This is a genomic window from Salinibacter sp. 10B (genome assembly GCF_002954405.1).
GTDB lineage: Bacteria > Bacteroidota > Rhodothermia > Rhodothermales > Salinibacteraceae > Salinibacter.
On the sequence record NZ_MQWC01000004.1, the window covers coordinates 4,249,804 to 4,307,474 of the forward strand.

Annotated in this window: 45 protein-coding genes and 2 tRNA genes (2 of these 47 only partly in view); 25 read left to right on the forward strand and 22 right to left on the reverse strand. The window is 60.3% G+C overall.

The annotated features are described in order from the left end of the window. From eboE to BSZ35_RS17375, 3 genes are all read right to left on the reverse strand, one after another. Positions 1–954, reverse strand: partial view of a metabolite traffic protein EboE gene (gene eboE, locus BSZ35_RS17365; RefSeq protein ID WP_105013620.1) — the 5' portion only. 252 nt of this gene lie to the left of the window's left edge; only the first 954 of its 1,206 coding nucleotides appear in the window; it begins with the start codon at positions 952–954; its stop codon lies off the left edge, out of view. A gap of 29 nt (positions 955–983) precedes the next feature. Continuing rightward, positions 984–1,382 (reverse strand): transmembrane 220 family protein, encoded by a 399-nt coding sequence (locus BSZ35_RS17370; protein ID WP_105013621.1) that lies wholly within the window; start codon positions 1,380–1,382, stop codon positions 984–986. A gap of 111 nt (positions 1,383–1,493) precedes the next feature. Further along, positions 1,494–2,462, reverse strand: coding sequence for an NAD(P)-dependent alcohol dehydrogenase (locus BSZ35_RS17375; RefSeq protein ID WP_105013622.1), 969 nt, complete (start codon positions 2,460–2,462; stop codon positions 1,494–1,496). Positions 2,463–2,640: 178 nt separating this feature from the next. Here BSZ35_RS17375 and BSZ35_RS17380 point away from each other — a divergent pair, with 178 nt between their 5' ends. Further along, positions 2,641–3,339: a TIGR02453 family protein gene (locus tag BSZ35_RS17380; RefSeq protein ID WP_105013917.1), complete on the forward strand. Its 699-nt coding sequence runs from the start codon at positions 2,641–2,643 to the stop codon at positions 3,337–3,339. Positions 3,340–3,467: 128 nt separating this feature from the next. Here BSZ35_RS17380 and ispG read toward each other — a convergent pair whose 3' ends face one another. The 3 genes from ispG to BSZ35_RS17395 all read right to left on the reverse strand — a co-directional run bounded on the left by ispG (position 3,468) and on the right by BSZ35_RS17395 (position 7,152). Beyond that, a complete protein-coding gene (gene ispG, locus BSZ35_RS17385) occupies positions 3,468–4,679 on the reverse strand; it encodes a flavodoxin-dependent (E)-4-hydroxy-3-methylbut-2-enyl-diphosphate synthase (RefSeq protein WP_105013623.1) in 1,212 nt (403 codons plus the stop codon). A 214-nt stretch (positions 4,680–4,893) separates the two neighbouring features. Beyond that, positions 4,894–5,814: a rhomboid family intramembrane serine protease gene (locus BSZ35_RS17390; RefSeq protein ID WP_105013624.1), complete on the reverse strand. Its 921-nt coding sequence runs from the start codon at positions 5,812–5,814 to the stop codon at positions 4,894–4,896. A gap of 591 nt (positions 5,815–6,405) precedes the next feature. Then, positions 6,406–7,152 (reverse strand): rhomboid family intramembrane serine protease, encoded by a 747-nt coding sequence (locus BSZ35_RS17395; RefSeq protein WP_105013625.1) that lies wholly within the window; start codon positions 7,150–7,152, stop codon positions 6,406–6,408. 184 nt (positions 7,153–7,336) lie between these two features. Here BSZ35_RS17395 and BSZ35_RS17400 point away from each other — a divergent pair, with 184 nt between their 5' ends. The 5 genes from BSZ35_RS17400 to BSZ35_RS17420 all read left to right on the forward strand — a co-directional run bounded on the left by BSZ35_RS17400 (position 7,337) and on the right by BSZ35_RS17420 (position 14,938). Further along, positions 7,337–8,089 (forward strand): UDP-2,3-diacylglucosamine diphosphatase, encoded by a 753-nt coding sequence (locus tag BSZ35_RS17400; RefSeq protein WP_105013626.1) that lies wholly within the window; start codon positions 7,337–7,339, stop codon positions 8,087–8,089. A gap of 85 nt (positions 8,090–8,174) precedes the next feature. Beyond that, on the forward strand, positions 8,175–10,556 hold the full coding sequence (locus tag BSZ35_RS17405) for a transglycosylase domain-containing protein (protein WP_105013627.1): 2,382 nt from the start codon (positions 8,175–8,177) through the stop codon (positions 10,554–10,556). Positions 10,557–10,652: 96 nt separating this feature from the next. Beyond that, positions 10,653–11,954 (forward strand): exonuclease SbcCD subunit D, encoded by a 1,302-nt coding sequence (locus tag BSZ35_RS17410; protein WP_105013628.1) that lies wholly within the window; start codon positions 10,653–10,655, stop codon positions 11,952–11,954. Positions 11,955–12,019: 65 nt separating this feature from the next. Continuing rightward, the gene (gene rnz, locus BSZ35_RS17415) at positions 12,020–12,967 is read left to right on the forward strand and encodes a ribonuclease Z (protein WP_105013629.1); all 948 of its coding nucleotides are present in this window, start codon (positions 12,020–12,022) and stop codon (positions 12,965–12,967) included. Positions 12,968–13,072: 105 nt separating this feature from the next. Next, on the forward strand, positions 13,073–14,938 hold the full coding sequence (locus BSZ35_RS17420; RefSeq protein WP_258096768.1) for an ABC transporter ATP-binding protein: 1,866 nt from the start codon (positions 13,073–13,075) through the stop codon (positions 14,936–14,938). Between the two features lie 23 nt (positions 14,939–14,961). Here the strand turns inward: BSZ35_RS17420 and BSZ35_RS17425 are convergent, their stop codons facing one another. The 5 genes from BSZ35_RS17425 to folP form a co-directional block, all read right to left on the reverse strand. Beyond that, entirely contained in the window at positions 14,962–15,225 is a 264-nt protein-coding gene (locus BSZ35_RS17425) for a zf-HC2 domain-containing protein (RefSeq protein WP_105013631.1), read from the reverse strand. Continuing rightward, complete coding sequence (locus tag BSZ35_RS17430; protein WP_105013632.1) at positions 15,212–15,736, reverse strand: RNA polymerase sigma factor; 525 nt, start codon at positions 15,734–15,736, stop codon at positions 15,212–15,214. Before BSZ35_RS17430 ends, BSZ35_RS17425 begins: the two co-directional genes overlap by 14 nt. A 453-nt stretch (positions 15,737–16,189) precedes the next feature. Beyond that, entirely contained in the window at positions 16,190–16,891 is a 702-nt protein-coding gene (locus BSZ35_RS17435; protein ID WP_105013633.1) for a protein-L-isoaspartate(D-aspartate) O-methyltransferase, read from the reverse strand. Positions 16,892–16,931: 40 nt separating this feature from the next. After that, positions 16,932–17,732 carry a diadenylate cyclase CdaA gene (gene cdaA, locus BSZ35_RS17440; RefSeq protein ID WP_105013918.1) on the reverse strand — a complete coding sequence of 267 codons (801 nt, stop codon included), beginning with the start codon at positions 17,730–17,732 and terminating at the stop codon, positions 16,932–16,934. A gap of 60 nt (positions 17,733–17,792) precedes the next feature. Continuing rightward, positions 17,793–18,716, reverse strand: a complete 924-nt coding sequence (folP, locus tag BSZ35_RS17445; protein WP_105013634.1) for a dihydropteroate synthase — start codon at positions 18,714–18,716, stop codon at positions 17,793–17,795. 402 nt (positions 18,717–19,118) lie between these two features. On the opposite strand from folP, the gene BSZ35_RS17450 reads away from it, so the two are divergent. The 5 genes from BSZ35_RS17450 (at position 19,119) to BSZ35_RS17465 (ending at position 25,392) form a co-directional block, all read left to right on the forward strand. After that, positions 19,119–20,660 (forward strand): GH3 auxin-responsive promoter family protein, encoded by a 1,542-nt coding sequence (locus tag BSZ35_RS17450; protein WP_105013635.1) that lies wholly within the window; start codon positions 19,119–19,121, stop codon positions 20,658–20,660. Beyond that, complete coding sequence (locus BSZ35_RS19325; protein WP_146110151.1) at positions 20,657–20,839, forward strand: hypothetical protein; 183 nt, start codon at positions 20,657–20,659, stop codon at positions 20,837–20,839. The genes BSZ35_RS17450 and BSZ35_RS19325 overlap by 4 nt, the downstream gene beginning before the upstream one ends. A gap of 133 nt (positions 20,840–20,972) precedes the next feature. Beyond that, positions 20,973–21,815: an RNA polymerase sigma factor RpoD/SigA gene (locus BSZ35_RS17455; protein ID WP_105013636.1), complete on the forward strand. Its 843-nt coding sequence runs from the start codon at positions 20,973–20,975 to the stop codon at positions 21,813–21,815. Positions 21,816–21,914: 99 nt separating this feature from the next. Continuing rightward, on the forward strand, positions 21,915–22,643 hold the full coding sequence (locus BSZ35_RS17460) for a DUF2071 domain-containing protein (RefSeq protein ID WP_105013637.1): 729 nt from the start codon (positions 21,915–21,917) through the stop codon (positions 22,641–22,643). Between the two features lie 100 nt (positions 22,644–22,743). After that, complete coding sequence (locus tag BSZ35_RS17465; protein WP_105013638.1) at positions 22,744–25,392, forward strand: M14 family metallopeptidase; 2,649 nt, start codon at positions 22,744–22,746, stop codon at positions 25,390–25,392. Between the two features lie 8 nt (positions 25,393–25,400). On the opposite strand, the gene BSZ35_RS17470 is transcribed toward BSZ35_RS17465, so the two are convergent. From BSZ35_RS17470 to BSZ35_RS17490, 5 genes are all read right to left on the reverse strand, one after another. After that, a complete protein-coding gene (locus BSZ35_RS17470; protein WP_181149392.1) occupies positions 25,401–25,976 on the reverse strand; it encodes a hypothetical protein in 576 nt (191 codons plus the stop codon). An 89-nt stretch (positions 25,977–26,065) separates the two neighbouring features. Then, positions 26,066–26,641, reverse strand: a complete 576-nt coding sequence (locus BSZ35_RS17475) for a metalloprotease family protein (protein WP_181149393.1) — start codon at positions 26,639–26,641, stop codon at positions 26,066–26,068. Between the two features lie 261 nt (positions 26,642–26,902). Further along, positions 26,903–27,862: a DMT family transporter gene (locus BSZ35_RS17480; RefSeq protein ID WP_105013640.1), complete on the reverse strand. Its 960-nt coding sequence runs from the start codon at positions 27,860–27,862 to the stop codon at positions 26,903–26,905. 620 nt (positions 27,863–28,482) lie between these two features. Then, a complete protein-coding gene (locus BSZ35_RS17485) occupies positions 28,483–29,082 on the reverse strand; it encodes a fasciclin domain-containing protein (RefSeq protein WP_146110152.1) in 600 nt (199 codons plus the stop codon). 354 nt (positions 29,083–29,436) lie between these two features. Next, a complete protein-coding gene (locus BSZ35_RS17490; RefSeq protein ID WP_105013642.1) occupies positions 29,437–31,452 on the reverse strand; it encodes a PKD domain-containing protein in 2,016 nt (671 codons plus the stop codon). A gap of 258 nt (positions 31,453–31,710) precedes the next feature. On the opposite strand from BSZ35_RS17490, the gene BSZ35_RS17495 reads away from it, so the two are divergent. Both BSZ35_RS17495 and BSZ35_RS17500 read left to right on the forward strand, forming a co-directional pair. Next, positions 31,711–32,331, forward strand: coding sequence for an ECF-type sigma factor (locus tag BSZ35_RS17495; protein ID WP_105013643.1), 621 nt, complete (start codon positions 31,711–31,713; stop codon positions 32,329–32,331). 39 nt (positions 32,332–32,370) lie between these two features. Further along, positions 32,371–35,295 carry a tetratricopeptide repeat protein gene (locus tag BSZ35_RS17500; protein ID WP_105013644.1) on the forward strand — a complete coding sequence of 975 codons (2,925 nt, stop codon included), beginning with the start codon at positions 32,371–32,373 and terminating at the stop codon, positions 35,293–35,295. Positions 35,296–35,312: 17 nt separating this feature from the next. Here BSZ35_RS17500 and lon read toward each other — a convergent pair whose 3' ends face one another. Further along, positions 35,313–37,841, reverse strand: a complete 2,529-nt coding sequence (gene lon, locus BSZ35_RS17505) for an endopeptidase La (RefSeq protein ID WP_105013645.1) — start codon at positions 37,839–37,841, stop codon at positions 35,313–35,315. A 399-nt stretch (positions 37,842–38,240) separates the two neighbouring features. Then, entirely contained in the window at positions 38,241–39,707 is a 1,467-nt protein-coding gene (locus BSZ35_RS17510) for a response regulator (RefSeq protein ID WP_105013646.1), read from the reverse strand. Between the two features lie 342 nt (positions 39,708–40,049). On the opposite strand from BSZ35_RS17510, the gene BSZ35_RS17515 reads away from it, so the two are divergent. The 4 genes from BSZ35_RS17515 to ruvX all read left to right on the forward strand — a co-directional run bounded on the left by BSZ35_RS17515 (position 40,050) and on the right by ruvX (position 45,095). Further along, entirely contained in the window at positions 40,050–41,468 is a 1,419-nt protein-coding gene (locus BSZ35_RS17515; RefSeq protein ID WP_105013647.1) for a cystathionine beta-synthase, read from the forward strand. A 164-nt stretch (positions 41,469–41,632) separates the two neighbouring features. Beyond that, the gene (locus BSZ35_RS17520; RefSeq protein WP_105013648.1) at positions 41,633–43,873 is read left to right on the forward strand and encodes a bifunctional (p)ppGpp synthetase/guanosine-3',5'-bis(diphosphate) 3'-pyrophosphohydrolase; all 2,241 of its coding nucleotides are present in this window, start codon (positions 41,633–41,635) and stop codon (positions 43,871–43,873) included. 206 nt (positions 43,874–44,079) lie between these two features. Further along, the gene (locus BSZ35_RS17525) at positions 44,080–44,451 is read left to right on the forward strand and encodes an HU family DNA-binding protein (RefSeq protein ID WP_105013649.1); all 372 of its coding nucleotides are present in this window, start codon (positions 44,080–44,082) and stop codon (positions 44,449–44,451) included. A 194-nt stretch (positions 44,452–44,645) separates the two neighbouring features. Continuing rightward, entirely contained in the window at positions 44,646–45,095 is a 450-nt protein-coding gene (gene ruvX, locus BSZ35_RS17530; protein WP_105013650.1) for a Holliday junction resolvase RuvX, read from the forward strand. A 135-nt stretch (positions 45,096–45,230) separates the two neighbouring features. Here the strand turns inward: ruvX and BSZ35_RS17535 are convergent, their stop codons facing one another. Together BSZ35_RS17535 and BSZ35_RS17540 are read right to left on the reverse strand one after the other, a co-directional pair. Beyond that, positions 45,231–46,280, reverse strand: coding sequence for a DUF72 domain-containing protein (locus BSZ35_RS17535; RefSeq protein ID WP_105013651.1), 1,050 nt, complete (start codon positions 46,278–46,280; stop codon positions 45,231–45,233). A gap of 15 nt (positions 46,281–46,295) precedes the next feature. Next, positions 46,296–46,814 carry an HIT domain-containing protein gene (locus BSZ35_RS17540; protein ID WP_105013652.1) on the reverse strand — a complete coding sequence of 173 codons (519 nt, stop codon included), beginning with the start codon at positions 46,812–46,814 and terminating at the stop codon, positions 46,296–46,298. A gap of 114 nt (positions 46,815–46,928) precedes the next feature. On the opposite strand from BSZ35_RS17540, the gene BSZ35_RS17545 reads away from it, so the two are divergent. The 5 genes from BSZ35_RS17545 (at position 46,929) to BSZ35_RS17565 (ending at position 51,661) form a co-directional block, all read left to right on the forward strand. Further along, complete coding sequence (locus tag BSZ35_RS17545; RefSeq protein ID WP_105013653.1) at positions 46,929–47,771, forward strand: PHP domain-containing protein; 843 nt, start codon at positions 46,929–46,931, stop codon at positions 47,769–47,771. Positions 47,772–47,812: 41 nt separating this feature from the next. After that, entirely contained in the window at positions 47,813–48,277 is a 465-nt protein-coding gene (gene ribE, locus BSZ35_RS17550; RefSeq protein ID WP_105013920.1) for a 6,7-dimethyl-8-ribityllumazine synthase, read from the forward strand. 119 nt (positions 48,278–48,396) lie between these two features. Next, positions 48,397–48,470 (forward strand) — tRNA-His (locus BSZ35_RS17555). A gap of 21 nt (positions 48,471–48,491) precedes the next feature. Next, positions 48,492–48,566: transfer RNA gene (locus BSZ35_RS17560), tRNA-Glu, on the forward strand. 677 nt (positions 48,567–49,243) lie between these two features. Then, positions 49,244–51,661 carry a TonB family protein gene (locus tag BSZ35_RS17565; protein WP_105013654.1) on the forward strand — a complete coding sequence of 806 codons (2,418 nt, stop codon included), beginning with the start codon at positions 49,244–49,246 and terminating at the stop codon, positions 51,659–51,661. Between the two features lie 77 nt (positions 51,662–51,738). Here the strand turns inward: BSZ35_RS17565 and BSZ35_RS17570 are convergent, their stop codons facing one another. Continuing rightward, positions 51,739–52,980, reverse strand: a complete 1,242-nt coding sequence (locus BSZ35_RS17570) for a DUF4105 domain-containing protein (RefSeq protein ID WP_105013655.1) — start codon at positions 52,978–52,980, stop codon at positions 51,739–51,741. 102 nt (positions 52,981–53,082) lie between these two features. Here BSZ35_RS17570 and nth point away from each other — a divergent pair, with 102 nt between their 5' ends. The 3 genes from nth to gpmI are packed head-to-tail and all read left to right on the forward strand — an operon-like array spanning position 53,083 to position 55,704. Further along, the gene (gene nth / locus BSZ35_RS17575) at positions 53,083–53,931 is read left to right on the forward strand and encodes an endonuclease III (protein WP_258096769.1); all 849 of its coding nucleotides are present in this window, start codon (positions 53,083–53,085) and stop codon (positions 53,929–53,931) included. Then, complete coding sequence (locus tag BSZ35_RS19620; RefSeq protein WP_181149394.1) at positions 53,924–54,079, forward strand: hypothetical protein; 156 nt, start codon at positions 53,924–53,926, stop codon at positions 54,077–54,079. Before nth ends, BSZ35_RS19620 begins: the two co-directional genes overlap by 8 nt. Before the next feature lie 53 nt (positions 54,080–54,132). After that, positions 54,133–55,704 carry a 2,3-bisphosphoglycerate-independent phosphoglycerate mutase gene (gene gpmI, locus BSZ35_RS17580; RefSeq protein WP_105013657.1) on the forward strand — a complete coding sequence of 524 codons (1,572 nt, stop codon included), beginning with the start codon at positions 54,133–54,135 and terminating at the stop codon, positions 55,702–55,704. A 319-nt stretch (positions 55,705–56,023) separates the two neighbouring features. Here gpmI and sppA read toward each other — a convergent pair whose 3' ends face one another. After that, positions 56,024–57,671: the 3' portion of a signal peptide peptidase SppA gene (gene sppA, locus BSZ35_RS17585; RefSeq protein ID WP_105013658.1), read on the reverse strand. It continues 158 nt past the right edge of the window; 1,648 of the gene's 1,806 nt are visible here — the last part of the coding sequence; the start codon falls outside the window, past its right edge; it ends in the stop codon at positions 56,024–56,026.

Genomic DNA, 57,671 nt, shown 5'->3' on the forward strand with positions numbered 1-57,671 from the left:
GGGAAGAGCCTCCGGCAGGTCTCGGTACCGATTGAGGGAACCGTTGCTCCGTCGTTCTACGACTTGGTGCAGATAGGTGTCCTCTGCAAAGGGACGGAGTCGGTTGGCGAGAGAGGATCGGTCGTCGGGGAGGCGTGCCCGAAGGGCTGCACTCAACTGCACTTTCCCGACGGGAATGTCGGCTGTGGAGAGCTGCTGAAAGACAGATTCAGGCGTCTCGTATTCGACGGCGAAGTGACAGGTGTCGTAGCAGAGCTGCACGTGGCGCCGGAGGAGCGATTCGGCCTCGCTCTGTGACACGTGTAGCTGATCGGCCAGATGGGCACCGCCCACAGGCCAGAGCCAGTCCTGAAAGAAGGCAACCGACTCCGCCGTATTCTCAATCAGACAGTCGGGTTCTGGCTCCAGGTCGACATGGAGGTGGGTGTCCGTTTCCGCCTCGATCTCAGCGAGCGTTTCCACGATCTCTGACAGATGATGACTGCCGAGCCGAAAGGCAGTCTCCCGCGCCTCCGCGTCCAGCCACGGCTTGTAGGAGAGGGGGGACGTGGAGATGCTGCCCTGCATTCCCTTGGGCACGAGACGGGCGAGGATGCGGGCCAGTCGACGTGTGTACTCGACCCGCTGGTCCGATCGCCAGTCCGGGGCGTAAACGTTGTCTTTCACTCGTTCCCCGTGAAAGCTCCCGTACGGAAAGCCATTCAGCGTAAAGACGTACAGCCCGTTCGATTGCAGCCACTCGTGGAACCGGGAAAGCCGATCGCCTTGGAGGAGCGTTGTGGCGGCCTGGTTGGAGAGGCGAAGACCGACCCCGAACGGGTCGTTGGGCGACACGTGACGCTTCAGGTCCGGAAGGTATCGCTTGAGTGCCGATGCGACTTCCGACCACTGCTCGCCCGGGTGAATGTTGGTGCAGTACGTAAGGTGGAGGTCGTCGTTCGGGCCGATACGCACGGGGGAGGAGAGGCAGTGTGCGAAGCTGGTTAGGACGTAGGCTCAGGCGACGCCGACGCGGGCGAAGAGGGCACACGCGTTCGCCACGTCAAAATTCCGGTCCACAGGGCTGTGATCAAAAACCCAAACATCTCTCGGGTTTCCTCCATGAGGCCCATCATTTCCTGTCCGGACGCGTCAAAGAACGGCACCGATCCGAACACGATGCGGACGGCTAGAAAGAGGCCGCTAAGTAGACAGCCGACCGCAACGAACCCAGACAGGGCCGTCGGCAGCCGACCGGCCAGGTAGACCACACAGCAGAGGGCGCCCGCTCCGTAAATCCCCATCCAGAGCCAGGGGTCGGGATCGTTGTATTGTACGATTGCGGCCGTCGCGAAGAGCACGAGCATCACGCCGTTTCCAATGTGGAAGAGTGTGCGTCCCATGAGGCTGGAGGAGCTCTTGAGGATCGAGAATCACGTTCTGATCTCACGCATCCAGACGGGGGAGGTTCGGCACGAAAGCGAAAGGGACCGAAACGGGCGGGCTGGATCTCCTCACATTGTGATTACGACCTTTCCGCACCCCCGGCGGGCTTCCACGTACTGAATGGCGTCGGGGACGTCGCCTAGGGAGAACCGGCGATCGATGAGCGGGGCAAGTTTCCCGTCGTCGATCAGATCCGACAAAGTGTGCAGGTCCTCTTGATTGGGCGACGACAACAGGACCTCGATGGTATTCTCTCTGGGTATCGACACGACCGGAGCCAAGAACATTACCTGAAAGAGTCGTGCGGGCGAGCCCCCGACCAGAACGTACGTGCCTCCCGGCCGGAGGATGTCCAGATACGCCCGTGGCGACCGATAGGCTGCGGCATCGAGGATGAGGTCGTACGCCGTATCCAATTGGGTGACGTCCTCCTGCTCGTAGTCAATGACCCGATCCGGCTTCAGCGATTGCACTGCATCCATCTTTTCTGGACTACACACGGCCGTAACGGTCGCTCCGAATGCCTTTGCGATCTGCACTGCGAACGTGCCGACGCCTCCGGACGCGCCATTGATAAGTACGTGTTGTCCCGCTTCGATATGACCACAGTCGCGGAGTCCCTGCAGGGCAGCGAGACCGGCGACCGGCACAGCGGCTGCGTCCTTGAGGGACAGGCTCTCCGGTTTGGGAATCAGGACCGCTTCGGGCACGCAGGCGTACTCGGCAAATCCGCCGAACCCAGAGGTCGAAAGGTCTCCGATGACGGCGTCACCCAAATCAAACTGAGAAGCCTTTGGGCCGAGTGCTTCAACCGTGCCGGCCACGTCGCTGCCAATCGTAGCCGTGGGGCGGAACAGGCCGCCGGCCATAAATCGCACGAGGAATGGGCGCCCGCGCATCAAGTGCCAATCCCCTGCGTTCACGGAGGCGGCCTGCACCTTTACCAGGACCTCCTCGTCGTCCGGTGCTGGCACGGGGCGTTCGTCGAGATGGAGGGCCTCAGGTCCCCCGTATTCGTGCTGAACGATTGTTTTCATTCTGCGTGTGGACGTGCGAGCGTCGGACGACGAGGGGGCAGTGTTCGGCATGGACGGCCGCTTTGGGGGGCTGCAAAGACGGGAAGGGCAGCTGGAAAACTACGCATTTCGGGACGGATGTTGTCCCGGGCCCATAAGAGTAGGTCTCGCCCTCATTCATCTCGAGCACGTCAACACTATGACAACCCTCGAATCGCGTCCGCCCTTTCCCGGCTTTCGAGAAGAGGCCTTTCAGTTTCTTTGCGATCTCGCTGAACACAATGACCGCGAGTGGTTTAAGGCGCGCAAAGAGACGTACGAGGAGGAGGTCAAAATGCTGCTGGAACTGCTCTTGGCCGACGGGGCACGGCGTCTAGAAACCGAAGGGCTTCCGCTCACGGCCCATCCAACCACGTCCCGATTCCGGATCCACCGGCACCTCCGCTTTACAGACGACAAGACGCCGTACAAGACCAACGTTGGCGGTATTTTCGACCGGTCCGGTGAGAAGGACGAGAATGGCGTCGTCTACGTACACGTAGAGCCGGACAATTGCTTTCTGGCCGCTGGATTCTACAAGCCGAGTGTCTCGTATCTCCGCCCGGTGCGGCGGCGGATGGCGGCAAATCCTTCTACGTTCTACGACCTACTCGGGGAGATGGAGGAGAGAGGTCTTCCGGTCGACAGCAGGGGCGACACCTTGACGGGGATGCCGCAAGGGTTCAGCGGCTACCGAGACGAAGAGATTGCATCCTATCTGAAGTGGAAGCACTACCTCGTCCGTCGCGGATTCGCGGACGGCGCCCTCCAGACCCCGCAGTTTGTGGAGGAAATCGTTCGGATGACCCGCGAGGCTCTTCCACTCCTGGAATTCGTGTGGGCGGCACACGAGACCTAGTCAAGGGGCTTCAGCTCCATCCGGTTATACGCACGCCGAGGACTGGGAAGAAGCGGTCGTTGCTTGAAGCCCCTCAGCTTCGTACCGGATGGAGCAAGCAAGGGCCGTGGGACGAAACGAAATAGGGGTTACGACGTGGGCAGGTCCGGCTTTGTGACGCCCGTTGCATCGGTCCCCTCGTCGGAGGGGGGCTCGTCCGCATCCGTCGGGGCTCCATCGCCAGAGGGATCGGACACGGAGACCGACGCTTCATCGTCGGCTGCGGCGTCGTCCTCTTCGTCCCAGTTGTCAATGGCGTCCAGGATACGATCCACAATTTCATCTTCGGGCACCGTGTCCACGACCTCGCCGTGCTTGAAGAAGTGGGCGCGGCCCCGACCTAGCGAGATGCCGAGGTCGGCCCCGCTGGCCTCGCCCGGTCCATTCACGGCACAGCCCATGAGGGCCACGTTCAGATCCTTGTCGAAGCTGCGTTCAGCGACGGCCTCCTCCACCTCTTCGACAATGGAAAAGAGATCTCCCACGAGTCGGCCACAGGTTGGACACGCGATGATATTCACGCCCGGGCGGCCGATGCCGAGGGACTTCAGGATGCGATGTCCCACCTTGACCTCCTCCACGGGATCGGCGGCCAAGGAAACCCGAATGGTGTCCCCGATGCCGTCGGCCAGGAGGGACCCGATGCCGATCGAGCTTTTCACAGTGCCGGTATCGAGAGTGCCGCTTTCCGTCACACCCAGGTGCAACGGATAGTTCGTTTCTTCGGCCACCTTGCGGTAGGCCTGAATCATGTACATCGGGTCGGAGTGCTTCACCGAGATCACGATGTCCTCAAAGTCATTTTTGTGGCAGACCTCCACGTGGCGCATCGCACTCTCGAAGAGGGCCTGCGGCTTCGGGTAGCCGTGCTTCTCAAGAATATCTTCCTCCAGCGAGCCGGAATTGACGCCAATCCGAATGGGAATGCCTGCGTCCTTTGCAGCCTGAAGCACCTCGCGTTCCCACTCTGGTTTGCCGATATTCCCAGGATTGATCCGCACCTTGTGGATGCCGGCCTCAATGGCTTTTAGAGCGTACTGATAGTTAAAATGAATGTCGGCCACGACGGGGACCGTCGCCCCCTGCACAATGTCGGCCAGTGCATCGGCGTCCTCCGGGCGGGGCACAGCCACACGCACAATGTCGGCTCCCGCTTCCGCGAGCCGATTGATCTCGTCGAGGGTCGCGTCCACCTCGTGTGTCTTGGTCGTCGTCATCGACTGCACAGAGACGGGGGCATCGCCCCCAATCTGCACATCGCCAACCTGAACGGGACGGGTCTCGCGGCGTGGGCGGTCCATGAAGCGGAAAGAGTTAGTGGGGGAGAAGGGTGATCGGCAGTGCTACGAAAACGCAGGGCAAAGGCTCCGGGCTCCGGGACAAGGGGAGTGCAACGTCGTCGTCACGACTCCGGCTTTTCAATCATGATTTACATCGTCTGCGGCAAGCCATTACGGACCATCGAAGCAGGGCGTCGACGAGAATCCGGAGCCTGACGCTCCCACCTCGACAGTGCTAGGACTGACTTGCTTCGTACAATGTCCGTTTTTCGTCGTCGCTCAATGCGTCGTATCCCTGTTCACTAATCTTATCGAGGATGCGATCGACCTCCTTTGAGCGGTTGTTTGAGCGCGAGGGAGGAGCGCCGTCCGACGACGATGCGGGGCGCTGACGAGACGGAGAACGACCGCCACTTAAGCCGAAGAGCCCTTTGAATCGCTCTAGCAGGCTCGGTTGGGTTGACGAGCGCCGCCGGCGCTTTCCTCCAAAAAGTGGAGCCAGCCAGGCGGGAACGCCAATCTCGTCCCGCACCACCTTTGCGTACAGAAAGCCTGTGAGCGCACCGCCCCAGTGGGCGGCGACCGCTGTGCCGCTGCTCGACAACATCAGGAGCGCATCAATGATGAGGAAACCGATGACGACGTACAGCAGGCGCACGACGCCGAAAAAAAGCAGTCCAATCTGCTTGTAGGGATACAGAATGGCGACGGCCATGAGAACGCCGAGGACGGAAGCGGAAGCGCCCACCACGGGCACAACGCCCGTTCCCGTAATCGTGGGGAAGAGGGGCTGCAAGAGCAGGCACATGATGCCGCCGCCAATACCGGTCATGAGGTACACCGTCCAGAATTGCTCCCGGCCGTGCATGCGCTCGAATTCCTTCCCGATCCAGTACAGCCATAACATGTTGAAGCCCACATGTAAGAGCCCCGGGAGTCCGCCGCTCGTGTGCATGAAGTTGTAGGTCACGAGCTGCCACGGTTCAAACAGAATGTCCGGGAAGACTGGATGGAGCGCAAGGTGCTCCATGACGAACCGGAACCCCGACGGCCACAGATGCAGAAATTGGGCAAGGACGTACACCACCACATTAATCGTGATGATGGTCCGGAGCGCCTGTGGCTGGCGATAATACCAAGTGCGAAACTGATTCACGACCGTGCGTGTGGCTGGTGAGCCCCCGAATCGGAAAAGGATGAATCGATCCCGGAGAGTACCGACCCGTGCGGATGCGTTCAATGACGGTCCCGAGTCAGTGGAGGACCATGCCCTGGCACGGGCGGCGAGGGACCTCTCTATGGAATCGAGGGGTCCCTCAGGGGATCGGAAATACAGTTGGTTCTACTGCGAAGTAGGTGGAAGGTTTGCAGTGCTCGTGTTGGGCGTTATGCCGCATCCGCTTGCCGGATCTACTGCGTCAATGGGCCCCTGGACTCTTGAACACTCTCTTCGAATTCTTCTGCAGACTTCAGGAAGGAGCTGCGGCGGTGCAATACGCAATCCCCTCTCGTATCATCGGCGCCGTCAAGGAGGGCACTAGAAGCACCGTTGGAGTCCAACGGCGCTACGGACGCCTGCTTCCTGCCGGAACAGAGCATCCGGAGTTTGTGGGGGTCGGGAAAGGGAGGGAGGGGACCCATCCACTTGTCCAGCCGTCTATCCCTGGAGCATGCGGAGTTCGGAGGACGCGTTCGGACAGGATCGCAGCGCGAACCAGTCAATGACGGAAGCCCGACGAGACGGGCGTCACCACCGCATGACCTTCTCCGGTTGTACAGGCAATTTTCCGCGCCAGTATTGGATGAGGAGGAATCCGAACACCATTCCACCCAGGTGGGCAAAGTTCGCCACGCCCGCCGACGTCCCTGTGACTGCCGAGTACAGCTCCAGCGCACCGAACCCGATGACCAGCCACTTGGCCCGAATGGGGAACAAGAACCAAAGGTAGATGGGCTGATTCGGAAACATCATGCCGAAAGCAAGCAGAATGCCGTAGACGCCTCCCGAAGCTCCGACCGTGGGAACAGACGCCTGCACGAGGCCCTGCGTAGTGTTCAGCGTCGTGCCGCTCGGCACGAACAGGAGGTGAGTAAACGCGGCGCCCAAGACGCAGGCAAAATAGAACACCCCAAAGCGCTGCGATCCCCACCGGTTTTCAATCTGTACCCCAAACATCCAAAGGGCGAACATATTGAAAAACAGATGGCCGAGACTGCCGTGCAGAAAGCTGTAGCTTACCAGCTGCCAGGGCCAGAAGCCGGGCGTTTGTCCGAGCCGTTCGGAGATCAGCAGCGCGCCCTGTTCGGGGGCGCCCGGCGGGTACAGCGCCAGGGTGTTCAGCACGTGGGCCAGGAGGGACGACTCCGCAAGGGTCTCGGCGGCCACGAACTGAGCCAGGAAAAAGAGGCCATTGAGGATGAGGAGATTTTTGATAACCGGCGGCATCACGGAAAAGCGGGTCGGGGGCCGGTAGGAGGTTTGACGGCGGGGCATGTGGGGAGGCCTGGGGTGAAAAGACCGGTCCACGAGGACCGACACGAAGGTCAGTGCAATACATCGTCTACGGGCCGGAGGACGGATGCGTTCAGGGGCAAACGTGGTTCGACTGCAAAGTCTCCATGTGCTCTTTTTCCGACCGCCCCAAAATCCGAATTTCAACAGCTAGCAGCCGACGCTTGTGGTTCTTTTCTTCTCTGATATGCACTTCGGGCGCGGGGAGCGTGCCGACGAGCGGGCAAAAGAGGCAGCGCTTCTCGATTGCCTCAAGGCTCATGCAGATGCGGTCGAGCATCTCTACCTGGTTGGAGACGTTTTTGACGGCTACATCGAGTATGATCATTTGGTACCGAAGGGGTTCGTTCGGTTTCAGGCCTTCCTTGCGCAGTGGACCGACCGCGGGATTCCCGTGACCTATCTATTGGGAAATCACGATCCCTGGCATCGAGACTACTTCCCGCAGGAGCTCGGCGTTCGCCTGGTGTCCGAGGACTGCACCGTCGTCCACGACGACTGTCGTCTGCACCTCACCCACGGGGACGCACAGGCGTCCACACATTCCCTGTTTTCGTGGGTGCGTCCACTCATGCGTAGTGCGAGGGCCATGCGTCTGTATCGGTCGGTCCTTCCGGCCGATCTGGGGCTCGGGTTGGCCCACCGGGTCAGCCATCTTCTTCACGAAGAGGCCCCGGACCCGTCGGTAATTGAAGGCCTTCGGGCGTATGCGCGCGACTACCTTCGACAGGAGGGCGAGGACATTGTTGTCATGGGGCATAGCCACGTGCCTGCTTTTCACCAGTGGAGTGAAGGTGTGTATGTAAATACCGGAAACTGGTACGAAGAGCGGACCTTCGCTCGTTTAGAGAACGGAAGGATGGTCCTCTCGCGGTGGAACGGCACGCGGACCATCGACATTGAAGCCGCGGAGGTATAACTACTCTCCTTCGTGTCGGGGGTGTCCCTGAGTGAGTGGAGGCTACCGATGCATTTTCCTCTGATTTCTGATTGCTTGCTGGTCCATGTCTGAATGGTCGTACTCCGAAGAAGAACTGGACGAATACTTTAGTGACCCGTCTGTTCGAAAAGATGCCCTCTCAGAGGGGGAGTCTCCCGAGGATGGAGAGGGGGGCGTGACCTCGGAGCGTCCCACGAGTGGGATTCGCGGGTTTTTTCACCGACGGATCGACAATCCGAAAAAGGCCCAGGCCGCGGTGGCCCTATCGGTCATTGCCGGCCTCTTGTTCGTGGGGACGCTGGCGATGGGGATGTACATCTGGACGCTGACCGACGAGGTGCCGTCGACGGAACGGCTGGAGAACCCTTCCATGCAGCTTGCCACGATTGCCTACACGGCCGATGGCCAGGAGCTGGCCCGGTACGCAACCCAAAACCGTTCGTGGGCGCCCTACGACAGCATTTCGCAGCACGCCATTCATGCCCTCATTGCCACTGAGGATCATCGTTTTCATCAGCACTGGGGCGTAGATCCGAAGGCGATTGTCGCCGCCACCATCGACATTCTTACCGGCGGCTTCCGTGGGGCTTCGACCATTACCCAGCAACTGGCCCGCAATCTCTACAATGAAAAGGTCGGGCGGGCCGTTACGATCAAGCGCAAGCTTAAGGAAATGGTGACCGCTGTGGAGCTGGAGCGGCGCTACACGAAGCGAGAGATTGTGGAGATGTACCTCAACACGGTGAGTTTCGGGTACAACTCCTTCGGCATTGAGGCGGCGGCCCGAACCTACTACGGCGTCCCGGCCAAAGAGCTCAATGAATTGCAGGCGGCGACCCTCATTGGGTTGCTTCGGGCGACGTCGTACTACAACCCGCTTCGCAATCCCCAGAATGCGAAGCGGCGTCGCAACGTGGTGCTCCAGCTCATGGTGCGGCAGGGCTACCTCGACCAATCGTTCTATACTGAGCACAAAGACGATCCGATCACGGCCGAGTATAACTCCGCGGAGCTGTACGCGAGTTTTGCCCCCTACTTTGCGGAGCACGTCCGAAATCTCCTCACGACCTGGGCCAACGACCCAACCCATCCGTTGCACGGCCACGACGTGTATGGGGACGGGCTGCGAGTCTACACGACGCTCGACTCGGAGCTCCAGAAAATGGCCCACAAGGCGGTCTCGACGCAAATGGAAGGTCTCCAAAAGGTGGTGGGATACGAGTGGAGTCGGTCGGACGCGTCGGGGGCCTACAGCAATTCCCTTGCGGACTACCGGGAGCTGACGCCCGGGGAGGACTACGAGCCGTTCGAATATTTCTGGGAACAGAATCCGGAGGTGCTGAATGACGCCATTCGAGAAACGGCCCGGTTCGACACGCTTCAGGCCCGAGGGATGAGTGACCTGGAGGCACTGAACCAGCTCCGGGAGGACACGGCCTTCGCCGATTCGCTCAAGAACATCAAGCACCAGCTCGGGGCGGGGCTCGTCTCCCTCGATCCGCGGAACAGCCACGTAAAGGTCTGGATCGGCGGGCGCAACTTCCAGATGGACAAGTACGACAAAGTCGGCATTGCCCGGCGGCAGACGGGGTCCACCTTCAAGCCGTTCACCTACACGGCAGCCATCGACAACGGGTATTCCCCGTACGACAAGCTCAAGGATTCGACGTTCACCTGGGAGGATGCCGGAGCGGACACGACGTGGAATCCGAAGAACTACAACGGCGAGTCCAGCGGGCAAATGCTGACGCTGAGCCAGGGCATCGCCAACTCCAAGAATACGATTACGGCTCGGTTGGCTCTCGATATCAACCCGCGTACCGTCGTCCAGTACGCCCGCCAGATGGGCATCCGGAAAAGCGAGTTGCAGGCGGTGCCGTCCATTGCACTTGGCACCAGCAACGTGACGCTTCTGGAGATGGCGACCGCGTACTCGACCCTTGCAAACGGCGGTCTGTACAACGAGCCGGTGTCCATTACGCGGGTGGAGGACCGGTACGGCAACGTGCTCTGGGAGGCGACCCCGAGCCCGAGCGAGGCCATCTCCGAGCGGACGGCCTACACGGTCGTCGACATGATGCGCGGGGTCATCGATTATGGCACTGGCATCCGGATCCGCACGCAGTTTGATCTCGGCGATTACGATCTCGCCGGCAAGACGGGCACGACGCAGCGCTCGGCCGACACCTGGTTTATGCTCATGCATCCGGAGCTGGTGAGCGGTGCCTGGGTCGGGTTCGACGATCAGCGGCTCACCTTTCGGACCAGTTGGTGGGGGCAGGGCGCGCACAGCGCACTCTTCCTCGTGGGGGACTACTACCAGCAGGTCGCAAATGCGGATTCTCTGTCGCTCCTCACGAAGGAAGCAACCTTCCCGATGGTCGAAAACTACGGCGCTCCCGAGGACACGTCGGAGACAGAGAACGGTGGGGGCCTCGGCTGGTGACGGCAAGTGCGATGTGCAAGTGGCGAATTGCGAATGAAGGGCATTCGTTCGGCTTCTAATCCCTAATTCGACATTCGAAACTCGCCATTCGACACTGTGAAGCTGCTGCACACTGCTGACATTCACCTCGGGGCAAAGACGTACGGCCGGCGCGACCCGGAGACGGGGCTGAACACACGCCTGCTCGACGTGCGCCGGTCCTTCGAGGGGTTGGTGCAGCGAGCACTCGACGCGGACGTGGATGCATTTCTCTTTAGCGGGGATGCGTACCACACGGCGGATCCGACTCCCACACAACAGAAAATTTTTGCGGAGTGCCTGCAGCCCCTGGCCGATGCGGACGTGCCGCTCGTGCTCATCATCGGAAATCACGATCATCCGGTCACGTACGGCCGGGCCTCGTCCCTCGACATCTTTGAGTACGTGGACGGGGATGTCTACTGCTATAGAAAGCCTACCGCGTCCGTCCAGGTTATCGACACGAAAAGCGGTCCCCTTCAACTGATTCCGCTGCCGTGGCCGATCCGGAGTCAGATTCTGACGAAGGACGAATACCGATCCATGGGGCCGGAGGAACTGCGGCAGTTTATCGAAGAGACGTACGTGAACTACGTCCATCGTCGGGCCGAAGAGGTCCAGAATGAGGAAATGGGGCAGTGGGCGGATGGTACAGAGCATCAGTTGTCGCCGAACGTGCCGACGGTGCTCGCGGGCCACGTGACCGTGCAGGGGGCGGAGCTCTCCGGCTCAGAGCGAACGACGCTCATTTCCAGTGAGCCGAAGTTTACGGTTGGCCAACTGGCGGTGGCCCCTATTCACTACGTCGCCCTGGGCCACATCCACCGCGCACAGAATCGCAATCCAGAGGGACAGCCCCCCGTCGTCTACGCTGGGAGCATTGAGCGGGTGACGTTCACGGAGCGGGACGAGAAGAAGGGGTTCTATCTCGTGGACGTGGAGCCGGAGCGAGACCCGGCTACGTACGTGACGTTTGAGGAGACCCCGGCGCGGGCCTTCGTCGCCCTTCACGTTGATGCCCGGGATGCCGAGGAGCCCACCGAGCGCATTTTGGAGACCATTGAACAGGCCGACGTGGCCGATGCCGTCGTGCGGGTGCGTTACCATGTGGAGGAGGCTCAACTCTCCCTCGTGGATCAGGATCGATTGCGAGCGGCGTTGGACGAGGCCGACACCATTGCGGCCATCGAGCGTACAGTGGACCCCGCTGAGCGCAAGCGTCGAACGGTGGTGACGCGCGAGTCGGACCTGGAGGAGGCCGTACGTCAGTATGTGGGCCAGCATGACGATCTCGAAGGCATGGAGGAGGACCTCGTGAACGCTGCCTTGGAGCTGGAGGCGGAACTGGAGGCAGAGGGCAAGACTGCACAATCCTCTTAAGAGATGGCCTTTCAGCGGAGGAGGAGATTCACGGCCTGAGCGGACCCATATCGTATGCCGGACCCATGACAACGGATGTCATTCCCCTTGGTATCGCCTCGGCCCTGCCGACGCGGACGCGGCATCTCTCCGCTATGGCCGTGGAGCGGAAGGGGCGCCTTTTGCTTTTTGATTGTGGGGAGGGCACGCAGTACCGGCTTCTCCACGCCGGTCTCAGCCGGGCACGCATCGACGCTATTTTTGTAACGCATCTCCACGGCGATCATTGTTACGGGCTGCCAGGGCTTTTGTCGTCGATGGCGCTACAGCAGCGCACCGATCCGGTGACGCTGGTTGCTCCACCGGACACGCAGGAAATGCTTCAGGCCATTCCGGGGGCTGCCCCCTCGGACCTTCCCTTCTCGGTCGAGATCCGAGAGGTGGACGACGACGGTACGGACGCATGCGTCTACGAGACGTCGGAGGTGACGGTGACGGCGCGTCCGCTGGAGCATCGCCGCTTTGCGGTGGGGTTTCGGCTGGAGGAGCGGACCCGGCCCGGTCGTTTTCATCCGGAAACGGCACGGGCCTTGGGGGTGCCGGAAGGGCCGGCGTTTGCGGCACTGCAGGACGGAAATGCTGTAACTACCGAGAGTGGAGACATTGTGCGGCCCGAGCAGGTAATGGGCCCGCCGCGGCCCGGGATTGTGGTGGCGTACGTTACTGACACGCGTCCCTGTGACGGGGGGCGGGCGCTGGCCGAAAATGCGGACCTGCTCTACCACGACGCTACGTTTGCCGATGAGCACCACGCCCGGGCCGTGGAAACCGGTCATAGTACTGCTCGTGAAGCGGCAGAGGTCGCGCACGAGGCAGGGGCAAAGCGACTTCTGCTCGGCCACATCAGTGCACGGTACGATGATCCCGCGCCGCTGGAGAGGGAGGCCCGGACGAGATTCGCTGCGTCGAACGTAGCGGAGGAGTTACGGCGGTACTCGCTCGACCCGCGGGAGAAAGAAGAAACACAATCGTGAAACGCCCGACAAACAGCAGCGTGTGCGCAGCGGCGGCACGCAACATTGACTGCGGCGGGCGGTTTGGCATCCGATCATTGTCTGAACACGGACCCGGACAATCTTTTGGCTGGCGACACTGACGAACGCATTGAGGAAGAGGAGGGCGAACGGGGCATCCACTCGTTCGACGGACAACTGCTCCGTCGCATCGCGCACTACTTGAAGCCGTATCTCGGCTGGGTGGTGCTGGCGCTCCTCATTACGCTGGTGGGCTCTTTTCTCGGCCCACTGCGGCCGTGGCTTGTCCAGCGCGGCATCGACAACTATATCGTCGTTGGGGACCTAGAGGGATTGCAGCGCATCATTCTGTATCTGGCCCTGGCCTTGCTGGGCGAGGGCTTGCTGTCGTTTGCGGAAAACTATCTCACGCAGTACATCGGGCAGCGGGCGATCTACGACCTGCGCACGACCGTCTTTCGCCACGTCCAGGACCAGCCGCTTCAATTCTTCGACCGTACACCCATCGGGCGTCTCATCACGCGCACGACGAGCGATGTGGAGGCGCTGAGCGACGTGCTGTCGTCCGGCCTCATCGTGGCGCTGGGTGACCTCTTCAAGCTCTTCTTCATCGCCTATTTCATGTTTACCCTCAACTGGGAGTTGGCGATTGTCACGCTCCTGGTGATGCCGCTCATGGTGTGGGTGACGTTCTGGTTTCGCAACAACGTCCGCGAGCAGTACCGCGAGACGCGCAAGCAGGTCTCTCGTCTCAACTCCTTTATCCAGGAGCACGTGACGGGGATGCACATTGTCCAGCTCTTCAACCGGGAAGAGGAGGAAATGGACCGGTTTGAGGGCATCAACGACGAGCATCGCGCTGCCCACCTGCAGACCATCTTCTACTACGCCATCTTCTGGCCGTCGGTCGAATTCATCGCGAATGTGGCGCTGGCGTCGGTGCTTTGGTTTGGGGGACTGCGGGCCATGGCTGGCTCGGCGCTCACGCTCGGCGTGCTGGTGGCCTTCATTCAGTACGCCCGGCAGTTCTTCGAGCCCATTCGGGACCTTTCCAACCAGTATGACACGCTCCAGCGGGCCATGGCCGGGGCCGAACGGATCTTCGGCGTTCTCGACGAAGATCACCGTCTGCCGGAGCCAGAGGAGCCAGTGAAGCTGGATCGGGTGGAGGGCAAGATCGAGTTTCGGAACGTCTGGTTTGCCTACGAGGACGACAACGAGGGGAACCCCGACTGGGTGCTGAAAGACGTGTCGTTCACGGTGGAACCGGGAGAGACGGCGGCGCTCGTGGGCGCCACCGGCGCCGGGAAGTCGACGGTGATGAACCTGCTGCTTCGCTTCTACGAAGCCCAACGCGGCGAAATTCTCGTTGATGGTGTCAATATTCAGAATCTGCGCCTGCGAGACCTTCGCACACACATCGGCCTCGTACTGCAGGATGTGTTCCTCTTCTCCGGCTCTGTGGAGCGCAATCTTACGCTGGACGACCCGTCGATCGACGAGTCCTCGATGAAGCGCGCCGCCGAGATCGTTCAGGCCGACCAGTTTATTGAGCGGCTGCCGGATGGGTACCAGCAAGACGTGAAGGAGCGTGGCTCCTCGCTCTCCCACGGCCAGCGGCAGCTCCTCGCGTTCGTGCGGGCGCTCCTGTACGACCCCGACGTGATGGTGCTCGACGAGGCCACCTCCAGCGTTGATACAGAGACGGAGACCCTCATTCAGCAGGCCCTCGACCGGCTCACGGAGGGACGCACCACGCTCGCCATTGCGCACCGCCTCTCTACGATCCAGGATGCGGACAAGATTCTTGTGATGCACAAGGGCGAGCTCCGCGAGCGCGGGACTCATCAGGAGCTGCTGTCGCTTAACGGACTTTACCGAAAGCTGTATGACCTCCAGTATGCCGACCAGGCTTTTGCTGGTTCGGCGTCAGGCGATGGGGAGCCGCCCGAGGGGCACGTTCGGGCGTAGGGGAGATGAGGGGGCGTTGCTAACTACTTCTTCTTTTGGGGCGGAGCAGAGACGCAGACGCGTTTGAGGATTGCGTCGGTGAGGTCGGCTGGAGGGTGCGGGGGCGTTTGGGAGCGAAGGTAGGCTCGAATCGATCGGGCGTGCTTGACCTCATCCTGCCAAGTGGGGTCGGCGTGCAGGGCAGCCTCGAATCGGGCCTGATCGTTCGGGGAGAGAGCTCCATCCACGTACGCTTCAATGTGGGCATCCATCCAGTCGTCGGAGGGACGGTCGTTATGCAGGGACATAGTCGAGACGGTTGGAGAGTTGGGTGCGGAGTTTCTTGCGCCCCCGGTGGAGGTAGACCTTTACGGTGTTCAACGGCATGTCGAGCGCGTCGGCGATCTCCTGGTATTTGAGCTCCTGAATTTCGCGAAGGACGACCACGCTGCGGTACGGCTCATCAATTTGGTCCAGGGCCGCGTTCAGGTGGTCCTCGAAGTCGGAGACCTCGGTGCAGGTATCGGGCAGTGGACGCTCACTCTCGGCACGGGAAAGGCCCTCCGTGTCGACGGTCATCGTCTTTTGCCGCGTTTGCCGTCGTCGCAGCTGGTCGATGCAGGCATTTCGGGTGACCCGCATCAGCCAGGGCAGTGCTCGGTCGTAGTCTACGTCCTCCCGGTGCTCCCAAAGCTTGATGAATACATCCTGCGTGACGTCTTGGGCCGTCACCTCATCCCGGAGTAGGGAGCAGGCGAAGCCGTAGACCTGATTTTTATGGTCGTGGACCTGTTGTTCGAACTGTTCGAAAGCGGTCATGGGCAGTCGGGAGGCGCAGGGATGGCCGGGGCAAGCACCGCCGGGGAGTCCATCACGTATGGCCTCATGGTATGGTTACAGGGCGACGAACGAGGAGACTCCTGGGTCCCGGTGTGCGCATGCTTCGGCCTGAGCACACAGGGACTGGACAGTCGGAGTAGACAGGGGCATTGGACGATCGGTTGCAACCCTGTAGAAGCCGACCGTTTGTCGCTACGCAGGACGGGAGGGAGAGATGCCGGGCAATCGACGAGTCGTGCCCTTTGTACGACGAATGGGCCGACGTCGCAGAGCAATTGCGCCCGTCGACCGACAACTGCTTAGATTGGGAGAAAACAGGGAGACGTCTTTACCACCGCCGACCACGGGCTCCAGTTGGTTTACGAACGCCTACAGCCGGAGAGAACGGTTCCACATCACCGAAATGAAGTCGTGCTCTGCGCCTCGGGGGAATCAGGAGTCTCCATTCTTGTCGTCGCCTTCGACCAATGGGACGAACCGGAAGTTGTGGTATTCCTCCCGCTCGTAGTCGTGCGGGCCGCTGCCGGTGCGGCTGATGCGGGTCATGGTTTGTCCATCTCGTCCCCCAACAGGAATGACGAGCCGTCCGCCCCTCGTGCCGTCGGGCGCCGACGGCTGCCGGAGTTGCGTGAGGAGGGCGTCGGGAATGTTGGGAGCAGCCGCTGTCACCACGATCCCGTCATACGGGGCAAAGGCCGGCCAGCCCCTCGTCCCGTCGCCGTGACGAGTCCGGATTGAGTAGCCGAGATCATCGAGCAGCGTCTTCGTGCGAGTTAGCAACGGTTTGTGGCGCTCAATGGAGAAGACCCGTGCCTCCATTTCGCAGAGCACCGCTGCCTGGTAGCCGCTTCCAGTGCCCACCTCCAGGATGCGGTCGTGCGGTTCTACCTCCAGAAGCGAGGTCTGGTAGGCCACCGTGAATGGCTGCGAGATTGTCTGGTCCAGCCCGATGGGCAGGGCCTCGTCGGCGTAGGCACGATTGCGAAAGGCCGGCTCGACGAACTTGTGGCGTGGCACGGCCCCGATGGCCTGCAGCACACGCTCATCCTGGATGCCCCGATCGCGGAGCGTTTGCACGAGACGCTCGCGGCGCCGTCGGTACGTGCTATTGTCGTGGGAAGAGGCGTCGGTCATGAGAAGGAGGAGGTCCGACAATCGAAGTGCGAGAAATCGGTCAGGCGGTGGTGGGTTCTACAGTCGAGTCGGCCGTGGCCGACTGGTTCGTCAGAGCATTCGTGAGGTATGTACGAAGTTCGTCGGGGGTAATGTTGGAAATCAGCGCGCCGTCGCGCGACACGCTGATGTTGCCCGTCTCTTCCGACACCACCACCACAAAGGCGTCCGTTTGCTCTGTGAGCCCCACAGCGGCCCGGTGCCGAAGACCCAGTTGTGGGCTCAGCTTCATGCTCGTGGAAACCGGGAGGATGCAGCGCGCAGCCTCGATTCGTCGATCATTGACAATCACGGCGCCGTCGTGCAGCGGATTCTGGCCGTGGAAGAGAGTGATGAGCAGGTCGTGCGAGACTTCGGCCTGCAGCATCTTCCCGGTTTCGATATAGCTGCGGAGTCCGGTGCTGCGCTGAAAGGCAATGAGGGCCCCAATTTGGCGCTCAGCCATCTGCTCGACAGCCGTCACCGTCTCATTCACAATTTGACTCTGATCCGTTGTGTTGACGAACCGGCGCACGATCGGATTTTTGCCCAGCAACAGCAGCAGCCGCCGAATTTCGGGTTGGAAGATGATGATGACCGCCAACACAAAGACCTGGTTGAAGTAGCTGAAGATGGTGCTCAGCATCGTCATGTTCGCGAGCTCTACCACCACCTGCACCAGGAACAGCGCGCCGAGGCCCACGGCAATTTGCACGGCGATCGTGCCCCGCATCAGCCGGTAGAGCTGAAAGAGCAGGTATGCCACGAGGGCAATTTCGATGATGTCGCGCACCCCAAAACTGATGATCTCAAAGAGGGTCACGGAGGCAAAAGGCCGTGTGAAAAAAGCCAATGAAGGCAGAACGGAACGCGATCGGATCGGTCAGGCGTGGAGCGTCGAATTAAGGACCGTAAGCATTTCCGTGGTGGCGGCCACGTCATGGGTGCGCACAATAGAGGCGCCGCGGATTACGCCGACGGCCGTGGCTCCGAGCGAGCCGAAGAGTCGATCCTCGACCGGGGCAGGGTTGTCAGGCGACCCGAGCGTAGCCCCGATGGTGCTCTTGCGCGACACGCCCATCAGCAGGGGGCGGTCCAGCGTCAGCAGCTCGTCAATTTCGTTGATGAGGCGCCGGTTCTCAGCGTGGGACTTCCCGAAGCCAAAGCCGGGATCGATCACAATCGAGTCCACGCCCGCCGCTTCTGCGGCCTCGATGGACTGGGCGAGGGCATCGCGCACCTCCGCAGTGACGTCGGCGTACTCGCGAGGGGCGGTCAGATCGCCAGGGGCCCCTTTCGAATGCATGAGGATGAGAGGAGCATCGGCGGCGGCCGCCACCTCGGCCATCGCCGGGTCGTGGCGCAGGCCCGTGACGTCGTTCAAAATGTGGGCCCCGGCATCGAGGGCTGCCCGCGCCACCTCGGGTTTGTAGGTGTCGATTGAGAGCAGGGCATCCGGAAATTCGTCGGTGAGGGCCTCCACGACCGGCAGTACGCGGTCCATTTCGTCTTCGGGCGGAACCGGCTCCGCCCCGGGGCGAGTCGATTCGCCGCCCACGTCGATGATCGACGCGCCCTCGCTCAGCATCTCTGCCGCTCGCGATACCGCGTCCTCCACGGCCAGAAACTCTCCTCCGTCCGAGAAGGAGTCGGGCGTAACGTTCAAGATGCCCATCACCTGCACGCCCGGTCCATCCTCGCGGCCCGGACGACAGTCGAGGGAGCGGCCGCGACAATTGAGCATGAACCGGTCGGCTGGAAACGCGTTGGGAGCAAATGGGGCAGTTGAGTGGGCCGGAATAGGCATGTAGAGCGGCGGGGTCTTGAAGGAAGGTAGACCGTGAAGGGAGGCAGGAATTCCGGAAAAGGGCCAGCGTCTACCGTGAAACGCGTACGTCGTCCGTCGAGGCGTGATGCAGGACAGTCAAGAGGTCTGTGGAAAAGCCTGGAATGGGGAGGGGACGGGTTTTGTTAAGGGGCTGCCGTGCGTCTCCCTCGTGTGCTTTTTGAATTGGACACGGGCTCTCGGACGGTCGCGAACATTTGCAAGTACGAAGTATACACAGAGCGGTAGTAAGACGAGATCCATTGTCTCGTTTTTGCGGAATTTTTTGCCCGTCTGGGGGGCGGAGCCACCGGAGCATTCGTTAAGAGCCTGCGTTTGGAGGGTCAGATCCCGTTTTTTCGATTGACACCCTGTGCGCCATCAATGGACGAGATGATTCGCTCCGCGCTGCAATACCTCGATCCTGTTCATCGGATCGAAGCGTTCAAAGAGCACCCCGTATCGACGCAGCGCACGCTTCTCCGTAATCTGCTCTCACAGGCCGCCGATACGGAGTGGGGACGCCGCTTCGGCTTTGCCGAGATCGCGAATGCCTCGAACGTGGTGGCCGCCTATCAGGAGCGCGTGCCCCTGCACACCTACGACGACATTGAAGACGATGTCCTTCGGGTGCGCGAGGGAGCGTCGGATGTGATGTGGCCCGGGACTATCACCAATTTTGCGGTGTCCAGCGGCACGGTGTCCGATGGAAAGATCATTCCCATTAGTCAGCAGACGATCGACTACAACCGTGACTTTAGCGTTGGAACGGGGCTCCATTATCTCAAACAGACGCTCGACGGGCGCTTTTTCCTGGGGAGTCACCTCACACTGCCGGGGCGCGTAGAAGAGGATCCCAACTATCCGGGGACCTTGGCCGGAGAAATTAGCGGCATTCTTGCCGAAAATGCGCCGAACTTCTTCAGCAATTTGTATCAGGCAGTTCCGAACGAAGTCTCCTTCATCTCGAACTGGGAGGAGAAGCTGCGCGCGATTGCTGAGCGCACGGTCGACCAGGACATCCGGCTTCTCGTCATGGTGCCATCCTGGGCCATCGTGCTCTTTGATCAGCTCATTGAGCTCTACAACGAGCGCAACGCCGATACGGTGACCACCGTGGGCGAAATCTGGCCCAACCTGCAGGTGTTTATTGCCGGGGGGGTGCCGCTCCGGTCTTACCGGGATCTCCTGGAGGAGAAGATCGGGGCGGATGTGGACTTCATTGAAACGTATGGGGCGTCGGAGGGCTTCTTTTCCTTCCAGGACGATCTGGAGGATCCCTCGATGCTCCTGCACCTGGACAACGGCGTGTTTTATGAGTTTGTGCGTCTGGACGAAAAGGACGAGGAAAACCCGCCTCGGTATACGATTGCCGACGTCGAGCCGGATGTGCGCTATTCCCTGTACGTCACGTCCAGCAGCGGCCTGTGGGCCTATGAGGTGGGCGACGTGATCCGGTTCACGAGCACCTTTCCGCACAAAATTACTGTGGCCGGGCGGACCAGTGAGATGATCGACGAGTACGGGGAAGCGTTGTATGGCGACGAAGCCCGTGCGGCACTGCGGCATGCGTGCGATGAAACAGGCGCGCACGTCGTCGACTATCACATTGCCCCTCGGGGCATGACCAATGGAGATCGTCCGGGGCACGAGTGGCTCATCGAGTTTGAGGAGCCGCCCGCGGATCTGGACGCGTTCTCTACACTTCTCGACGAGTATCTTCAAGACGTGAACCGCCACTACCAGATTCGCCGCGAGGCCCACGCCTTCGATGCGCCCGCCATTTCGGCTGTGCCCGAAGGGGCCTTCTACGACTGGCTCAAGGCGACGAAAGACGACATTAGCGGGCAGACCAAAGTGCCACGGATGAGTGACAGTCGGACCGTTGCGGATGGAATTTTGGAGATCCTGGACCGGAAGAATTGACTTTGACCCGTCCGCTGTTGTATCTCTTCAAGTTTCCCCTGGAACAAGCCTTGCCGTCGCTCGTGATGAGCCTGCGGTATGCGCATCGGTCCTTTTGGGCCGACCGATCCGTGACGAGGGTCCTGACGCCGTTGCGGTTTGAGCAGACGGTCGTCCACTCACACGTGGATGCTGTTTAGAGACGTTTGTACGAATCGGGAAAGGGACGCGCTACCGCCGGACAGCCTCCGGCCTCCACATCCGGAGTGAACGTGTGCTGTCCTCTCCATCGCCACCAACATCGTCACACCCTCCACAACTCAAAGGAGCCATATGCACGTTCCGCGCGAACAACGGATGCTGGACCAGTACCTCCAAGAAATTGGAAAGATCGACCTCTTGGAGCCGGAGGAGGAGGTCGAGCTGGCCCGTCGCATCGAAGATGGCGACGAAGAAGCCCTCCACAAACTCTGTCGGGCCAATCTTCGGTTTGTCGTCTCCGTCGCGAAGAAGTATCAGGGACAGGGCCTTTCCCTTGCCGATCTGATCAACGAAGGCAATTACGGCCTCATCAAGGCGGCCAAGCGCTTCGACGAAACTCGCGGCTTTAAGTTTATCTCCTACGCCGTCTGGTGGATTCGCCAAGCCATCCTGCAAGCCCTGGCCGAGCAGAGCCGTGTGGTGCGTCTTCCCCTCAACCGCATCGGCACCATCTCCAAAATCCGAAAGGCCAGCGCCCGGCTCCAGCAGGAGCTTGACCGCGAGCCCAACATCGAAGAGTTGGCCGAAGAGTTGGAGATCGACGTCCAGAAGGTGCGCGAGGCCATGCAGCACACCAGTCGCCACCTCTCCATGGACGCGCCCTTCAACGAAGAGGACGAAAACAGTCTCCTCGATGTGCTTCCCGATGAGGAAAGCGACTCGCCCGACGAGGAAATGCTCGAAGAGTCGGTCAAGATCGACATTGAGCGGGCGCTCAGCATGCTTCACGACCGCGAGGCCGAAATCACGCGTCTCTACTTCGGCATCGGGCGCGAGCACCCACTGACGCTCGAAGAGATTGGGAAACGGTTTGACCTCACCCGCGAGCGTGTCCGTCAGATTAAAGAGAAGGCGCTTCGGAAGCTGCGCCAGCGTCACAGTCGGCAGGACCTCCAGCCGCACACCGATAACTAACGACCGGTCTCATTGCGTTGAGAAATTGAGGGACGCACTCCCCCTGGGGTGCGTCCCTTTTTGTTGTGGGATCGTCCTGTAGAACGAATTGACGTTTGCATGTCCGCTTCCGATGATCGTCCGTCCATTCTCCAAGCCACCGCCCAGAATCGGGTCATTGCGGCCTATGACGTCGCCCCGGATCGCGTGGCGTCCCAGTTGCCCACCGGGCTCGTTCCCGACACGAGGGACGGCCGGGCATTTGTCACGATAGTGGGCGTTCAGCTTATCAAGCTACGGGTGCTGGGGATTTCGGGACCCGGCTTTCGACGGGTGCCGGCTGTGGAGCTACAGGTGCTCGTACAGGAGACGAAGGCGCCCGACCGGCGGGGGACGATCACCATGCAGGCCCACGTGCCGCGGCGCGTGGTGGCGTGGGGCGCGCGGGTGCTATACAAAGAACCAGTATCGGTCGCCCCAATGCAGCCGGTCCGGCGCGAGCGAGGGGAGACGATGGAGATGACGTACCGATTTGACGTGGCCGGGCGCGAGCAGCGCCTACGTGCGGTGGGGACGCGTCCTCCTGTGATGCCCGCACCGGACACACGGGCACACTTTCTCTTGAATCGGAACTGGCGGTATGGCGGGGGGGGCAAAGGAGGGCGGGTGCGTACACGCGTCGAGCGTCCCGTGGCACCGGTGTGCCGTGTGGCAGAGCATCACGTCACTGTACAATGGGGAGCAGTCTATGGGGAAGAATGGGGGTTTTTGACGAATCGGGAGCCGACGTTTGCCGTCCTGGTTCCCGAGAGTCCGGTCACGCTGCGGTGGCGAGAGCGGAGAAAATAACGAGGGATTCGAAAAACAGGCGGGAGACGGGATTGGCAGAATACCGAACGATGGACATCTTCAAGGCAGTGACTTTCCCGTATCAGCAATATCGTGTACGATGGACCGATTTCTTGTTGGCGCTTTCCTGCTCAGCCTGTTTGTCGTAGTTCCCGTGCAGGGACAACCGGTCGATCTTACTCCGGAGCGCTTTTCATTCGATCCGGAGCTTCCGTACAGCAGCGAGGTGCCCACGCCCCAAGAAGCACTGGGGTATGAGATGGGTACCCAGTTTACGCTGTACGCCGATGCGGTGGAGTACCTGCGGGCAGTGGCCGATGCCTCCGATCGGGTAAGACTCGAGACGTACGGGGAGACGTACGAGGGCCGGACGCTCGTCTACCTCGTCCTTACGAGTGCAGAAAACCAGGACCGACTCGACGAGCTCAAGCGCAACAGTCGGCGGCTTTCCAATCCCGCCTCCCTCTCGGCACAGGAGCGCAAGCAGTTGCTCCAGGATCAGCCGGTGACCGTCTCGTACAGCTATAACATTCACGGCAACGAGGCGTCGGGGACGGAGGCCGCGATGCAGGTTGCTTATCGGCTCGCGGCGGCCCAGGATGAGGATACGCAGCGCATTCTGGACGAGACAGTGTTCGTCATGTACCCGGCAGTGAATCCGGACGGACGCGACCGTTACGTGTACTGGGCGCGGTCGATGCAGCGGGCGCAGGTGGCCACCAATCCGAACGACATCGTGCACGACGAGCCGTGGCCGCAGGGACGGACCAACCACTACTGGTTCGACCTAAACCGGGACTGGATATGGAACGTGCATCCCGAGATGGAGGGACTTACCTCGGTGTACCAGGAGTTCATGCCGCAGGTGCACGCCGACTACCACGAGCAGGGATACGAGGATCACTACTTTACCATGCCGGGCACGACGCCGCGCAATCCGCTATTGCCGGATCGCTACGTGGCGTGGGCCGACACGTTCGGTCGTGCAAACATCCGAGCGTTTGACCAGCATCAGGTGAGCTACTTCACCCGTGAGGCGTTCGACTTCTTTTACCCAAGCTACGGGTCGTCGTATCCCAGTGTGATGGGGGGCATCGGCATGCTTACGGAGCAGGCCGGCATCGGGGCCGGACGGGCTGTCGAGAACGAGGACGGATATACGCTCACTCTTCGGCAGCGCGTGTTCGATCACTACACGACCTCCTTGGCGACCCTCCGCGCGGCTGTCCGCAATCGACAGCGGTTGCTGGAGTATGATCTGCAGGCCCACTCGCAGGAGAGCAACACCATTGAGACCGCTGCCTACGTTTTTCCCGACGACGATACGGGCTATCTCTACGACGTGATCGACATGCTTCGGCACCACGGCATCGAGGTGCGGCGGGCCACAGACCCTCTCCAGTTGGAGAATGCGCTGGATTACCGTACGGGAGAGCGGAGCGACCGACGGGTCGAGAGCGGAGCGTACGTGGTTCCAACGGATCAGCCCCGGCATCTCTTCGTCAACACCCTTCTGCAACGACAGGTGTCGTTCCAGGATTCGGTGATGTACGACATGTCGACGTGGTCGGCTCCGCTGGCGTACAATCTTTCCACGTACAGCACCCGGGAGGCGCCACAGGGCAGCACAGAACCAGTTACTGAGGATCCGGTCCCGCAGACGGGGGTCATCAATGCCGATGCTCGGTACGCCTATGTGGTGGACTGGAACCAGCGCTATGCACCGAGGGCACTGGCCCACCTTTGGCGGGCCGGCTATCGTGTTCGGACGGCGCAAGAAGCCTTCTCCACGGGCCAGCGCTCATTCAGTGCTGGGAGTCTCATCGTCCTGCTCGGACGAAATCCGGAGAAATCGGGCGTGGGCGAAGACATGCAGCGCATTGCCGATACGGCCACTGTCGAAATTGTGGGGCTCGACACGGGGCGCATGGCTGACGGACCGGATTTAGGATCAGAAAACAATGCTCCGGTAAAGCAACCCGAGGTCGGGCTTCTGGTCGATCAGCCCTTTTCTACCTACACGAGCGGGCAGCTCTGGTACCTCTTCGATCAAGAAACCCGTCTTCCCATTACCCGAGTGCGGGCTTCCAACCTGCAACAGTCGGCCACCAGTGACAGCCGGTACGCTCGCTACGGCAAAGCGCGCCTGCAGAACTTTGATGTGCTAGTGCTGCCCGGCGGGTACCGGCTCGGGACGGTCTTCGACTCTACGCAAGTGGAGGCTCTCCGCGACTGGGTGGAGGCGGGCGGGACGCTGGTCGGCACCGAGGAGAGCGCGCGGTTTCTGACGCAGCAGGCCTCCGGTCTCACGTCGGTCGAGGCAGTGCAAGATACGGCGGGTTCGCGTATTGGCCCCTACACTGCGTATGCGGCGCGGGACGACTCTGCGGGGCTCGGCAATATTCCCGGGGCGGCCCTCGATGGGCACGTGGACCGGACGCATCCGCTCGCCTTCGGCATCGGCGACCGAGTCTATTCACTGAAGTACGGCACGAGCGCCCTGGAGCCGAGCACCAATCTCCAGAGCGCGGCCCACTATGCGAAGGACCCCTCCGATTTGCTCGTAAGCGGCTACGCGTCGCAGCGCAATCTCAAACAGCTGGCCGGAAAATCCTTCGCCGGGACGGTGGAAATGGGCGAGGGACGCGTCGTTTTTCTCGTCGACAACACGCAGTACCGGATGTTTTGGCGCGGGCCCAGCCGCATGATGCAGAATGCGGTTATGCTCGTGCCGGCCCTGGTGGAATAGCGGAATCGCTATTGACCAGGAATCATCACGTGTGCCCAGGGGGTGCCCGGCTCCATGAGCCAGGGGCCCCCTTGTGGTGTGGTTGGCAGGCCGGTCGTCTCGGCGGTTTCATACGGCACGTAGAGCACTCGGAGGCGGGAGGCGTTGCGTATCGTGTCCGCCTCGACGTCATAGGTGCCAGACACGTTGTACAGCGCGGTGGGACGATCGGGATACGAGAGTGTGCCGTCCTCAATCTCGGTGCGGCGAATGCTATCGACGGCGGCGCGCGGTTTGCCCTGTTTCCGGAGCTCACGTCCCCGCTTCATGAATGGCTCCAGGGATTTATGGTAGCACGAGGCATGAAACTTCTCCTCCTCCGGGTCATCGGCCAGGCACACCAAGGAGCCGTCCCCATCTCGGAGCATTGTAAGCTCCATCTGGTCGTCGTAGCCGAGAACGGTTGCGGTTTTCCGTAGGGGAGAGGGCGCCGCCTTGGTCGCCGCCGCGATTTGGGTCTGGGCGTCAGGGGGAGACTGAGCCTGGGTGCTGTAGGCACCAAAGAGGGCGACGAGCAGGAGGCAAAGCGTGAAACGGAGGGTCATGAGGGTCGGTGTGGGTACGGAAGAATCAAGAGTACACTATTGGCGACAACACCTCGCGATGGCGATACGCCGTTGACGAGGAGCAGGGTTCACGCCTCGGTCGTATTGTCGAGGGAGTCGGAGGCAGGCACGGTCTCCACATCGGAGGCAACGGGTGGCGGCTGCGGGGCGGAGGCGTGCCCGAGCACCAGACATCCCATCTTGGAAGGATGGTCCTGTGTCCAGGCGGATCCCGGAACCGCACGCATGATCCAGAGGAGGAGAGCATCTCCGGCAGCGGCCGTCAGCATCAGAAACGCATAGACGGTGAACCACCAGAGGCCGAGGCCAAGGCCCACCCCGAGCGGGAGTACGCCCAGCACGAGGCCCGGCAGGGCGACAGCCACCCGGTACGGAGTGGCCCGCAAGGGCACCGTGCAGTGCGCGTACGGGGCGAGGCCCGACCAGTTGAAGCCGAATTCGATGTCTGAGCGGTCGGCTCCAGCCCAGTAGTAACCGATGCCGTGCAGCGCCTCGTGAATGATGATACTCCCGAAGAAGGCACCGAGAACAGAGAGCGGGAACAGGTGCTCATCCGGAAGTCCCCAGAAATATCCGTGCGGTATTACGGAGAGAGCCGCAAAGGGCACAATCAGAACAACACTGACGACCTGGGCACGCATCATGGACATTGTGACGGACGTCGCCTCTGCACCAAAACAGTGAGGGGCTGCGTCGGAAGGGTCTGCATCCATAGCTGAGGCTGGAAGAGCGACCTGTTCCAGGGGGGACGTCCAGGTGCGGGCTGGAACGCTAGCCGATGGTTCCTTGGCGCAAGAAAAGGAATGAAGACCAGGTCGTAAAGGGCCTCTGGAACGACAGCAACTGTGTTTGCCCGATTATCTTGTCGGGATGGGCAGGGACTCAGTCATCGTTGGGCGAGGGGGTTAAGAGGTAAGCTCCGGTTGAGGCTCGGAAGAGGCCGCAGGGGCTGCCGTTTGGAGGTCGACGATTTGCAAGCAGACGGCCCCGGCGACGATGAGTACAGCAGCCAGAATTTCAAGGCCGGAGGGCGTAGTTCCCAGTGCGAGCCAGGCGAGGAGCAGAGTGGCTACCGGGACGAGGTTCCCGTAGAGGACCACACGTGTGGGGCCGATGACGTTCAGAGCCCGATACTTGACCCATTGGCCCATGCCCACCCCAATGGCCCCGCCGACGAGAATGGCAATCCACGTCCAGGTGCTGAGCGACAGCCAAGGTTCTCCTGCGAGCGCCGGGCTGGCAATGAGAAAATAGAGGCTCCCCCCAATGGTTGTGCGCAGGGCCACCATGGGAATAGAGCCGTAGTGCGCTACGAGGGGCTTGATCAAGTGCATCTCGGCCACGGTCATGAGGAGAGCCGTGAGCAGAAGCAGATCCCCGGCCCAGTAGGCCTGCTGTGGGCGAAGACCGTCGACCGCCAGCACGAAGGTGCCGAGTCCAGCCATGCTGATGCCGACGAAGCCAATCCAGCCGATTTCTTCCGTTTCGCTCAGGTAGCCGAACGCCGAACTGAGCACTGGGCCGAGGGCGAGCCAGAGGGAGGCTCGACCGCTGTGCGTCAGGTCGAGTCCCTCAATACCGAGCCACGGGGCAAGGGTCGCGCTAAGCACCGAGACCAAGAGCAGCCGCGGCCAATCGCCGGAACGAATGTGGGGAAAAAGGCGGGAGGGCGCATCGGAAGAGGGGCGCTGCGTGTAGAGGAGGAGCAGGAGCGCACCACCGCCCGTCAGAAAGCGAGCGACGCTGAACGAGATGGGGGCCATCTCTCGCAGGGCCACCTCAGCCAGGACGAAATTGGCCCCCCAGAGCCAGACGAACAGAGAAAGAAGGCTATGATGGGGCCATGCCTTTCGGAGAGAGGCCATGGGCGGCGGGAGTCCGAGTGGAAAAATACGTCGTGCCCGAACGGGATGCTCTCCAATCCGATCCGTTTTGGAATTGCGTCATCGAAACGCTTCCATCGGTCCGATGGATTCGGATTGTGAAACGGGCTGCACGTTCGTGTGGTGGGCTGCATCCAGACCGATCAGGAGGAGCGACCGGCTCCAGCACACTACGAAGTTGTTTGGCGGACGTTTTGTGCCTTCTCCCTCGTAGATCTCGTATGAGATGGCTTGTGCATTCGCCCGGTAGTTCGACCTTCGCTCACTGGAGAGCCTGGTTTAGTGGACTACTGTTTTGGAGCTTCCGCCACTATGTCCTAGTTGAACATCAATCCCTGGAATATAATTGTTGAATTGGTTAAAGGGTGGATATTGAAAAAGAGTGCGATTGCGAGCCAATTCTGCGGACTTAGACGCTTTCGCAAAACCACTACAAGGCCGACGTAAACACTTCTGAGATTCCCAGCATCTAGATGTCCAAACTTGATTTAGGCAATCTAGATTGCCAGAGTCCATTCAACCGAAAGGACAGATCCCGGCGACCGTCGGATGGGCTCTGAGTCAAGCTCAGAGCGACATGGGTTAGGTTCTGTTAGAGATACTTACTGGGCGGGAGGCCGTAGCACCGATCCTAGGATGTGGATGACGCCATTTGAGGCGGTCGTGATGTTTCGCTGAGTCGGATCGGGGCCAATCGTGACTGTGTTTTTTCCCTTGAGGACGATCGTTTCAGGTTGCTTCGAAACCCTCTGCCCGCCTTCTCCTCCTTCTGCGACGACTGTCGGTCCGCCCTTGGTCTCTACGGAGATTGGGGGGCCCTCTAGGGGCGATAGTTTCTCAATCTCAAGGAAATCTGAGGCCATCACCTTGCGGCCGGGGACGACGTGGTACTCGATTAGAGAGTGGAATTTCGGGTTGCTCTGGGGATTGGAGAACTCCTCTTCGAGGGAGCCGGCCGCCTCATTGGTAAAGACAAATACGGTAAACGGCCCTTCGCTCTCGAGGGTGTCCACGAGGCCCGCAAAACGGATCGAAGCGGAAAAGGCCTTATTGGTAAACATTCTGTCTTCCTTAAAAATTGTGCCGAGTGTGGGCTTTGCATTCGATGTCGTGTCCTTGCTTTGAGCAATAGCGGTAGAAAAAGGAGCGGAGAGGCCGGTGACGAGCAGGAGAGAACACGTCCAGAGCACCAAATTTCGCATGGGGCGAAGGGGGGTTATGAGAGGAGCCGCGAGCGTAGGATCGATGACTTCAGACGAGGGAGGCCCGTCCGATGAGCTGCAGAATTGAGAGCTGGTATTGACGAACGTTTCGACATTATCGGCTGGGAAGGGACCGCTGAGCGAGACTGTATCGCGCGTAACCTCGAGCGTAATGCTCTGAGCCTGGGCCTCGAACGTCTCTTTCAGTTTGGGGGCGGTCGAGTGGCGAAGCCTCACTGGTAGAGGAGACGGCGCCGGGGCTTTCCCACACCCCACCGGCCCAGGGGAGACCCCCAGGCCGGTACCGGAGCCCGACTGTATATCGCCGCTGTCCGCGGGACGGAGGTCTCGGCGTCAGAAGTTGCGGGCGCCGTTGTTGTTGCGCCGGTAGGTGTTATTGCTCTCAGTGACGGCACTAGCCCCGTCGCTCGACGCCAGCCCGTACCCCGCACTGTCCACGATGCGAGAATTCGTGAGCGTCAGCGTGCCCCGGAGTTGAATGTTGGCGTCGTCGCTAAAGGTATAGATGTTGTTGCCCCCGCCGTACTCGACGACCACATAGCTGAGCTCGTTGTTGACATTGTCGGCCTGGATGCCGAGGCCCTGCCAAGATCCGCTCTGCTCTGTTACACCCGTGAAGCGAATGCTGTCGGCTTTGGCTCCCTGCGCCTTGAAGGCAGTGGCGTCGTCGGACACGTTTAGGCCCGCCTCCGACTCAAACTCGAACGTTGCGCCGGGATTGACGGTCACGTCGCTACCGTTGTTGATGGGGCGAACACCCGAGATGCGATACGGGACGTTGAGATCAGCGATGGTCAGGGTTTCATCCGAGATGCTGCCGGCATTTACGCGCACGGGGGTCTTGAAGAAGGAGTTCTCGTCCAGAGCCCCCATATTGGTCGCTGCGATGTTCATCGACATTTTCTCGTTGTCCATAATCACATTGGAGGAGAAGCCGGACAGGTCGACGCCGGTCTGGACGCTGACGCCGTAGTTGGCGTTGTTGCGGATCGAATCTTGCACCAGCGTCACGGAGGTGCCGCCCTTCAGTTGTAGGCCGGCGGTGCCGTTGACGAAGGTGAAGAGGTTGTTGCTCCCAGCATATTCGAGGGTGACGTGTTCGAGCCGGTTGTTTTTGTTTGCCGAGTTGATGCCGACGCCCTGCCAGAATCCCTTCTGTTTGGTGGTTCCAGTCATCAGGACGCGCTCCGCTTCGGATCCCTGCGCCTTGAAGGCGGTCGGGTCGCCCACGATCTTCAGTCCGGCGCCGGACTCGAACTCCATCACGGTTCCGGCCTCAACGGTCACGTCGCTGCCGTCCTCAATCTGCCGCGTGCCCGAGATCTGATACGGCACATTGAGGGCTGATACGGTAAGGGTCTCACCACTGATGCTACCGCCGTTGACGCGAACGGGGGATCCGAAGTTGGACGCCCCATCTGGGGCGCCCATGGCCCCGGCATTGATGTTCATAGCCATCTTTTCGTTATCGGCAAAGGTGTTGCTGGAAAAGCCGGACAGGTCGATGTTGCCTTGAGCCGTCAGGCCGTAGTTCGAGTTGTTGCGGATGGTGGTATTGGTGATGGTTATCGAGCTTCCCGACTTGAGCTGCAACCCGCCGGTGCCATTCACAAACGTGTAGAGATTATTGCTCCCAGCGTACTCGAGGGTGACACCACTGAGTTCGTTGTTATTGTTGGAGGAATTGATGCCGATGCCCTGCCAGAAACCAGCCTGATTCGTCGTTCCCGTCATCAAAATGCCGTTCGAGGATGTTCCCTGAGCCACGAGTGCAGATCCGTCCCCGCAGACTTTCAGTCCCGTGTCGGATTCGAATTCGATCGTCACACCGGCCTCAATCGTGAGCGTCGAACTGTTCTGGACACAGATCGTGCTGGTTACGAGATAGGAGTTGTCTGGCGAAAGGGTCCGGTCACTCTCAATGCTGGAGCTGATTTCCACAGTTACCGTTTGGGCCGTCACCGCCGCATCGTCGCTGTCGGTTGCGTCACCATCGGACACTTCAAGGGTTGCGGTGTAGTCGCCGGAGACATCCGGAGTAAAGGTCGGTTGCTCGGCACTGGCGTCCGACAGCGAAGCATTGCTCCCACTGGGGGTGCTGAGCGACCAGCTAAAGTCGAGCTTGTCTCCGTCCGGGTCAGAGGAACCGGTGCCATCGAGGTTGACCTGATCTCCCACATCGACGGTCGAAGAGCTGACCGTGACGTCGGCCGAGGGGGGCTGGTTTTGGCTACCTCCGCCTTGTCCTCCCTGGCTGTTGGAGCCGGCGGAGTCGCATCCCATGACGACGAGAAGTGCTCCTCCGAGAAGTCCGAAAGCGACGAGGCGAAGAGCACGAAGGTACTGCATAATCGATCGAAATGAGGTTTCGAAACAGAAAGAGAATGAGCAAAGCGTGGGGCCGTTGCGCGATGAAGCGGCAACGGCGAGGTCCGTGACGCTGGTTGCTGGATTGTAACGTTGCGCAGAAAAGCTCTTCTATTGAAAAATCGCCTTTCTTCTTTGAAAGGCTCTTCATTTTTTACCACGAGATATGAGCGGGAATCTTCTCATTCCCAAGATTCCTCATCCATCATTTCTTTTTATTTTCACAATAAGGGTGGCGTCATGGCGTCCTCCTCTCAGGACACGGTGACGGAGCTGCTCATGGACCTTCGGAGTGGAAACGGCGAGGTGATGGATGATCTTTTCGACGAGGTGTATACTGAGCTTCGCCGACGAGCACGTGGTCAGCGAAAGCAGTGGAAGGGAGAACCGACGCTCCGAACGACCGCACTTGCCCACGAGGCCTATCTCAAACTCGTCCGTCAGGAGGAGCAGTCGTGGAAGAGCCGGTCTCACTTTTTTCGCGTTGCCTCTCGGGCAATCCGTCACATTCTCGTGGATTGGGCCCGAGAGAAGCGGGCCCAGAAACGTGGTGGGGAGAATCCGACGCTTTCGTTGGAGGCGTTGCGGGAGTCCCTGGAGCGGGCGCAGGCGACGACCGAAGAGCGCTCCGAGATGATTGTGGTGCTCGACGCCGCCCTCGGCCGACTCGAAAAGAAACACGAGCGAGCAGCTCGGGTCGTGGAGTGCCGATTTTTCGGAGGGATGACGATCGAGGAGACGGCCGAGGCATTGGGGATTTCCGGATCGACCGTGAGCCGTGACTGGGATTTGGCACAGGCCTGGCTCTACCGCGAGATGAAGCGCATTCACGGGATGGGAAGAACGTCTCAGGAGGACTAGCTGAGCTCGGCACGTCTCCAAGAATGTTTCGCTGTGGTCATGGATGTATGGAGGCAAATCGAATCGTTGTACGAGGACGCCCGAGACCTGTCGTCTGAAGAACGGGAGGCCTTTCTCAAGTCGAAGTGTGACGATGAAGCTGTGCGGGCCGAGGTGGCGTCGCTGCTTGCGGCCCGCCGAGAGGCCCCGGACTTTTTCGAAGATCTAGCTGAAGGGGTGATCGGGCCGGTGGTGAACGAGATTGGGGCGGGGGGCGACGAGGAAGGACGTTCTGATACTCCGGACTTGGCAGGCTGCGAGGTGGGAGGGTACCGTCTGCGGGAAGAAATCGGAGTCGGAGGGATGAGCGTCGTTTACCGAGCCGAGCGAGCGGATGCGGACTTTCAACACACCGTGGCGGTCAAACTTCTGCAGCGGTTTCATTCGTCCGACGTTGAGCAGCGCTTCCGGGCCGAACGGCAGGTCTTGGCGAGCCTCGACCATCCCAATATTGCTGGACTCGTCGATGGGGGCGTGACGGACGGGGGGCGTCCGTATCTCGTGATGGAGTACGTGGACGGGCAGCCGATCGCCGAGTATGTAGAGGAGCAGGATCTGGGACTGGAGGCCCGACTGGATCTTCTTGAGCAGGTCGTAAAGGCCGTTTCGGCGGCACACCGTCAGCTCGTCGTTCACCGGGACCTAAAGTCTGCGAACGTACTGGTGACGGAGACAGAGAGTGGGCCGACCGTCAAGCTCTTGGACTTCGGGATCGCAAAGCTGCTTGACAATTCGTTTCCCGTGACTCGGCCCCAGACGCGGACGAAACAGTACCTCATGACCCCGGCCTACGCGGCTCCGGAGCAGGTGAAAGGGGATGAGATTGTGGCGGCCACGGACGTGTATCAGTTGGGGGTGCTCTTCTACGAGGTGCTGACTGGGACGCGGCCCTTTGATCTGGAAGATAAGTCCTTCACGGAAGTCGAGCGCCTCTTGATAGAGGAAGCGCCGCCCGCTCCGTCGGAGCAGCGCCTGAATGACACGGAGGTCGAGGCCGGGGAACTTCGGGGGGATCTGGATACGATTGTGCTTAAGGCCCTGCGAAAAGAACCGGAGCGTCGGTACCGGTCGGTTGAGGCGCTGGGGGCGGATCTTCGACGCTACCGCGGACGTGAGCCGATCGAGGCCCGTCCGGCGACGTTCGTCTACCGAACCCGAAAGTTCGTCAACCGGAATCGGATGACGGTTGGGGCAGGGCTGATGATTGCGCTCCTCGTGATGACATATGCTGCCACCGTGACCGTCCAGGCCGATCGGCTCGCCGAGCAGCGGGATCGGGCGCGGACTGAGGCCGAGACGGCTCGGCAGGTTTCTGGGGTTCTCGTCGATCTGTTCCGGAATGCCAATCCGTACGAAAATACCGATACGCTGACGGCCCGATCGCTCCTGCGCCGGGGCGAGCGGCGAATGTCCCGATTGCAGGACCGTCCCGCCGTTCAAGCCAAACTCCTCGGTGCCATGGGACGTGCGTACCGAGGGTTAGGCAACTACGGTCGGGCGGACTCGCTGCTGGAGCGAGCACTTTCACTGCGGTCCCGGCTTTATGAGGCTCCCCATCCAGAGCTAGCGAAGAGCCTCTACCATCTGGGGCGGATTCAACATGAGCAGCGACGCTACGCGCTGGCAGAATCGCTCCACACTGAGGCGCTTGCCATGCGCCGCCGGATGTACGACGCGCCGCATCGCCGCATCGCTGAGAGTCTGCACCGCCAGGCCGCTACGTTTGAAGAGCAAGAGCGGTACGCGGCGGCGGACTCGATATTTCGACGCGCCCTTTCGATGTATCGGTCGGTCTTTGATCGGCCTCATCCCAAGGTTGCTGCAGCCCTCAATGATTTCGGGATCGCCCTTGTGGGACAAGGGCAGTATGCAACGGCCGACTCGGTATACCGGATCGCCCTTTCGATACGACGATCGGTCCTCGACACGCCTCATCCGAAAGTGGCCTCGACTCTCAATGATCTTGCCGTCGCGCTGAACGAACGGAAGCAGTATGCGGCAGCGGACTCTGTGTATCAGGAAGCCCTCTCGATCAAACGGAAGACGCTTAGGCCCACGCACCCGTCAATCGCCGTCACCCTCTACAACATGGCGCTGAATCAGAAAGAGCAGGGCCGCTATGCGGCGGCTGACTCGCTCTTTCGTAACGCTTTGTCCATCGAACGAAAGGCGTTGGGCCCCACGGATCCGAGCACGGGACTGACCAGGACCAGTTTGGCTGAGGTCAAAGAACGACGAGGTCGATATTCAAAGGCGGCGTCTCTATACAGAAGGGCCGTATCGATCCGGGAGCAGTCGTACGGCGCCCAGGATCCCCGCACGGCCGAGTCGATTAGCGATCTTGCAAGTGTGTTGATGCGACAGGGGAAGCTTGCAGCCGCGGAGGCCAAATACCGTCGGAGTCTTGCAATACGCCGAGCCGGTTCGGCGGACTCGTCCAAAATCGCCACGACGCTCAACAATCTTGGACTGGTGTTGAAGGAGCAGGGCAATCTCGCCGCCGCCGATTCGCTGTACCAGAAGTCGTTGTCCATGAAACGATCCGTTTTGCCGCCGAGGCACCAGAGAACCACCCTGCACAACCGTGCCTACGTCGTAATGAAGCAGGGGCGCTATGCGCTGGCCGATTCCCTGTTTCGGGAGGCCTTAGCGATGCGTCGGGCCGAAGACGGGACGCGCTCGGCCGACGTGGCCCAAACCCAGGCGGGACGGGCGCTCCTCGCATGCCGGAGGGGCAATTATCGCAAGGCGGAGCATCTTGCCCGAACGGCCCTCACAATTCGACGAGAGCAGTTTCGGGCTGGCCATCCCCGGATTCAAGAATCCCTGCGGGATCTCCTGAAAATATACAGGGAGTGGAATCGTCCGCAACAAGCTGCGGACTATCGACAGCGGCTTGCTACTCGCAGTGGGACAACCCCGTGAGGAGGGAGAGCCCGAAGTTAATTCTGGGGGCTATCGATCCCGACGGTTCCGTTTCTATTGCCGGTGTGCCGCTTTTCTTCGTCCGGAATGGCGAAGTACTCGGCCGGGGGGTGGAGGACCTCCTCTTCCAGCACGAGGTCGATCACATCGTCCATTCGCTCAACGTAGGTAATCTTGATCCCCTCCAGGGCGCCCTCCTGAATCTCGTTGACGTCTTTCGCGTTTTTCTGTGGGAGCAGCACCGTTTCAATGCCGGCCCGCCGAGCGGCGAGCACCTTCTCCTTGATGCCGCCCACCGGAAGCACGAGGCCGCGGAGCGTAATCTCACCCGTCATGGCGAGGGTATGCCGCACCCGGCGCTGCGTGTAGGCCGAGACGAGGGCTGAGAGCATGGCCACACCGGCCGAGGGGCCATCCTTCGGCGTTGCCCCAGCGGGGACATGGAGGTGGAGGTCCCAGTACCGGAACGCATCCTGCGGAATGCCAAGCTCGTCGGCTTGCGCCTTCACGTACGACACGGCCGCCTGGGCGGACTCCTTCATCACGTCCCCCAGCTGGCCGGTGACCGTCATCCGTCCCGAGCCGCGGGAAAGCGAGGCTTCGATAAACAGGATCTCGCCGCCGGCCGGCGTCCAAGCGAGTCCAGTGGCGACGCCTGGGACCTCGGTTCGTTCGGCTACGTCTGATTCGAACTTCCGCACGCCGAGATAGTCCTCGATGTCTTGAGCGTCAACGGTCGTATCACTCAGCGTATCCGTTGCGAACTCCTTTGCCACGCCGCGCAGCACGGCGCCGATGGTGCGCTCCAGTTGCCGCACGCCGGATTCCCGCGTGTAGCCATCGATCAGCAGACGGAGCGCATCGTCGGAAAGGGTGATGTTTTGGTCGGCCAACCCGTTCCGTTCCAGCTGGCGGGGCAGGAGGTAGCCCCGGGCAATCTGGAGCTTCTCCTCCTGGGTGTAGCCCGTGATCTCGATCATCTCCATCCGGTCGCGGAGAGGGGGCGGGATCCGCTCCGCATAGTTGGCCGTGGCGATGAAGAACACCTTCGACAGGTCGTAGTCGAGCTCCAGGTAGTGGTCGTTGAAGCTGTCATTTTGCTCAGGGTCGAGTACCTCTAGCAGGGCACTGGCCGGATCGCCCCGCATGCCGGAGTCGAGCTTGTCGACCTCGTCGAGCATAAAGACGGGATTGTTGGTTCCGGCTTTCTTAAGCCCCTGGAGGATGCGGCCGGGGAGGGCCCCCACGTACGTTCGTCGGTGGCCTCGAATTTCGGCTTCGTCGCGCACCCCCCCGAGGCTCATGCGCACAAACTCACGCTCCATGGCCCGGGCGATGCTCTGTCCCAGGCTGGTTTTGCCCACCCCCGGCGGGCCATGAAGACAGAGGATTGGGGCCTTCATGTCGCCTTTTAGCTTGAGAACGGCCAGGTGCTCCAGGATGCGCTCCTTCACATCGTCGAGGCCGTAGTGATCCTCGTTGAGCACCGTTTCGGCCCGCGTCACGTCCAGTCGGTCTTGGGAGTAGCGGTCCCAGGGGAGATCTAAGATCCAATCCACGTAGTTGCGGGTCACCGCGTAGTCGGGCGAGGCCGGATTTGTGCGGGCAAGGCGGGTGAGTTCCTTGTCCACCTGCTCCCGGGCGTGTGGGGGCAGGTCTTTCTCCGCGGCCTTGTGCCGCAGGTCTTCAATTTCGGCGCGCTCATCAGTCTCTCCAAGCTCCTCCTGGATGGCTTTCAACTGCTGGCGCAGAAGGTACTCCCGCTGCTGCTCATCCACGTCACTTCGCACGCGGCTGCGAATCTGCTCCGACAATTCCATCACCTGCAGCTCCTCCTGGAGCTTCTGAAGGACGAGCTCGGCCCGTTCCATGAGGGGGATCGTCGCCAGGATCTCCTGCTTGCCCTTCACCTCTTCCTGGAGGTTGGACGCGATAAAGTGAATGAGGAAGTCGGCCGACTCAATGTTCTCAATGGCTTCCGCCGCTTCGCTGGGAAGGTGGGGGGCCTCCCGCACGATTTGCACCGCCAATTCCTTGATCGACCGGGTGTGGGCCTCCATCTCTAGATTTTCGTCCGGCTCCGGCTCCACGACGGGCTCCACCCGAGCCCGGAAATACGGCTCCGTCTCCACGTACTCCGTGATGCGGATGCGGCGCTTGCCCTGGATGATGATGGACCGCGATCCGTCCGGCATCTTAATCAGCTTCAGGATTTCGGCCACCGTGCCGATGTCATAGAGATCTTCAGGCGTTGGGCTCTCCTGCTGAGCCGACCGTTGGGCCACGACGCCGATGAGGCGGTCGGCGTCCGAGGCGTCCTTAATGAGTTGAAGCGAGGAATCCCGGCCCAGGGTAATGGGAAGGACGACGCCGGGAAAAAGAACCGTGTTGCGGAGGGCAAGGATGGGAAGCTGTTCCGGCACCTCCGAAGCACTGATTTTAGCTTCCTCGTCCGGATTCGGGAGCGGAATGCTCTGGTCGGTTTCCTGGCCGCCGAGAGGGCCGGGTTCGTCGGTGAGAAAGGGAAAGGGCTTTTGGTCCGTCATGGTGTTACCGATGGGTGAGGGGAGGCGGCGGACCGCGTCGAAAGGGCGGAAAGAGAGATCAGCAAAAAGTGGGCCGCCCGACAGGACACACGATCCACCGCCGTTTTTGGGCGTAAAACGGGCGTGGACTGGCAGAGACGGTCATTCTGGCAGGAGATTGTATCGAGTACCAGAGGTGCTTTTGCATCCTGCTTCGAGATTGCCGAAGGGAGAATGCCGGAAGGACGGCGGTCCTTCCATGTGGCCCCCCACGCCGGGGACCATTCTATCAAATGGACGGTCGGGGGGACTCCCTGCTTTATCGCAGTCGCAGACTCGGAATACAGAAGGCGAAGATGGTCATCAACGCCGCTATAGTGCGAAGCTTGGCATTCAGCGATGCCGCACCCGCAGGAGACACTACGACGAGATGACGAACTCTTGGATTGCCCCCTCCAGCTCCTCCAATTTAAACGGCTTTGACAAAATGTCGTTCACCTCGTCGACGGCCGTTTCGGTATCGGTGTAGCCGGTGAGTAGGATGATGGGAAGATCTGGTTGGCGCTCGTGAAGTTGGGCGGCCAACTCAGCGCCGGTCATTTCGGGCATGCCGAAGTCGGTGAAGACAATGTCATAGTGGTTTTTCTCGAACATCGACAGGGCCTCGGCCCCGGAAGAGGCCCGGTCCACTTCGTGGTCGTTGAGGGTGAGCAGTTGGGTGACGATGGAACGTACCATTTCCTCGTCGTCGACCACAAGTACGCGCACATTCTGGGTGCCAACGGGGGCCTCCGGAGGGTCTTCCGGTTCCGGTTCCGACTCGTCGGCAGGGGGGAATGAGAGGACGAACGTTGTGCCCTCGCCCGGCTCTGAGGTGACATCGATATCGCCCTCGTGCTCCTGAATGATGCCGTAGCTGGCCGATAGGCCCATGCCGGTGCCCTGCTCTCCTTTTGTGGTAAAGAGAGGCTCGAAGATGTTTTCCTGCACGTCGTCACTCATCCCGATCCCCGTATCGTTGACCCGCGCGCAGACCGACGCGTCTTCAACGTAGGTCTCGAACGTGAGGGTGCCACCGTCCGGCATTGCCTGCACAGCATTCAGGATCAGGTTCACGAAGACCTCCCGCAGTTCAGAGGCAGCGCCCATCACGTCCGGCGTGTCCTGAAGATTCCGTTCCACGTCGATCTCAATGCCCTGACGACGCGGCTCGTTGTACCAGTAGGGCTGCGTGATGGTGATGCAGTCCTCAATCAGCGTTGCGAGATTGACCCGCTCGAAGTGCTTCTGGGTGTCCTCGCGGATGTAACGCTGAAGCTTCTCGATCAGGGCCGCGCCGTCCTCCGCCGTCTTTTCGATGGTTTGAATGGAGGACTGGATGTTGGAGGCAGGGGCGTCGTTCCGCTGCGCTTTTTCTTTCAGAAGTTCGATGTGACCGATGAGGCCACTCAGTAGATTGTTGAGGTCGTGGGCCACACCCATTGTCATGCGGCCGAGGGCCTCCATGCGATGGCGTTGCGTCTGGCTGATCATCCAGGAGGGCGGCTCGGCCATCACCTCGCCGCTGATGGTGACGGCTGTGATGCGGGGATTGCCGTCGTCCTCTCCGTGCACGGGCACAAAGTTGAGAAGGACCGGCAGGGGTTCGTCCCGCTCGGGCGTGTTCGCATTAACGACCTGATTGGTGACGAGCGATCCCTTTCCTGCCTCCAGCACGGAGGAGTTGGCAATTTCCTTGTCATCGTCTGGAAGCATGGCCCACGGGGCCTCCGTGGTGCCAAGGACCGATTCCCAGGCTTCGTTGCAGTGGCGCAGCGTGCCGGAGGGGGCAAAAGTTGCGATCAGTAGGGCGGGCTCGACGGTTGGAACCGTGTCGGGGGCGTCCATCACGAAAGGGGAGGATCAGTAGGAAACTGAAAGCAACGCAAGGGGGAGCGGATGACAGGGTCTTCGCTATCTGTTATCATGCGAGTCCACGCCTTCCCGGCCCCTGGCGGGATTCAGGGATCTCGTACGAATCGGGGGGACGGTACCCGTCCGGGGGCCTGGGCAGTGCATGTTTGGAAGCAACTGTTGAGGGGCGGTGCTCGTTAGCGTGTTTGGCGACGGGGGAGATACATACGTGCTCTGTTGCGCTTTGGCAGAAGCGCTTCCGGAGGCATTAGCGTCATCTGCCGGGGGAGGAGCACAACGATTCGTGTTCGACTTTCTCATTTTTTCGCACATCTTATGTGGCACGACACCGTTCTCGGCACCATTGGGAATACGCCCCTCGTTCGCATCAATCAACTTGCGGAGGACTTCCCTTGCACGGTACTTGGAAAAGTGGAGTTTTTCAATCCCGGCGGATCGGTGAAGGACCGAATCGGCATTAGCATGATCGAAGATGCCGAGGAGAAAGGGTTGATTGAGCCGGGGGGGACCATCATTGAGGGCACGAGTGGCAACACGGGGGCTGGGCTTGCCATCGCGGCCATAGCGAAGGGGTACCGTTGCATCTTTACGACCACCGACAAGCAAAGCCGTGAAAAAGTAGACGTGCTTCGGGGCTTGGGGGCAGAGGTGCTCATCTGCCCGACGAATGTCGAGCCGGACGACCCCCGCAGCTACTACTCCGTGGCCCAGCGGCTGGCCGAGGAGATTCCCAATTCGGTATACCTCAACCAGTACGATAATCCCTCGAACCCGCAAATCCACTACGAAACGACCGGGCCGGAGCTTTGGGAGCAAACCGAGGGCCGCATCACGCACTATGTAGCGGGGGCCGGTACGGGGGGCACCATCAGCGGTACGGGACGCTACCTCAAAGAGCAACAGGAGGACGTAAATGTTATTGGCGTCGATCCGGCCGGGTCGGTCTTTTACAAGTACTTCCATGAGGGCGTCTTCGACGAAGAAGAAATCTATCCCTACTTCACGGAGGGGGTGGGCGAAGATATTCTCCCCGACAATATGGACTTTGACGTAGTCGACGATTTCGTTCGGGTGGAGGACAAGGAGGCAATGCAGATGACGCGTCGCCTTGCACGAGAGGAAGGGCTCTTTATTGGACAGTCGTGCGGCATGGCCATGGCGGGCGCGTTGCAATGGATGGAGGATCACCGCAATGAACTCACGGAAGACGACGTCGTGGTCGTTCTACTGCCCGACTCTGGCTTCCGCTACCTCTCCAAGACTTACAACGACGAGTGGATGCGGAACCACGGCTTTCTGGAAAGCAAGCCCGACGTCACGGCGGACCAGGTACTGAATCTGCGCCGGGATCAGACGGAGGTAATTTCGGCCGCCCCGGGCGACAAAATCGGCAATATCATTGAGCGGATGACGGAGGAGGGCATTTCACAGATGCCGGTGATTGATGACGACCACGAGGTGGTGGGAAGCGTCACTGAGACACGCATTCTGAACCGGCTTATCGACAGTCCGGATGCTCGGGATCAGCCGGTGCGCACCATTATGGGCACTCCATTCCCGGTCGTGCCGGCCTCGTTGCATCTGGAGCATCTGTCTGCGTATCTGGAGCAGGACGTGGGCGCCGTGCTGGTGGACCACGGTTCCGACGGCGGGCGGGACTATTCGGTGCTCACGAAGAGCGACCTCATCAGTGCCCTCATGAAAGTGGAGCAGGGGAATAACGGCACGTCGTAACGAGGAAGGGGGCTCTAGCGTTCTTGTTCGGAGGGGCAAGGGTCATCCGTCTGGGGGAGTGCGGGAGGAATGAGGCGTGCGAGGGGACGGGAAACTTGTGGAATGACAAAAATTTAAAGCCTCTTCCAGGCTTCCGTGTTTTCGATGTCAAGGTCTCAAGAAGCATGATTCAGGCGTCCGCCGTTCCCGAGAGGGAGGAACTCGACATTGACGAGCGCTTCCACGACCAGCTCCACGAACTCCTTGAACAATGCCGTGAGCACCTGCCGCGAGTCGACGAGGATATGATTCGGCGGGCGTTTCGGCTCAGCTATTGGGCGCACCGGAACGACTGGCGCGAGTCGGGGGAGCGCTACATCATCCACCCCCTGAAGGTGGCGACCATCGTGGCGCGGGACATTGGGCTTGACGATACGAGCGTAGCGGCGGCTCTGCTGCACGACGTGGTGGAGGATACCGAGCTTTCTCTCGACCTCATCCGGGAGGAGTTTGGGGAGACGATGGAAAACATCATCGATGGCCTCACGAAGATCAGCGGTGTGTTCGAGAGCCGTGAGCTCGGCCAGGCGGAAAACGTCCGCAAGCTGATGCTGTCGATGGCGACGGACCTCCGCGTCATCCTGGTGAAGTTTGCGGACCGCCTTCACAACATGCGCACGCTTGAGGCGCTCCCGAAGAAGAAGCAGCTGAAGAAAGCGAGCGAAACGCTCGATCTGTTTGCCCCGCTGGCGCACCGGTTCGGCCTCTTCAGTATCAAGAGTCAGTTGGAGGACCTCTCGTTCAAGATTCTCGATCCGGACTCCTACGAGCACATTGTCTCGACCCTGCAGGAGATGGCGGAGCAGCGGGACGCCTACATTGCCGAATTCATTGATCCGCTGGAAGAGCATTTGCAGGAAGAGGGGTATGAGTTTGACATCTACGGTCGGGTGAAGAATGTCTACTCGATCCATCGCAAGATGAAACGGCAGAATAAGCCGATCGACGAGATCTACGACATCTTTGCGATTCGGATTGTATTGCAGAGTGATGGGAAGAAGGGGAAAGAGGACTGCTGGCGGGTCTACTCGCTCGTAACGGATCTCTACAAGCCCTTGCCGGAGCGTTTCCGCGACTTCATCTCGGTGCCAAAGTCCAACGGGTACCAAAGCCTGCATACGACTGTTTTTGGGCCGGAGGGCCGGCGGGTGGAGGTGCAAATCCGCACGCAGGAGATGCACGAGGTGGCCGAACGCGGCGTGGCGGCCCACTGGAAGTACAAGGAGGGGACCGAGAACGTGGATGAGGAGATGGAGCAGTTTCTGGAGTGGGTCCGTGATCTCCTCGACAATCCGAAGCCCGACGAGGCCACCGAGTTCGTCAAGGAGTTCCGCCTCAATCTCTACGACGAGGAGATCTACGTCTTTACGCCCCAGGGCGACCTCATGACGCTGCCTCAGGGGGCGACTCCCGTCGATTTTGCCTTCAAGGTGCACACGGAGGTCGGGATGCAGTGTATCGGGGCGAAGGTGAATGGAAAGATGGTCCCGCTGTCACACGAGTTGTCGAGCGGCGATCAGGTTGAGATCATTACCTCGAAGAAGCAGCAGCCCAATCCCGACTGGATCAATTTTGTGGTGACCCACAAGGCGAGGAGCCGCATCCGGCAGTGGACCAACGAGGAGCGGCGCAAGGCTGTTGATTTGGGACAGGAGATCTGGGAGAAGAAGAAGGATCGAGCCAGCATTGAGATTAGTGACCAGGACCTACAGGAGGTTGCCCATGAGCTGAAGTTTCCGGACCTCCAACAGCTCTTCTACGAGATTGGGAAGGGCCTCTACGACCCCGATGAGCTGGTGGACTACGTGAAAGGAAAAACGCAAGAGGAGGAGGTCGATGAGCCCGAAGACGACGAGGAGTCGTTGAAGGAGCGGTTCGAAAACTTCCTCGACTCGGCACAGTCGTCCGGAAAGCAGACGCTGGTGATTAACGGGGAGATTCAGGAGGACCTTGCCGTCAACTATGCCTCCTGCTGCAATCCCATTCCCGGAGACGAGGTATTTGGGTTTGTGAGTCGGACGGGCACAATCAACATCCATCGCTCAAACTGCCGCAATGCATCGGATCTTCTGGTGAACCAGGCCGATCGGATTCTGGATGTAGACTGGAGCCGCCAGAAGGATGTGCAGTTTGTGGCGGCACTTCGCCTGATGGGGGAGGACCGAGTGGGTATGGTCAACGACATCACGACGGTGATCTCCAAAAATCTGAAGACCAACATTCGGTCTCTTACGATTGATACAGAAGACGGCATCTTTTCGGGAACCATCATGCTTCACGTTTCCGATCTGGAGCACCTGCAGCGATTGATGGAGCGTTTGAAGCGCATCGACGGCATCCACGGGGTGTACCGCTTCGAGGAGTAGTGCAATCTCGTTCCACTTGGGCGGCAGGATTCCTTTTCATCGCCCCGTTCGTGAAGCGTGAGAAGTTCGCCTGCGACGTCGTGGGCTCACGCACCACGTCTTTACGCGTTGGCCATCGAAGAAAATCGTCCGTATTGCAACGACTATTCTGCTCAGACATCAAGGGAGAGACGTCACTGTTCTTCTCATCGAGTCTCTGAGGCTTCATGTCCGATCGAACCGAAACACTCACGAAAGAAGACGTGGCTCGGCGCGTGTCCGAGAAGATGGATCGTCCGCTTTACAAGGCGAAGCCCTGGGTACGGGCTGTGCTCATGGCCGTTGGGGACCTCTTGATGGAGGCCGACCCGGAACGACGCATCGAGCTTCGAGATTTTGGGGTGTTCGAGGTCAAGAAAACCAAGGCCAAGCCCACGGCTCGAAATCCACAGACGAATGAGCCGGTCTTCGTGCCGAGCCGGCGCAAGACGCACTTCAAGCCCGGCAAGCGGATTCAGGATGTGCTGAAGACGCCGCTACAGGAGTTGGGCTATTCGGTGCCGGAGGACAGTGCCGACGCGCCGGAAGAAGACGAGTAATACGAAATCCGTTTGCAGGCTTCAGGGACGAAGAGGCCCTGCCTTGGCAGAAGAGGGAAACCTCCGTTCCTGCGCTGCATGAAGCGGCACCCGTAGCGTCGTTGGAGTCCAACGACGCGACAAATCATTTTTCATGGCTGGGAATCAAGCTTCCGGATTTGATATAACGGGCACGTGTACGATTGCATGAAACCGTGAGTCTACTCGATACGCCATCCCGAATTGTTGGCATTGACGTGGGGACCAAGCGCGTGGGCCTCGCGGTGGCCGATCCGCTTCGTCACTTTGCGCAGGCAGAGGGGACCTATGCGCCGGCGGAGGCGCTGGAGGTACTGCAGTCGCTCGCCCAGGACGAGGGCATAGAGACGGTGGTCGTTGGGTGGCCGTTGACCGAGGACGGAGAGGCGGGCGAGGCGATCGAGATGGTCCAGGCGTACGTGGAGCGCGTCGAACGTGCGCTTGGCACGGTAGAGGCGCCTGGCACGGTAGAGGTGGTGCGGCAAGACGAGCGCTACACCTCCGAGATGGCCAAGGATCTGCTACGCCGGGCGGGGGTGAGCCAGCCGGGGCGGTACGATAAGGGACGGGTGGACGCGGCCGCCGCGGCGGTGATACTGCAGGATTACCTCAACACAAACGAGTAGGGAATTATCTCAACACAATGGATGATACTGAGCGCCGGCTCGGACCCGCTCAAAAACAGCGATCCCAGCACGGGAACGTCCTCAGTGCCCCTCTGAATTCATACGTCCCGTTTTTTGAGATACTTCCTAGGTTCGCTATGATCGCTTCTCCTCTTCGTCCAGAATGCGGTGGGCAATGGTGCGGGCAAGGTCTGGAGCGTTGCCCCAGGCGCGGTTGTTGGCCACTACGTTGAGGAGTGCGTTTTCGGCCTCTGCCCGGTAGGCAAGGGCCGTCGTGTCGAGTACCATCTTGTGTGCCTGCTCGGTCTCGCTGAGGGCGGGAACAGGGGCGTCGAACGGGTATGCCTCCGCGTAGGCATCGGCGTACTTCGTGTTGCGAGGGGTAAGAAGACGGGCAATCCCCTGGTCGTTCGCCGCCGTGAAGCGTTCGCCGCACCGCGCCCACTGCTCGCGGATGGCGGGGAGCCAGGTCCAGTGACTGAAGACGAAGCCCAATCCTCGCGCGTTAAGCCAGTCGAAGTAGCCCGACGATAAGAGGTGCTCCGAACGCAGCTCAAGGTGAACCTGCGCGTCGTTCGGAAGGGTGGAGAAGAACGTGTCGAGCCGCTCCACATTTTCGCTCGGACTCGGGCTGTCCGCCACCCGTTGGTACTCCTGCTGGAAGATAATGCCGTCCAGCCGATCGCCCACAAGTTCCACGGCGGGCTCGTGGAAAGTCTCGATATAGGCCTCTGCGTCAAGAAAGTCGGGGTTCTCAACGTAGTTGCCCTTTCGTCGCAGCGTACGGGCAAAAAATTGCTGGGGGGCCTTCAACAGAAAGGCCGCGTCGTCGGGAGCATGGTCGAGGTATTTCGACAAGACAAAATAGCTGGAAGAAGGATCCCCCTCTTCCAGTAGGGGGCGGTAAAACGTGAAGTCGAGCTCCAGCACCTCAAAGTGCTTGAAATAATCGCGGACGGAAGCGACGGGGACTTGGCGCTCCTCGAACGATTGGCCCTGGAGGGTCCGTGTCCGAGAGGAGACCTGTTGGGCATACACGTCTTCCGGGTAGATTTGGCCGAGCCACCCGGCGTACCGATCACTGGCGGTTCCGAAGCGGACGTGGGGGTGGATGCCGTGAAAGTTGTAGCGGTCAACCGCGGAGCGGCGATCTTGGAGCGTGCGGTTGGTGGGGGCAGTGGGCATGGGAAACGTGCAGAATTACTGAGACTCGGAGGGAGCGGCGGGATCGTCGATCACGGCGCGCAGCTTCTCGTAGGTGGTGGAGAGATCTTCCGGAAGTACCCGTGTTTCTGCCGTTGTGGACATGAAGTTGGTGTCCCCGTCCCACCGGGGCACGACATGCATGTGCAGGTGCTCCGGAATGCCGGCCCCGGCGGCGGCCCCCAGATTCATACCCACGTTAAAGCCCTCTGGGGAGAACGCAGTTCGAAGCCAGCCAATGCACCGGTCGATGGTGGTCCCAATGGCTTTCTGCTCCGCTGGGTCGAGCGCGTGGTAGGCGTCCACCTGTCGGTACGGGACAATCAGAAGGTGGCCATTGTTGTACGGGTAGAGGTTCATGATGACGAAGACGTGCTCGCCCCGCCAGAGAATGAGGTTTTCGGCGTCGTTTTCTTCGTTTAGGAGCGCAGTGAAAACCGACTCGCCCTCGGCCGGGGGACGTTGAGCTGCATTCGAGACGTACTCGGCCCGCCAGGGACTCCACATGCGATCCATCGGGAGAAAGAGAAATTGTCACAGAGAGTGCGCTCCCGATTCGGCCGGGGGTAGCTCTAAACTACCGTCGAAGGACGCAGTTCAACCGAGACTTACGACCCATTCAGGACATGCATGAAGAATCACAGGGACATGGCCGTCTACGCGGATTTGCATACGCACACGACGAGTTCAGATGGAACGCTTTCGCCGGACGCGCTGGTGGCACGGGCGGCCACGCTTGGCATACAGGTTCTGGCTGTGACGGATCATGACACCGTTGAGGGCTTGGCGGAGGCTCGTCGGGTGGCGGAGGCGAAGGGAATCCGTTTCGTGCCCGCTCTTGAGTTGAGTGCCACCGTGGGAGAGGCGGAGGTACACCTGTTGGCGTATGGGATTGACTCGCAGGATGCTGCCCTGCGCACTCACTTGCGAGACATGCAAGCGGCCCGCGAGGAACGAGCATGGGCAATGCTTGAGCGGCTTCGCGAGCAGGGGATGGAGGTGGACGAGCGGCTGCTGAGGCAAAAGATGAGCACGACCAACGCCGTCGGCCGCCCGCACGTGGCCGAGGTGCTGGTAGAAGAAGGGCACGTCGACACGGAGAGAGAGGCCTTTGAGAAGTATCTGGGAAACGACGGGCCCGGATACGTGCCCAAGCCGGACTTTCCTGCGGCCGAGGCCCTGAATGTGATTCACGGGGCTGGAGGGATAGGGGTGCTTGCGCATCCGGGGCATTGGACGCCTCGCGCCCGTTTCCGACAACTGCTGGAGGACGGCCTGGACGGGATTGAGGTCTGGCATCCGTCTCATGACTCGTCTCTCCAGGGCTACTACGAACGACTTGCACGCGGCTATGACGTACAAATGACCGGGGGGTCCGATTTCCACGGGCGAGATGAAACCGACGACCAACAGTTTGGACTGGTCGGAATGAGTAAAAACGAATGGGAACGATTGCGGGATGTACTTGCGTAACAATCCCACTTTTCTCCCCCCTTTGGATGAATCTGTCTCCCATGCCCACGCACGTCGAAGGTGATCTCGTGGCGGGCGACCACCGGTTTGCAGTGGTCGTCGGTCGTTTCAACGAGTTTATTACAGAAGCAATGCTCGACGGCGCCCTTGACACCCTCGACCGGCATGGGGCCGATCTCGACGATGTGACCGTGGTGCACGTCCCCGGTTCGCTGGAAATTCCTGTCGTCGCACAGAAGTGTGCTCGCTCTGGCGACTACGACGCCGTCATCTGTGTGGGAGCCGTCATTCGGGGAGCGACCGACCACTTTGACTACGTGTGCTCCGGTGTCTCCAGCGGGACGATGCAGGCCTCCCTCGACACGGAGGTGCCGGTCATCTTTGGGGTGATCACCACCGATACGATTGAGCAGGCGATTGAGCGGGCCGGTACCAAAGCGGGCAACAAGGGCGGGGACGCCGCAAAGACGGCAATCGAGATGGCGAACGTGATGGACCAACTCTGAGAAGGGAGATTGAGAGGGGTCCACGGAAAGTTCACGGCTTCTGGAGGTGAAGGTCGTTGTAATCATGAAACGTATCCCCTCGAATTCTCGTCTCAAATGACGGATTCAGAAATGACATGGTGGGCGTAGCTCAGTTGGTTAGAGCGCCAGGTTGTGGTCCTGGAGGCCGTGGGTTCAAATCCCACCGCTCACCCCTTTACGTGCTTACCATCGTGCCGCGTTCGTCTAGCCTGGTCTAGGACGCCGGCTTTTCACGCCGGTAACACGGGTTCAAATCCCGTACGCGGTACAGCCTTGGCCTCAGGAAGCTGATTCCTGAGGCCATTTTTTGTGGACAAAGGAGAAACAACGAAGCAGGGCCCACAGAATCTAGAGGCGCTAACAAAAATGGCAAATAGGAGTTGGCAACTCTCCTTCGTCGCTCCTGGACATCTCAGATGTCCAAACTTGATCTAGGCATTCTAGATTGAAAGGGCCTATCCAACGATCGGTGAGCCCTTCACCATTCGGGTGGATGGGCTCTGAGTTAAGCTCAGAGCGACGGTGTATTGTTAGGGGGTCTTAGTCGACGCAGAAGATACATTCAGTAAGCACCTCTGCATTCAAGCTGTTTTCCTCCCATACGCTGCGCGTCTGGCACGAGCTCCGCATGTTCCGTTTGGGGAGCAGGCGTATATACCTCAACTCACCGCTCTCTCGACGATAGCCTTGGCATCGGAGGCAGAGACGAGCCCTCCCAAACGGAGTATAAGTGTGAAGTATTGAAGAAACAGATTCTTAATCGTTCCGTTTTTACACGCAGGTACTTTACCGATAGCTTCTTATCGCCTCTCTTGAGGGGAGGCATACTTTTGGTGGGGGCAGTACCCCTGTTGTCCGTGAACGGAATCCGCAACACGTTGTCCCCGCCATTGGACAGCTCCACAGGACCGACACCCTCGATCATTAACGTCAGGAACGCCCGTTATGGAACTGGCTCCGCTCACCGTTCTGAATCAGCGGTACACCATCAAGCGCTCGCTTGGAGAACCGGGTCCCTTCGATATTACCTATCTGGGACAGAATGTAGACTCGGAGGAAGAATACATTATCCGGGAGTACTTCCCCGTGCATCTCGCTCACCGCGAGGACGAAAAAACCTCCGTGGAGATGAAGGGGGGGGATGAGGAGACTGATCTCTTCGACTCGGGCCTCGAATACTTTCAAAAAGAGTCGGAGGTTCTTGCAGGCCTCGATCACGAAGCACTGCCCGAAGCCTACGATACATTCGAGGCAAATGGCACGTTCTACCGCGTGCGCCCCCATCCCCCCAGCATGTCGCTGGCGAAAGGGCTGCAGGACAAGGGGCAGTTGTCGGAGAAGGCGGCGCTCACCATCATGATGCCCATTCTTGAGGCGCTCCACACGGCGCACGAAAATGGGCTGTACCACGCGGGCGTCTCGCCCCGTACGATTCGTCTGCTGGAAGGGGGAGAAGTGCTGTTGACAGGGTTTCGGGGAGCGTTTTTCCAGCTGGCGCGAGAAACCGGAAAGATGTCGGAGCTGGTCCAACCCGGTACGAGTCCGGTGGAGCAGTACACGCCGCGAGGCCAACAGGGGCCGTGGACGGACGTGTATGCCGCGGCGGCGACCATCTGCCAGATGGTAACGGGAGAAGGCCTTCCGGAATCAACCGATCGTCTGGAGGGCGACGACCCGCTGACGGACCTTGTGCAGGATGCGGACGTGTTTTCTGCGCCCGGCGTGCGCGAGGCGCTCGTCGACGCGCTGGCGGTGGATCCGTCCCAGCGCCTCCAGTCGATTGATGCGCTCGTAAATGCCCTGAAGGAGTCCTCCACCCGCTACGATGAGGAGGAGTCTTCGTACTCCATTATTCCGGTTGAGCCGGACAGCGGCGAAGAAGACCTTGAGGAGGAGGGAGAAGTGGAGGTGCTGTCGACGCGGGCCGAGGACGATCGTCCGGCTCGGAGCGGAGCGGGGACTCGGAGCGGATCGTCCTCCAACAAGACGGCGCTCATGATCGGCATTCCGGCGCTGATTCTCGTCTTAGGGGGAGGAATGTGGTTCATGATGAGCTCCGGTGGCACGTCTGGCGCATCGAGCGGATCCTACGAGGAGTATCGTCGTCGGGCCGATTCCCTCTTTGAGAACCAGAACTACGAGACCGCTGAGTTTCTCTACAATCAGGCCCTCGAAATTAGAGGGGACGACGAGTACGTTCAGCAGCGACTGGAGAAGCTCGAGCAGATTCAGCAGCAGAGCAGCTCGGAGCGATACCAGCAGTATCTTTCGCGCGGCAATACCTTGAAGGCAGAGGCGGACTCTCTACTCCAGGCGGGGGCCCTCAGTGAAGCGGCGAACCGATACTCACGGGCAATGGGGGCGTTCTATTCGGCTCGGGATGCCAATCCGCAGGGGCAGGAGGCACAGCAGCAAATTTCGGCCATTCAGTCCCGTCAGGAAACCATTGCTAAGCGGCAAGCGGGCGGTGGAGAAGGCGGAGGAAACGTAAGCATTAATCAGCTCGCTGAGTTTTTCCGCAAGCGGGGGGACCGGCAGTTGCAGGCCGGAAATCTCCGCGCGGCCCTCGACAAATACGAGCAGGCGCTGGAGTACAAGCCCAACGACGCTCAGTTGAAGAAGGCCATCACGGACTTGGAGCAGCAACTCCAGCAGCAGCAACAGCAGCAGCGGTTCCAGCAACTGTTTAACGAGGGGCAGGAGCACATCCGAGCTCAGGAGTATACGGAAGCGAAATCCGCTTTTCAGAAAGCGGCGGAGGTGAAGCCCGATGATCCGCGTCTCCAAGATGCTATGGCCGAGGCGGACAGCCTGATGAAGGTGAAGCAGCAGCGCACGTCCCAGTACGAGCAGTATCGGGCGAAGGGCGATTCCCTTTACGATACTGGTGCCTTTAAGGAGGCCATTGCGACCTACAAGAAGGCGCTGGAGATTCGATCCGACGACGATTACGTGCAGAGTCGAATCGAACAGGCCAACCGTGAGCTCGAAGAGATGCGTCTCGCGCAGCAGGAGATGCAGGAGCAGGAGGAGAAACGGAAGGAAATCATCGACGAGAATGGCGTCTACAAGGTGGTCGATCAGGAGCCCAAGGTGAAAGGAGGGCTCGCAAGCCTCACGCAGGAGGCCTCCTACCCACAGCAGGCGCGTGAACGAGGACTTGAAGGCCGGGTCTACATTCAGGCGATCGTGAATCCGGATGGATCCGTTCGAAATGCGAAAGTGATTCGGGGGCTCGGCGATGCGCTCGACAACGAAGCCCTGGAGGTTGTCAGGGATGCTGAGTTTACGCCGGGCATGTATGACGGAGAGGCCGTGCCGGCTCGGAAGACGGTCTGGATTCAGTTCCGGATTCAGAACTGACGCCCCCTACACATTTTGGGCTGTGCCCCGCTGTGAGACGATTGCTCTCACAGCGGGGTTTTTTTGTGCCGGGGACCTCAGGAAGCGACTGTCGACTCCTTTGAGAGCACGCCGATGGACACACTGGAACGGAGAAGTCCCCACCATCCGGCTCGAATACCGACGGCTAAGGTGAGGGGCAGGACTGCTGCGTGGAAGTTCTGCGGCCAGAAGGGCCAGCCGAGGGCAAAGAGCAGGCTGGCCCCTGCCGTGACGCCCATGTAGAGGTGGAGGGCACGGCTGGTGGGGCGACGGAGAAGAACCGAAGCAGCGAGGAGATGGGTGGGCCAGGCCCAAAGCAGATTAAGGTTGTTGTCGGTGACAGTATAGGTGGAAATAAACCACAGGTAGCAAATGGTCAGACCGGTGAGACCGACCCCAGCAAACAAGACAGCGTCGCCCCACCGTCGTGGGAGTTGCTGCGTGGCCCCCTGCCAGATTGTCCACCCACCTGTGAGCAATAGAATTCCGGTACTCAGCCACGTGGGCCAGTCCCAGGTCGGCGTCATCCCATCGTAGCCCGACACCCACTGTACCGTGTCGGTCCGAGTCACGAGCGGCCGGCGCTGCCCCTTCGCCGACACATGAGCCTCTTCGAACGCCTGCATCAGGTGCTCTGGGAGAAACATGATCTCACAGGCTGTGGCCGTTCGGTCCGCCGGGAGGCCCAGGGCAAGGTCGAAGCCGAGATCGAGGAGGGGACGGGAGGCAACGTACGGATCCAGCAGTTCACGGAAGGAGCGATTGGGAGAGGAGACGTTCGAAAAATCGACGGTGCTCCCGAGGGTGTCTGTCAGTACGTCTCGGATGCGGGTTGAACAGTTGTCGAAGAAAAAATCGTACTGGTAGTACCGATTGTCCGGGCGGGCATTGATTCGGAGGTACTGGTAGACGGCCGATCGCTGGGCCCGGGTCAGGTTGAGGCGCTGTTCGATGACGGGACGCCCCTGCTGCTCATAAAATCGAAGCATCGGTCCGTACGGCGTGACGCTGAGGTGATATCGCAGGTAGCCGTAGGTAAATTTTGGGATGAACAGCGGGTCGCCGAAATTGAACGTTCCATAGTTATACAGGCGGTCGAGGTTTTGTGCGGGATCCCGTACCCGAAGGGCGCTGTGACCGGCAAAGGTGTAGATGGGGTCGCCGGGCAGGATAGTGATGAGTGAAATCTGCGACTGTTCGGATAAGGGACGGGATTGGCCCGCTGCCGATAGGGAAGACAGGCCGATAAGCAAGCCGAACACTACCGCGAAGAGGACGCGACCGGACGGGGCGGACATGGAGCGAAAATCTGTTGAACACAGCAAGAACGCCTCGAACGGTCGGGGGGGACACGGGTTCGAATGGGTGTCGTATTCAAACACAGAATCACAGATCGACTTGTGGGACGCACTCAACGCGCCGCGTTCGTGCTCGATCGGCTCCGTGAAGACATTGAGCACCCGACGACCGAACTGGAATACGAGACCCCCTACCAGCTTTTGGTGGCCGTCATTTTATCGGCACAGTGTACCGATGAGCGGGTGAATGACGCGACTCCGGCCCTCTTTGAAGCCTATCCGACTGTTGACGATCTCGCGACAGCGTCGCCGGACGAAATCTATCCGTACATTCAGTCCATCACATTTCCAAACAACAAGGCCGGGTACCTGGCAAAGATGGCCCGGCAGGTCGTCGAGAATTTTGAGGGAGAGGTGCCATCCTCGGTAGCAGATTTGCAAACCCTCACGGGGGTTGGGCGAAAGACGGCGCAAGTGGTGGCCAATGTCGCGTTCGACGTGGACGCATTGCCCGTGGATACGCACGTCTTTCGGGTGGCGAATCGAATTGGGCTCGTGAAAGAGGGCGCCGATACGCCGAAAAAGGTGGAGCAGCAACTGAAGCGAGTCATTCCGAAGAGGGACTGGTCCGATGCCCATCACCTCCTCATCCTACACGGTCGCTACACGTGTACGGCCCGCTCTCCAAGCTGTGATGACTGTTCCCTTACGGAGGTTTGCCAGCACTACGATCGTTTGCAAAAGCTTCCGTCGTCCCAAAATGGCCTGGAGGAGGCAAAGGGAACGTTTTACTGCACTACCAGCAATCACTATTTTGACGAGCCGGACACGCACGTGGATCGGCACGACATTGAGCAGGTGGCCTGTCCGCACTGCGGGTCGATGCAGGTGCTCCGAAGTCGGAATGGGACCCCTACGAAGCAAGTGAAAGATTATCGGGTGAATGGATAAGTGTGCCCGCGCAACCATCGACCGGAGCGACATTGCGGATCCGGAGGGTCATCACTTAGCTTACCAGAAGGAGTGGTGCAACAACGCACCGGAACCATCCGCGATTGTGGGCCGGTTTTGGCGCCGGCTTACGGCTCGCCGATCGTAGCGCAACTGGCGACCTCTATCCCCGAGTTATCATTCACACTAATTTCTCTACGCATGGACGCCTCGAAACGACATCTTCTTCTCATCCTCGACGGCTGGGGCATTGCCGACGATCCGTCCGTCAGCGCCATTGAGCAGGCGAATACGCCGTTCGTCGATTCGCTGTTCGACGAGTACCCCCACGCACTCCTGCAGGCCTCCGGTCGGGCAGTGGGTCTGCCGGACGGGCAGATGGGAAACTCGGAAGTTGGGCACACCAATCTCGGGGCCGGACGTGTGGTCTGGCAGGAAATTCTGCGTATTTCCAAAGCCATTGAGGACGGATCGTTTTTTGAAAATGAGGCCCTCGTGAGGGCGGCCCGACAGGCAAAAGAACACGACCAGAAGCTCCACCTGATGGGATGCTTTTCCGACGGTGGAGTGCACAGTCATCTGGAGCATCTGTACGGTCTGTTGGAGTTGGCCCGGCGCGAAGGGCTCGCTCCCGAGCAGGTGTGTGTGCACGCCTTCACCGATGGGCGAGACACGGACCCGCATGGCGGCGTGGACTACGTACGACAGTTTCAAGAGGCAGCTGCGGACGTGGGCGTAGGACGTCTCGTCTCCATCGTGGGGCGGTACTATGCGATGGACCGCGACGAGCGATGGGAGCGCACCGAGAAGGCGTACCGACTCCTGACGGAAGGGGCCGGCGAGGTGTTCGACGATCCGGTGGCGGCTCTGGAGGCCAGCTACGACGCGGACGTGACGGATGAATTTGTGGAGCCACGCCGCATCCGGGGGGAGAAAGAGAATGCCTTCGGTGAGCACGGGACGCGGGTTGAGGACGGGGACGCGGTCATCTTCTTCAATTTTCGGGCCGACCGCGCACGGCAGCTCACTCACGCATTCACGGATCCTCAGTTTCGCGGCTTTGAGCGCGAGCAGCTGTCCCTAGAGTACGTGATGATGACGCCGTACGATGACGCGTTTGATCTCCCGATTGCTTTCGATCGCGTCAATCTGGAGAACACGCTCGGGGAGGTCATCAGTCGGCGCGGGGGGACGCAACTCCGGGTGGCCGAGACGGAGAAGTACGCGCACGTTACTTACTTCTTCAGTGGGGGGCGAGAGGATCCGTTTGAGAACGAGGATCGCATCCTGGTGCAGAGTCCGGATGTGGCGACCTACGACCTACAGCCGGAGATGAGTGCGCCCGAGGTGGCGGACCGGACGGAAGAGGCCCTCGACGAGACTCCGTACAACCTCGTTGTCCTCAACTTTGCGAATCCCGACATGGTGGGGCACACGGGCGACTTCGAAGCAGCGGTGACGGCATGCGAAGCCGTAGATGCGGCTGCTCGTCAGGTAGTAGAGGCGGCTCGGCGCAATGGATACTCGGTAAGCATCATTGCCGATCACGGCAATGCCGACAAACTGAAGAATCCGGACGGGTCCCCGCACACAGCACATACCACGGCGCTTGTCCCGCACATCATTCTGAAGGACGGATTCGACGGGCCCATTCAGGATGGCAAGCTCGGGGATGTGGCCCCGACGATTCTTGCTATGCTCGGAGAAGAGGCGCCAGAGGATATGGATGGAGATGTGCTCGTGCCGGCTCAGGCTCACACTCCTTCCGAATAAATCGACGTGCCCCCTCTGCTCACTGTCATTCCTTTCTCTCGGTAGGAGACGGGGACGCTGGTTGATTTGTCCGTTTTGCGATTGGGAGGCTGTGCTTCAGGGCCGGTGCCGTCACGCGGTCTAGAACAGGGGGCAAGGGACGGAATGAAACGATCCGCCGCCCCATTCTACCAGACGCGCAATCGACTGACGATTCGCGTCGCGGTGCGAGCGGGGGACAGCAACACCGTCCATGTCCACGAAAAGGGGACAACACGTCCCCGCTCCTCACGCCTGCAATTGAACACAGCGTGAGTGTTCAACAGGGGGCACCGGGGCGTTATTTCACGTGCGGCACGTACGGCAGGCGGGCCTGCACGCGTCCGTTCGAGCCCGTGACCCGCTTCAGCACGCGCGAGTGGCGCCATAGCGTTCGTTCGAGCGGCGTAGCGGCCACCGACTGCCAGAGGGTCCTCGCCTGCGTGGCCAGACGCTCGTTGAGGCGCTCAAAGACCGTTTTGGGGCGAGGGAGGATGCGGGTGCGGTAGGGACCTTCTCCCATGCCTGCCGTCGATCCGGCAATTGCGATCGCGTCTTGAAGCCCCCCGGTCGTGTCCACCAGGCCCACCTCTTTCGCATCGCGGCCCGACCATACGCGGCCCTGGGCCACGTCATGCACCGCGGAGGTGTCCATGTCGCGCCCCTCGGCCACTCGCTGGAGGAACGTTTGGTACGTGCTCTCGATGGTGCGGTTAAAGAGTCGGCGCTCCTCCGGGGCCAGAGGCTTGTTTGGCACGAAGAGATCGGCGTAGGGACTCGTGCTGACGCCGTCGAACGTGACGCCGAGCTTGTTCTCAAGAAGTCCCTCTGCGTTCCAAAGTAGACCGAAGACGCCAATGGAGCCGGTCGTGGTCGTCGTGTTGGCGACAATCGTATCCGCTGGGGCTGCCATGTAGTAGCCACCGGAGGCCGCTGTGCCGCCCATTGATACGATCAGCGGCTTTTCCTCAGCCGTTCGCTTCGCGGCGTGCCACATGGCCTCGGAGGCCGCCGCACTTCCGCCCGGGGAGTTGATGCGGAGCACCACCGCCTTCGTAGAGGGGGAGGTGCGGGCCTCGTCCAGTGCTTCAATGAGGGGGGTAGAGCCCAGGGCCTGCTGGCCTGACCCGAAGGGGCTCTGGCCCGGATCCCCGCTTACGATATTGCCCTGTCCGTAGACGATGGCCACGGTGCCCGTTCCGGTGTATGTGACTCCTGTGTTTTCGGTCGGGACCCGACCGTACGTTGAGACCGAGAGTGTGGTAAGGTCGGTGGCCTCGGAGGTCCCCACCGTCTCACGGAGGAGAGAGCGAACCTCGTCTTCATAGCGCAGCCCATCAATCAGGCCTTCCTCGACGGCCACGGAGGCATCGAGCACTGCGTCTTCCTCGGCCAACTGCTGGAGGGCAGTTGAAGAAAGGCCACGCGTCTCCGCGATGGCAGACGTGAACCGGTCGTTTATGGTTGTGAGGAGAGCCTCCATCTGCTCCCGGTTGGGCTCAGAGAGATCCGAGCGCATAAACGACTCGCCGGCACTTTTGTATTTCCCGGCGCGCACGATTTGCGGCTCCACCCCAAGCTTATCGAAGGCATTCTTGAAGAAGGGAAGAATGGTCGCGAAGCCGTTGTACTCAAAAAAGGTTTGAGGACCAACGAACACACTGTCAGCGGCGCTGGCGACGAAGTATCCTTTCTCGCCCATGCCAAACTCCTCCCCGGAGGCGATCACAGGCGTTCCACTCTCGCGAAGCTGAACCACGGCCTCTCGCACCTCCTCCAGGGTCCCCCAGGAGGCCGAGGTGCCCTTCATGCGAAGCCAGACGGCCTCGATGCGATCGTCGGACCGGGCGTTGCGAAGGGCCACCTGCAGATCGCGGAGGTCATACGAGGGGCCCTCGCCAAAGGCCTTCTGGAACGGATCGTCAGACACCCGCTCCGGGATCGGGCCG

Bases quoted from the DNA above. Each gene is read 5' to 3' on its own strand.
- BSZ35_RS17370 (WP_105013621.1), bottom strand. From the start codon at position 1,382: ATGGGACGCACACTCTTCCACATTGGAAACGGCGTGATGCTCGTGCTC.
- BSZ35_RS17375 (WP_105013622.1), bottom strand. From the start codon at position 2,462: ATGAAAACAATCGTTCAGCACGAATACGGGGGACCTGAGGCCCTCCAT.
- BSZ35_RS17380 (WP_105013917.1), top strand. From the start codon at position 2,641: ATGACAACCCTCGAATCGCGTCCGCCCTTTCCCGGCTTTCGAGAAGAG.
- ispG (WP_105013623.1), bottom strand. From the start codon at position 4,679: ATGGACCGCCCACGCCGCGAGACCCGTCCCGTTCAGGTTGGCGATGTG.
- BSZ35_RS17395 (WP_105013625.1), bottom strand. From the start codon at position 7,152: ATGCCCCGCCGTCAAACCTCCTACCGGCCCCCGACCCGCTTTTCCGTG.
- BSZ35_RS17405 (WP_105013627.1), top strand. From the start codon at position 8,175: ATGTCTGAATGGTCGTACTCCGAAGAAGAACTGGACGAATACTTTAGT.
- rnz (WP_105013629.1), top strand. From the start codon at position 12,020: ATGACAACGGATGTCATTCCCCTTGGTATCGCCTCGGCCCTGCCGACG.
- BSZ35_RS17425 (WP_105013631.1), bottom strand. From the start codon at position 15,225: ATGTCCCTGCATAACGACCGTCCCTCCGACGACTGGATGGATGCCCAC.
- BSZ35_RS17430 (WP_105013632.1), bottom strand. From the start codon at position 15,736: ATGACCGCTTTCGAACAGTTCGAACAACAGGTCCACGACCATAAAAAT.
- BSZ35_RS17435 (WP_105013633.1), bottom strand. From the start codon at position 16,891: ATGACCGACGCCTCTTCCCACGACAATAGCACGTACCGACGGCGCCGC.
- folP (WP_105013634.1), bottom strand. From the start codon at position 18,716: ATGCCTATTCCGGCCCACTCAACTGCCCCATTTGCTCCCAACGCGTTT.
- BSZ35_RS17450 (WP_105013635.1), top strand. From the start codon at position 19,119: ATGGACGAGATGATTCGCTCCGCGCTGCAATACCTCGATCCTGTTCAT.
- BSZ35_RS17455 (WP_105013636.1), top strand. From the start codon at position 20,973: ATGCACGTTCCGCGCGAACAACGGATGCTGGACCAGTACCTCCAAGAA.
- BSZ35_RS17460 (WP_105013637.1), top strand. From the start codon at position 21,915: ATGTCCGCTTCCGATGATCGTCCGTCCATTCTCCAAGCCACCGCCCAG.
- BSZ35_RS17465 (WP_105013638.1), top strand. From the start codon at position 22,744: ATGGACCGATTTCTTGTTGGCGCTTTCCTGCTCAGCCTGTTTGTCGTA.
- BSZ35_RS17470 (WP_181149392.1), bottom strand. From the start codon at position 25,976: ATGACCCTCCGTTTCACGCTTTGCCTCCTGCTCGTCGCCCTCTTTGGT.
- BSZ35_RS17475 (WP_181149393.1), bottom strand. From the start codon at position 26,641: ATGATGCGTGCCCAGGTCGTCAGTGTTGTTCTGATTGTGCCCTTTGCG.
- BSZ35_RS17480 (WP_105013640.1), bottom strand. From the start codon at position 27,862: ATGGCCTCTCTCCGAAAGGCATGGCCCCATCATAGCCTTCTTTCTCTG.
- BSZ35_RS17485 (WP_146110152.1), bottom strand. From the start codon at position 29,082: ATGCGAAATTTGGTGCTCTGGACGTGTTCTCTCCTGCTCGTCACCGGC.
- BSZ35_RS17490 (WP_105013642.1), bottom strand. From the start codon at position 31,452: ATGCAGTACCTTCGTGCTCTTCGCCTCGTCGCTTTCGGACTTCTCGGA.
- BSZ35_RS17495 (WP_105013643.1), top strand. From the start codon at position 31,711: ATGGCGTCCTCCTCTCAGGACACGGTGACGGAGCTGCTCATGGACCTT.
- BSZ35_RS17500 (WP_105013644.1), top strand. From the start codon at position 32,371: ATGGATGTATGGAGGCAAATCGAATCGTTGTACGAGGACGCCCGAGAC.
- lon (WP_105013645.1), bottom strand. From the start codon at position 37,841: ATGACGGACCAAAAGCCCTTTCCCTTTCTCACCGACGAACCCGGCCCT.
- BSZ35_RS17510 (WP_105013646.1), bottom strand. From the start codon at position 39,707: ATGGACGCCCCCGACACGGTTCCAACCGTCGAGCCCGCCCTACTGATC.
- BSZ35_RS17515 (WP_105013647.1), top strand. From the start codon at position 40,050: ATGTGGCACGACACCGTTCTCGGCACCATTGGGAATACGCCCCTCGTT.
- BSZ35_RS17520 (WP_105013648.1), top strand. From the start codon at position 41,633: ATGATTCAGGCGTCCGCCGTTCCCGAGAGGGAGGAACTCGACATTGAC.
- BSZ35_RS17525 (WP_105013649.1), top strand. From the start codon at position 44,080: ATGTCCGATCGAACCGAAACACTCACGAAAGAAGACGTGGCTCGGCGC.
- BSZ35_RS17535 (WP_105013651.1), bottom strand. From the start codon at position 46,280: ATGCCCACTGCCCCCACCAACCGCACGCTCCAAGATCGCCGCTCCGCG.
- BSZ35_RS17540 (WP_105013652.1), bottom strand. From the start codon at position 46,814: ATGGATCGCATGTGGAGTCCCTGGCGGGCCGAGTACGTCTCGAATGCA.
- BSZ35_RS17545 (WP_105013653.1), top strand. From the start codon at position 46,929: ATGAAGAATCACAGGGACATGGCCGTCTACGCGGATTTGCATACGCAC.
- ribE (WP_105013920.1), top strand. From the start codon at position 47,813: ATGCCCACGCACGTCGAAGGTGATCTCGTGGCGGGCGACCACCGGTTT.
- BSZ35_RS17565 (WP_105013654.1), top strand. From the start codon at position 49,244: ATGGAACTGGCTCCGCTCACCGTTCTGAATCAGCGGTACACCATCAAG.
- BSZ35_RS17570 (WP_105013655.1), bottom strand. From the start codon at position 52,980: ATGTCCGCCCCGTCCGGTCGCGTCCTCTTCGCGGTAGTGTTCGGCTTG.
- BSZ35_RS19620 (WP_181149394.1), top strand. From the start codon at position 53,924: ATGGATAAGTGTGCCCGCGCAACCATCGACCGGAGCGACATTGCGGAT.
- gpmI (WP_105013657.1), top strand. From the start codon at position 54,133: ATGGACGCCTCGAAACGACATCTTCTTCTCATCCTCGACGGCTGGGGC.